The following is a 55,215-nucleotide window of genomic DNA, read 5'->3' as shown; positions in this document are numbered from 1 at the left end:
AGTGGGGGTGGAGGGTGATTTTGCCGGTGGTGAGGCGTTGGCGGAGGTGGGTGTGGGCGTGGTGGGCGTGGGTGAGGGGGTATTGGGTGGTGGTGTGGGGGTGGAGTTGGTGGTGGTGGGTGAGGTGGAGGAGTTGTTGGAGGGGGTGGGTGTAGTGGTGGGGTTGGGTGAGGGTGGGGCGTAGCCAGAAGCCGATGACGGCGGCGTTGAGTCGGGTGAGGTGGGTGGGGTCGATGGGGGTGTGGGGGGTGCGGGAGGCGTTGCCGTAGGTGATGAGGCGGCCGAAGTTGTTGAGGGATTGGAGTGCGTGGTCGAAGAGGGTGCCGCCGGCGGCGTCGAGGATGATGTCGGCTGGTTGGGTGAGGGGGTAGCGGGCGATGTCGTCGGCGCCGAGTTGGAGGGCGAGGTGTTCTTTGGCGGGGGTGGAGGCTTGGGCGAGGACGTGGCCTGCGCCGAAGTGTTTGGCGAGTTGGACGGCGAGGTTTCCGACGCCGCCTGCGGCGGAGTGGACGACGACGGTTTCGCCGGGGCGGATGCGGGCGGCGGTGCGTAGCAGGTGCCAGGCGGTGAGGCCTTGGGTGAGGAGGGCGAGTGCTTGGGGTGCGGGGAGTTGTTCGGGGATGGGGGTGATGGCGGTGTGTGGGCAGACGACTTGTTCGGCGTATCCGTGGGTGACTTTGGCCAGGACGCGTTGGCCGTCTGGGGTGCGGCCGACGACTTCGGTGCCGGGGATGTGGGGGAGTTGGGCGGCGTCGAGGTAGGTGCCGTCGGTTTGGAAGGTGTCGGCGAGGTTGACGCCGGCTGCTTCGACGGTGATGAGGACTTCGCCGGGTCCTGGGACGGGGGCGGGGATGTCGACGGGGGTGAGGACTTCGGGTCCGCCGAAGCGGTCGAACTGTATGGCGAGCATGTCGGGGCACGCTTTCTGTCGGTGGGAGTGTCCGGTGGTGGCGTGGATCAGGGGGGTGCGCAGCGGTCGCGGCGGTCGGGCCTGTGGCGCGGCCGCCGCGGGCGTTGCGGTGACGCAGGCGTTGCGGTGAAACAGGCGTTGCGGTGACGCGGGCGTTGCGGTGGTGCGGGCGTTGTGGTCCCGCTCCGGCGGTCTCGGAGCCCGCCGGGAAGACCCCCGGCCGGCCGCCGAGCTCATCGTGGCGGCGGCTGCTGCGGCCGGGCCGGTGAGGCGGCCGCCGCGGTGTTGCAGTGGTGCGGGCGTTGCGGTGGTGCGTGGTCGTGCGGTGGTGCGTGGTCGTGCCGTGGCTGTTGCGGCCGGGTTCGTGACGCGGCCGCAGCGGTGACGCGGGCGTTGCAGTGGTGCGGGCGTCGCTCCTGTGCGGTGGTGCGGGCGTTGCGGATGGCGCTGGTGTTGTGGTCCCGCTCCGGTGGTCTCGGTGGCCCGCCGGGAAGACCCCCGGCCGGCCGCCGAGCTCATCGTGGTGGCGGCTGCTGCGGCCGGGCCGGTGAGGCGGCTGCCGCGGTGTTGCAGTGGTGCGGGTGTTGCGGTGGTGCGTGGTCGTGCGGGCTTTGCGGTGGTGCGGCGGCCGCTGCGGCCGGGTTCGTGACGCGGCCGCAGCGGTGACGCGGGCGTTGCAGTGGTGCGGGCATCGCTCCTGTGCGGTGGTGCGGGCGTTGCGGATGGCGCTGGTGTTGTGGTCCCGCTCCGGTGGTCTCGGTGGCCCGCCGGGAAGACCCCCGGCCGGCCGCCGAGCCCACCGCGGCGGCTGCTGCGGCCGGGCCGGTGAGGCGGCTGCCGCGGCGTTGCAGTGGTGCGGGTGTTGCGGTGGTGCGTGGTCGTGCCGTGGCTGCTGCGGCCGGATTCGTGACGCGGCCGCAGCGGTGACGCGGGCGTTGCGGTGGTGCGGGCGTTGCGGTGACCCGTGGTGCGGCCGTTGCCGTGGTGCGGCGAACGTTGCGGTGGCTCGTGGCCCGTGGTGCGGGTGGTGCGCGTGCTGTCCTTGCGTTGGTGCGGGCGGTGCGGTGATACAGGCTTTGTGGTGGTGCGGGTGGTGTGCCTGGTGCAGGTGGCGCGGCCGTTGCGGTGGTGTGGTCGCGCGTGCATGGTGCGGGCGTTGCGGTGGTGCGGTCGGGCGCGTGGTGCGGGCGTTGCGGTGACCCGTGGTGCGGCCGTTGCCGTGGTGCGGCGAACGCTGCGGTGGCTCGTGGCTCGTGGCTTGTGGTTCGTGGCCCGTGGTGCGGGTGTTGCGGGTGGTGCGGGCGTGTGTGTGGTGCTGTGTGGTGGTGGGGTTGGTGTGGGTGTGTGGCGGGCCGGGGGGTGTGGGGGGGTGGGGGTGTCTCCCGGCCCGTGTGGGGGTGGGTGGGGGTTAGTGGGGGTGGGGGGTGGTGGTGATGGTGGTGGTGAAGACGGGGTTGTTGTTCTGGGTGGCGTGGATGTGGATGTTTTGGTGTCCGGTGGTGTCGGGGGGGCTGGGTTCGGCGGTCAGCAGGCAGGGGCGGTCGAGTTCGACGTAGCGGATGAACCGGGTGTCGATGCCTGTCGTGTCGACGGGGTGGGGGAGGGTGGCTTTGGCGGCCTGGGCTGCGGCTTCGAGGAGCAGCATGCCGGGGACGTGGTCGTGGGGGTGGTCGAAGAGGATGCGGTGGCTGGGGTCCACGCGCAGTTGCCAGGTGGTGGGGGAGGGGGTGGGGGAGAGGACCACGTTGTGGGGGTTGTGGCGGCCGACCTGGTGGGGGGCGATGGGGGCGGTGGGGGGCAGGGCGCGCAGGGTGGCTCGGTTGGCGTCGGCGTAGGGGCCGCGCAGCCGGTCGTAGAGGGCGGGCGGGTGGGTGGTGTAGTGGACGTCGGCGTCGGCGATGGGGGTGCCCAGGCGCAGGGCCTGGATGTGGGAGGTGAGGTGGACCGAGCCCATGCGCCGGCGTGTGGTGCGCGAGTGGGTGACCAGCAGGGTGAGCGTGTCGGCTGCGGGGGTGCTGCGGGGGGTCAGGGCGGCGGGGTCGATGGTCAGGCGCATCCGTTCCCAGCCGAGGCGGTGTCCGAGCGGTATGCCGTGCACCTGGTGGGTGAGCAGGGCCAGGGACTGTCTGAGGCCTTCGGTGAGCAGCAGGGGGCTGTAGCGGCCGTCTTCTGTGTAGAAGCCGTGGTCGTGGGGCCAGCGGACGGTGACCTGCTGTGTGGTCTCGGTGAGCATCGTCCATGCGGTGACGAGGGTTTCGTGCGGGCGGGTCTTGCGTACGAGGGGAGCCAAGGCGCTGGTCACGGGCGCGGTGGTGGTGCCTGTGATGCTGTGTGTCATGACGAGATTCCTCCCGGGGGTGGGCATGACTGGCTGGGGCCTCGCGTACTGTGCTTCGCACGGGCCTCGCATAAAATAAAGAACATTTTTCTTTGGTGAAGGCTTCTTGAGGAAAAAGTGAGACGGGAGTGCGGGTATGGCGGGTCGGCCGGTGAAGCAGGAGCGGGCGGAGCGGACACGGGCGGCGGTGATACAGGCGGCGGCCGAGGTGTTCGCGGAGCACGGTTTCTCCGGTACGAGCGTGGCGAAGATCGCTGATCGTGCGGGGGTGACGCTGGGGGCGATCTACTTCCACTTCCGCAGCAAGGACGAACTGGCGAGGTACATCGTGCTCGCGCAGCCCGAGCTTGTGGTGCCGCCGCTGCCGTCGCGGGGCCTGCAGCACGCCGTGGACGTGACGTTGACGTGGGCCTACCAGCTGCTGGAGAGCCCGGTTTTGCGGGCGGGGGCCCGGCTGGTGTGGGAGCAGGAGTCGTTCACCTCGTCCGGGGAGAACTCCCACCGGCAGTGGAGCGCGCTGATCGAGCAGGACCTGCGGGCCGCGCAGTCCATGCGGGAGCTGCGGGCGGGGGTCAACGTCCGTTCGCTGTCGAGGCTGATCGTCAACGCCTGCACGGGCGCGCAGATGCACTCCGGTGTCGAGACGGGCCATGTCGACCTGCCGGAGAGGGTGGAGGACATCTGGGCCTGCCTCCTTCCGTCCTTCGCGGTTCCCAGCGCCGTCGACCGCATCGAGATGGGGCGTGCGCGGGCGGTCGCCACGGACACCGCGACGGCGGGCTCCACCGAGCACTGACGCCCGGACAAGGACCGCGGCCCAAGCTGTCACCAACGCGAAAGCCCACACCGCAGCCGCACGGGAGCCTCACCCGAACAGTGCCGTCCGGGTGTGGCTCCCGGGCCGAAGCGTCGCGGCGTGCGGAAGACGCGCGGCAAGCGTGCGGCGTAGCTGTGCGGGAGCCTCACCCGAACAGTGCCGTCCGGGCAAGGCTTCCGGGCCGAAGCCTCGCGGCGTGCGGAAGACGAGCGGCAAGCGTGCGGCGTAGCTGTGCGGGTGCCTCACCCGGGCGGTGCTGTCCGGGTGTGGCATCCCGGGTCGAAGCTGCCGCGAGTGCGTGGACAGCGCGGGTGGTGCTGCGGCAAGCGTGCGGCGTGGTTGCGCGGGGAGTGCGGTGGTGGAGTCGGCTGACGAAGGGAAGGCTGATGGGTGGGAGCAGGGGTCTGCTGGAGGGCAGGACCGTCATGGTCACCGGGGCGTCCAGCGGGATCGGCGCCGCTGCCGCGGAGCTGTTCGCGGCCGAGGGTGCGGCGGTGGTGCTGGTGGCCCGCCGCGGGGACCGGCTGGAGCGGCTCGCCGGGCGGATCGGGGCATCGGGCGGGCGGGCCTGTGCGGTGCCCGCGGATGTGACCGACGGCCGGCAGGTCCAGGACGCCGTCGCGCACGGTGTCGCCGTTTTCGGAGGGCTGGACGGCGCGTTCAACAACGCGGGCTGGGGGGCGGTGGGGCCGCTGCTGCACGAGATGGACGACGCGGTGTTCGACCGTGTGATGGACGTCAACGTGCGCGGTGTGTGGCACTGCCTCAAGCACCAGCTGCCGGTCATGGCCCGCAACGGCGGTGGCGCGGTGGTCAACACCTCCAGCACGGCCGGGCATCTGGCCACCGGGGCCATGGCCCCCTACGTGGCGGCCAAGCACGCGGTGCTGGGCCTGACCCGGGCGGCGGCCGCCGAGTACGGCGCGCACGGCATCAGGGTCAACGCCCTGGTCGTCGGGGCGACCCGCACCGAGCTGATGGAGCCGGCCCTGCGCAGCATCCCGGGATTCGAGCAGGCCGCGGTCGCCCGTGCCATCCAGCACCGCCTCGCCGAGCCGGTGGAGGTGGCACGGGCGGCGGCCTGGCTGCTCAGCGACCAGGCCTCGTTCGTCACCGGGGGAGCGGTCCCGGTGGACGGCGGCGTCAGCGCCGTCTAGTCCACCTCCGGCGGGGTTGTCAGGCCGCGCAGCACGAGTTCCCAGATGTGGGCCACGCGCTGCGCGGGGCGCCCGTCGGGTGTGCCCGGGCACGCCGCGCGCCGGCGTATGTCGTTCTCCGCCCCGAGCACCAGCAGACGCGACAGTGACGCCAGCGCGCGGGCCTCGGCCGACGTGCGGGCCACGCCGGGGGAGCGCAGCCGCTCCTCGACGGCGGGCCACCACGCCGACATCCACTGCGGGGTGCCGCCGGCGTCCTCGCGGCTGAGCCGGGCGGCCGCCCGCACCGTCACGTCCTCCTCCAGCAGCGTGGTCAGCGCCACGCTCAGCGACGCCACCGCTCGCAGCGCGGGTTCCTGGCGTGCCGTCACCGTGCGCACGGTCGCGCGGGTGGTGAGGTACCCCTCCGCGCGGACCGCTCCCGCCAGCTCCTCCTTGTTGGGGAAGTGGAAGGTGAGGGCTCCCACGGAGGTGCCGGCGGCCCTGGTGATCCGTGACAGCGACGATCCCGCGTATCCGTTGCTGTCGAACTCACGGGCGGCAGCCCTCAGCACAAGCCGTCGGGTCCGGGCAGCTCTGTCCTGCATCCCCATGATCCTTCGTTTCCGTCACAGCCGGGACAGGCTGTCTGGTCACAGTAGACGCCACGCACTGGCACTTCAAAAAAAAAGAGCACTATTATTTGCGCGGGTGCGGTGCAGGTGCGCGCACCCGCACCGACAAGGCGCTGGAGGGGGAGCGGTGACGATGACGGTGATCCGCGTGCTGGTTGTCGAGGACGACGCCACCGAGGCGGAGGCGAGGATGCACGCCCTGCGCAGACAGGGCTACGCGGTCAGCCGCGTGGAGACCGGGACCGAGGCCCTGAAAGCACATCAGGACTCCGACCTGGTCCTGCTGGACCTCGACCTGCCGGACATCGACGGGATCGAGGTGTGCCGGTCCATCCGCAGGTCGGACAACAAGCCGATCATCTCCGTCTCCTCCAGACAGGCGGAGATGGACCGGGTGCTCGCCCTGAAGGCCGGCGCCGACGACTGCGTGGACGTCACCTGCGGCTCGCGTGAGATGGCCGCACGCATCGAAGCGGTGCTGCGCCGCAGTGCCCGGCGCCCGGCGCCGCCCCGCGTCATCGTGCTGGACCCCCTGCGCATCGATGTGGTCACCCGCGAGGTGCGCCTGAGGGGCGAGCCGGTCGCTCTGACGGGCAAGGAGTTCGACCTGCTGCACATGCTGGCCGCCCGCCCCGACGCCGTCGTCACCCGCAAGGAGCTGATGGCCAGCGTCTGGGACACCAGCTGGACCGACTCCAGCCGCACCATCGACACCCACGTCCGCAGCCTGCGCGTCAAGCTGGGAGCGAGTTCCTGGATCATCACCATGCGCGGAGTGGGCTACCGCATGGGCCGAGGATGACCCCTCCCCACCCCGACCCCCTGCCACCCTCCACACCTCCAGGCCTGAGGCCCCCAAGCCCCCAAGCCCTCAAGCCCTCAAGCCCTCAAGCCCTCAAGGCCCCAGGCCTGCGGGCCTCCAGGGGCCCAGGCGCTCAGGCCCAGGCCTCCACGCCCTCCGAGCTCGCACGCCCTTCAGGCTTCCAGGACGTCGGGCCTCCGGGCCCTCAGCCCTCCGGGTCTCCAGGCTTCCGGGTTCCCAGGTCTCCACACCTCCGGGTTCCTGGGCTTCCAGACCTCCGGGCCCTCAGGCATCCGGACCCCTGGGGTTTCGGACGCCCAGGCCCGAAGGCTTCCGGGTCTCCAGGCCCTCAGGCCTCCGAATATCCAGACCTCCGGCCTTCCGGGTCTTCGGGTCTTCGGCCCTCCGCGCCCCGGGCCCTCGAGCGCCGCGGACCGAGAACTGCGGGACCGCGGGCCGGCAGTTGCGGGCCGAGAGCTTCGGGGGAGCTGCGGGCCGCCGGCTGCGGGGGAGGGCCGGGGACCGGGGGCCGAGGACGGGGGGGCCTGCGGGCGTCGGGCGTCCGCCGGACGCCCGGCCGCCGGCAGGCCGTGACCCCGCCCCCGCCCCGCCCCCGCCCCCGCCCCCGGGCCCGGGGCCGGGGCCGGGGCCGGGGCCGGGGCCGGGGCCGGGGCCCGGGCAGGCGTCTCAGTCGGTGCCCGGCCGCTTCGCGGGGAAGCCGTGCCGGCGGGCGGCGACGACGACCACGAGCACCGGCGCCAGGAGCAGCAGCACGCTCCAGGGGAAGGAGCGGGGGCCCATCCCGTCGAGGAGCAGGCCGCCCACCGCGCCGCCGCCGGCCATGAAGGAGTTCCAGGTGGTCACGAGCAGCGCCTGGCCGCGGTCGCCGCCGGCGTCCGTGACGGCCGTCTGCAGCAAGGTGGCCACGCCGCCCCAGCCCAGACCCCACAGGACCATCGCGGTGTACACCACCGCGTCGCTCTCCGCGAGCAGGGCCAGCATCACCGAGGCGACGATGAACAAGACGGTGGAGCCCACCGTCAGCTGCCGCAGCTTACGGTCGACGACCGCGCCGGTGACGAAGATGCTCACCATGGACGCGATGCCGAACACCAGCAGGACGAGGTCGCGCCGGGCGCCCATCTCGTACTCGTCGAGGAACGTGGCGATGTACGTGTACAGGACGTTGTGGGCCAGCACGTAGGCGGCGACCACGAACAGCACCGCCACCACGCCGGGCAGCTTCAGGGCCGCCAGGATCGGCTCGCGCTGTCCGGCCTTCTGCCCGGGGGCGTCGGGAACCGACACGCCGATCCAGGCCAGGAGCAGGACGGAGATCAGCGCGACCAGGCCGAAGGTGAGCCGCCAGCCGAAGAGGCCGCCGAGGAAGGTGCCCACCGGGATGCCCAGCGACAGGGCCAGCGGGATGCCCGCCATGGTGATCGCGATGGCCCGCCCCTGCAGGTGGGGCGGCGCCAGCCGGCGCGCGTAGCCGACCAGTTCGGCCCACACGGCGGCCGCCGCCACACCGGCCAGCAGCCGGAAGGCCATCGTCAGCGGGTAGCTGGCGGAGACGGCGGTGACGATGTTGGCGACGGCGAAGGTCACCACCGCCAGCAGCAGCAGCCGCTTGCGCCGCCACGCCGCCGTCGTCACCGACAGGGGGATCGCCGCGACACCGGTCGCCAGCGCGTAGATGGTCAGCGACTGGCCCGCCGCCGACTCGCTGACGGACAGGTCCCGGGCCATCTCGGGCAGGACGCCGGCGGGCAGGGCCTCGGTGAGGATGCCCATGAACGCCGCCGTGCACAGTGCCAGGAGAGGGGACCAGGGCAGCCGCCGGTTCCTGCTCTCGTCGGGGGACGCGGATGCTGGTGATTCAGCCTGGGAAGTAGTCATGGCTGTATGCTCAAACCCTTACATTGATGTGAAGGTCAAGTGGATGGAAGGTGGTGTGGGTCACATGCTGATCGGGGAGTTGTCGGACCGTACCGGCACGTCACGCCGGCTGCTGCGCTACTACGAGCAGCAGGGACTGCTGACCTCCAGGCGGTCCGCCAACGGCTACCGGGACTACGCCGAGTCCTGCGTCGACCGGGTGCTCCAGGTCCGCGGCCTGCTCGACGCCGGGCTGCCCACCCGGATCATCAAGCAGGTCCTGCCGTGCATGGACACCCCGCGTGCCATCCGCATCTCGGGAGCCACCGAGGAGACCATCGCGACCCTCGAGCGCGAACGCGACCGGATGACCGAGCGCATCCGCTGCCTGGAACGCAACCGTGACGCCATCGCCGGCTACCTCGACGCGGTCCGCGAGGCTCAGGACGCGGCCCGGCCCCAGGCGGTGAACCCCGCCGAGGCGGCCGTGCCCGCCTGAGCGGCGTAGGTGACCTCGTTGGACAGCACCACGCCGTGGCTCGCCATGTCGAGGGTGATCCGGTCGCCGTCGGCGATGCGGAACCCGGCGTGGTAGCTGGCCTTGTCCGAGCCCAGCAGCAGGTAGTTCACCAGCTGAGGGCGGCGCATGCCGGGGTAGGAGAACAGGTTGTCCACCATGTCCGGCACCCGCTGGAAGAGCGCGTCCGCACCGCACGTGAAGTCACCCTTCCACGCGACGGCGCCCGCCCGCTCGATGACGATCTGCCCGCTCACGCTGCGCGGCGGCTCGTCCAGGAACAGCCACGGCGTCATCGAGGTGTCGCACAGCTTGGCGTAGGGGGTCCAGCCCCAGGGGTTCTGCAGGTGCAGCCCGATGTCGTTGAGGTCGTTGGCGAAGGTGTAGCCCGCGTAGTGCGGTGTGCCCTCCTCGTCGTTGACGAAGACGAGTCCGACCTCGGGCTCCTCCAGCAGCGCGCTCGCCGACGCCGGAACCGTCAGCGGCCCGCCGTTGGTCTCCAGCCACGCGCCGAACCCCTTGATCAGCCAGTTCGGGGCGGTGAACTCCTCGTCCGGCGCCGGCGGGCGGGGGAACTTCGAGCGGTGCGTCCCCATGAACCCGGTGATCAGGGAGTTCCCGGAGGTCGTGGGCAGCAGCGGCGGCAGGTAGCGCACCTGCGGGTCCCCGTAGGCGACGGTGACCGGCTCACCGCCGGCGGTCACCGACTCCAGCAGGGCGTCGGCGCCACCGCCGGCGAGCACGGCCTGCCGCAGCTGTCCGTCGGACACGGGGTACAGGGTGAGCGGCTCGGTGGGCACCGGAAGCCTCACACCCGCGTAACGCTGCCCGCGGTACTCGCATTCGAAGAGCACAGGCATGTCAATGACCTCCTCAAGGTCGTCGAAGTGACGGGCCGCGCCCGGCCGTGTGCCGCACGCGACGCAGTGGAAGAACCCACCCGCCCCGGGAAGGGGAGAGAGGGGAGAGAGGGGAAGGGAGAGGGGAGAGGGGAGAGGGGAGGGGGGAGGGGGCTCGGTCAGGGCCGTCTCCCGGCAGTGCCGGTCAGCTCCGCGAGGACGTGCCCGATCCGCTGCAGGGACGCCTCGATCCAGGGCAGCGCCAGCGGGTCGGGCGCCGAGAGCGCCGCCCACCGCTCGGCGTCGGTGTCGCCGTAGAGCCGGCTGGTCGCCAGCCGCAGCCGCAGCGAGTGGCCCGGCTCGCCGAAGGCAGTGCCCGCCAGCACCCCGACCCCCCACCGGCTGCCGAGCAGTGCGGCGAGCTCGCCTGCGCCCCGGACCCCGTGGACCCGGCGCAGGCTTTCGCGCAGGGGCTCGAAATCGGGATACAGGTAGCACGTGGCTTGTACCGGGGCCAGCCGGGCGCCCGCGTCCGTGAGCAGGCCCGCCACCTCGCGGACCACCCGTTCGTGCAGGCGCCGGCAGGCCGCCACATGAGCCCGCACCTCCGGCGGCTCGGCGAAGGCGTACGCCGCCACCGCCTGCACCGGTGCGGCCGTGCTCGACCAGACCTGGCTGGCGACGCCGACCAGGCGCTCGCGCAGGGCGCCGCCCAGCGGGCCCGACGGCAGCCGGGCCACCCCCATCCGCCAGCCTCCCAGCGCCAGATTCTTCGTCAGCCCGGTGGTCACCACCGTCCGCTCGGGGGCGAAGAGCGCAGGGGAGAGCGCCGGGCGCCGGGTGTCGAAGACGAGATCGCCGTAGATCTCGTCGGAGATGATCACCAGGTCCAGCTCCGCCGCCACGGCCGCCAGCCGGCGCACCGTCTCGCCGGAGGCCACCGTGCCGGTCGGATTGTCCGGCACCGTCACCACCACGCACCGCGGATCACGGCCGGCGGCCCGGGCCGCCACCACCGCCTCACGCAGCACGTCCGGATCGGGCACCCCGCCCTCACCCGGCCGCGTGGCCACCGGCAGCGGCCGGCAACCGGCCAGCCGCGCCTGAGCGCCGTAGCTCACCCAGCTCGGCACCGGAACCACCACGTCCCCGCCACCGACCGCCAGCAGCAGCGCGAACAGCAGCGGCTTGCTGCCCGGCCCGCACACCACGTCCGCCGCATCCGTGCGAAGCCCGCGACGGCCCCAGTACCCGGCCGCCGCCGCACGCAGCTCCTCATCACCGCTCACCGGCCCGTAGGCGTTGCGGCCCGCCGCCGCGGACAGCCGCTCCCGCAGCTGGGGAAGCACCGGAAGCCCGATCTCCCCGCTGGCCAAGAACAGCACCCGCTCACCCGCACGCCGCCGGCGCTCGAGCTCCTGGTCGGCCGCCAGGGTCGCCGACATGGTCACCGGCACGGACGAGGTCATGGTTCACGCCTCCTGCGCAACACCACCCCACACGGGGCGGAAACCGAACAAAACGGGGGACGGACGACACGGGGGGAGGGGGGAGGGGAAGCGATGGGGAGAGGGGAGGGGACGGCAGGGGCACGAGGAGCGACGAGGGAAAGCGAGAGGGGGAACCGGGGGGTGACGGGGGCTCACCCCCCGGTGGTCATCAACCGGAAAAGGGGGGGTCTCACCCTCCCGCGTACAGTGCCCGCAACTCGATCTTGCGGACCTTGCCCGTCAGCGTCTTGGGCAGCGCGTCCACCACCTCCAGCCGCTCCGGGTAGAACCGCGGGTCCTGCCCGTGCCGCCGCAGATGCTCCCGGATCTCCCCCAGCGTGGGACGAGCACCGCCACGCGGCACCGCGACCGCCACGATCGGGTCGTCGACCTGACCGCTGGGACCCACCAGAGCCGCCTCCGTCACCGCCGGATGCTGGGAGATGATCGCCTCCAGCTCCGCCATCGGCACCACGATCCCGTCCCGCAGGATCGTGTCCCGGGCACGCCCCAGGATCCGGATACCGCCACGCCCGTCCTCCCGCGCCACGTCCCCGGTGTCGAACCAGCCGTCGGACGTCATCTCCGCGTCGAAGGACTCCTGCTGCCGGAAGTAGCCCAGCGCCTGCGACGCGCCACGCGCCCGCAGCCGGCCCACCGCCGCCCGCTTCGACGGGTCATGGCACTGATCGATGCGTATCTCCATCGAATCGATCGGCCGGCCGTGACTGTGCGCCGCCCAGTCCTGGTTGTAGTCCAGCCGGCTGATGGTCACCGGACCGAACTCCGACATGCCCCACACCGAGTACGTGCGGGCACCGAACGTCTCCCGCAACTCGTCCACCAGCTGCTGCAGCACCGGCGCCGCACCGGTGACCGTGTGCCGCAGACTCGACACGTCGTGCGGATCCACCTGCTGCGCCCGCGCCACCCCCGACAGCGTCGGCGGCGGACCGTACAGCAGCGTCACACCGTAGCGCTCCACCAGATCCAGCAGACCCGCATGGTCCGGGCCGTCCTGGAAGGCGATCGTCCCGCCCAGCATCACCCCGGCGAGCACCCCCTGGCCCAGGCCCGAGTAGTGCACCAGCGGCGTGGTGACCGCCGCCACCAGGTCGTCGCGCAGCAAGAAGGTGTCGACGTACCCGCGCACCCCGGAGTGCACCGTGTTCTGACTGTGCACCACACCCTTGGAGTAACCGGTCGTCCCCGAGGTGAACAGCACCACGAACGGCTCGTCCGGCCGCAGCTGACGCCCCTCCAGATCAGCGGCACGCCGCTGCTCCCAGTGCACCTGCACGAAGTGGTCGTGGAAGTCGACCGTGCCCTCGGGCCCGCTCCCGCCCACCACCACCACATGCTCCAGCGGCAGCTCACGGCCCAGCTCCTGAACGCACTGCGCCAGCGCGCAGCCCTCCCACTCGGCGACCGTGATGCACACACGGGCCTCGGTGAGCGTCAGCCGGTGCCGCAGCTCCTCCTCCTGGCACGCCGGCGCGATCGGGCAGATCACCGCGCCCACCGCCATGCAGGCGAACAGCAGCGGCACCATCTCCCACCGGTTGGGCAGCTGCACCGCCACCACGTCACCACGCTGCACACCCAGCTCCAGCAGCGCCCCGGCGAAACGGTCGGTCAGCCGGGACAGCTCCGCGTAGTCCAGGGTGTCCGTGCGGGCCTCCTCCAGCCGGCGCCCGGCCACGGCCAGCTTCCGCGGCCGCTCCCGCGCCTGCCGGCGCAGGTCGTCCAGGAACGTCTCATCACGCCACCAGCCGCGCCGCCGGTACTCCGCCATCCGGTCCGCTGCCTCGGCCCCGCCGCGCGAGACGGTGGCCGTCGTCACGGCGGTCACCGGCGCTCCCCACGCCGCACCGCCAGCAGTTCGGGCAGCGGGTCACCGGCCGAGGCGCGGGCGATCTCCAGCAGCGCACGGGTGTTGACCCGCACCCGCTCGCCCACCCAGTCGAACACCCACGCCTTGCGGGCCTCGGCGCCCAGCTCGAACGGCACCACCCTGGTGACCGCCAGCGCCGCCGACGCCGCGCCGCCGATGTTGGCGATCACTCCCGGCACCAGCGTGCCGCCGGAGGCCCGCACCTTCTCCTTGGCCTCGCCGCTGGAGCTGAGGTTGCCGCCCTCGACGACCAGAGGGGCGCGCAGCCGGTGCGCGTTGGCCGCGTTCAGCGCGTGCTTCTGCGCGGCGAGGATCAGCAGGTCCGCGTCGACGTCCAGCCACGCGTCGGCGCCGCCCGACAGCGTGACCCCGGCCGGCAGCCGCGAGCGGTCGATGCGCCCGAACTCGTCGGTGATGGCGATCAGGTCCTCCACCGGCAGCCGCGGCGCGCTGATCGTGCCGTCGATGTCGGCGACCCCGACGACCACGTGCCCGCGCTCCTCGAGGAACCGGGCCACCGCCCGGCCCACCGCGCCGAAGCCCTGCACGACCACCCGCGCCGACTGCGCCCGCCCGGACGCCTCCAGCGCGGTCACCGCGGCCACCCCCACACCGTGACCGGTGCAGTCGATCAGCGGCTCGTAGTAGGTGCGCCAGTCGATCGGCATGTCCGGGGCGCCGAGCCGAAAACGCGGATCGTAGCCGGCCTGCTCGAAGAACACCGCACGGTCGGCGGGGGTCACACCCATGTCGATGCCCAGGTGGATGCCGCCGTGCAGCAGCGGCTTGACCGTCCGGCCGAAGGTGCGGAACGTCTCCTCGCGGTCGCCGCCGTCGGCGACGATGCCGGCCTTCGCACCGCCGATCGGCAGCCCGGCCAGGGTGAACTTGTGCGTCATGTCGCGCGCCAGGCCCGCGACCTCCGCCTCGGTGACCCCGGGGGTCATGCGGGTGCCGCCCATGGCGAGACCGTCGTGGAGGGAGTCCACGACGACCCATCCCTTGATGTCGCCGCCGCTGCCGTGCAGATGGACCGTGAAGGCCGGCTTGTCCAGATCACTCATTGTCATGTCCTTCAGCCGTGGGGAGAGGTCGAAAGGGACCGGAAGGCTCCGGTCACCGGTACAGGTCGGCGAAGCCCCGCAGGATGTTCCGGCCGTCGCCGCGGAACTCCAGGTGCGCCTGGGCGCCGAAGATCCGGCCGTCGTCCGAGCGCAGGAACTCCACGGGAGCGTGCTCGGAGCGGCCGATGCTGCGAAAGCCCGGCGGGGCCTGCCGCACGTAGAGGGTGTGCCGGTGGAACACCGTCACCGTCGGCTTGACGTGGGTGAACAGCGCCTCGTCCTTGTCCACCTCGACGTCGTACCCGCCGACGCGCTGCGGGCCCTCGGCCAGCGAAGCGCCCTGGGAGACCGCGATGATCTGCATGCCGCCGCAGATCCCGAACACCGGGACGTCGCAGGTCATGATCAGATCGATCAGCGGCCGGTAGAACGTCGTGTCATAGGCACGGACCTTTGTGCCGCTCAGCACGATCGCCTGGTGGCGGCCGTCCAGCCGCGCCGGCACCGAGGCGACGTCGACCACATCGGTGGCCGAGCCGAACTCCTCGAAGCGACGCCGCAGCTGATTGAGCGACAGCGTTCCGTTGTTGACCAGCAGCACGCGTGATCGCGCCATGTTCGGTGCTCCTCAGGATCGTGTGATGACGGTGCCGGTGCGGGCGGCCAGCAGGTCGCACACCGGTGCGCTGCCGATGACCACGCGCTCCACTCCTCGCTCCAGGCCCTCACCGGCGGCCCGCAGCTTCTTGCGCATGCCGCCGGTGGCGCCCTTGTCACGGAAGGCCGCGGCGGCACCGGCATCGATGCGCGAGACGGGCCTGCCGTCGATCAGCAGGTGCGCGACATCGGTGACCAGCACCAGGTCCCTGGCGCCGATCGCCGCGGCGACGGCCGCGGCCGCACGGTCGGCGTCGGTGTTGACCTCCCGGCCCGCCTCGTTCAGCGCCAGCGGCGTGATCAGGTAGGCATGGCCCGGCCGCCCGTTCTCCAGCGCCCCGGCACTGACCGAGGTGATCGGACCCACCAGGTTCTCCAGCTCCACCAGCTGCTTGCCCTGCCACCACCAGCGCTCGCCCGCCCCGGCCCGCAACAGCCCGTCACTGCCCAGCAGCCGCTGCGCGGTGAGCCCACGCGAGCGCAGCCGGCCCAGCACGTCCTCGGCCATCGCGGCACTGACCGTCTTGATGTCCTCGATCACCTCGGGCGTCGTCCACCGGCTCTGGTTGCCGTACCGGTCACGCAGGATCGCCGAAGGCTCGCTGTAGCGGGGCCGCAGCCGCTTGAGCGGCTTGGACCAGCCGTGCACCAGCACCAGCATGTGCCGCTGCCCGAGCCGGGCCAGGTCGTCCCACCACTGCTCGGCCAGATCCTCCAGGCAGCTGCCGCCCAGCTTGACCACGACAGGGCCCCCACCGGCCGCATCAGCCACGCCCGGTGTCACTCGCCCGGCCCCGCTCATGCCGGCATCACCGGCTGCATCGCCAGGCCCGTCTCCTCCGGCAGACCGAACCGCAGGTTCGCGGCCTGCACGGCCTGACCCGCCGCGCCCTTGACCAGGTTGTCCAGGGCCGCGAGGGCGACGATGCGGCCCTCCTCCTGATCGTGCAGCACCGTCACGTCGCAGAAGTTGGACCCCAGCACCGCCTGCGGGTCGGGCACCGGTATCAGCGTCTCGTTGTGCCGCCTCACCCGCACGAACGGCTTGCCCTTGTAGAAGCGGGTGTACGCCCGCTGCAGCTCACGCTGCTCGACCCGCTCGTCGGTGAACACGTAACTGCTCGTCATCAGCCCGCGCACGTGCGAGACGCCGTAGGCCGACATGGACAGCGACCCGACCGAGCCCGGCCGGCCACGCTCGAGGAAGTCCCTCACCTCCCCGGCGTGCCGGTGCCCCGTCGGCGCGTACGGAGCGATCGCCCCGTTGCGCAACGGATGCAGATCCGTGGTCCGCAGCGACAGCCCGCCACCGCTGGATCCGCTCTTGCCGTCCACCACCACCGTCCTCAGCTCCAGCCCCAGCCCCAGCGTCAGCGGGGCCAGCGCCAGCGTCATCGACGTGGCGTAGCAGCCCGGCAGCGAGATCAGCGACGCCTGCGCGAGCTGCTCGCCGACCAGCTCCGGCACGCCGTACACGAAGCGCTCCACCAGGTCGGGGCGCCGCTTGACCTTCGGGTACCACCGGTCGTGGAGTTCGGGGGTGCGGATGCGGAACGCGCCGCTGAGGTCGACGATCACCGGCACCCGGTCGGCCAGCAGCGACGCCAGCTCCGCGGAGACGGGCGCCGGCGTCGCCAGGAACAGGACGTCGACGAGGTCGGCGACCTCCTCGGTGACCGCCCGCACGCTCAGGCCCAGGTCGAAACGCAGCCCCGGGTGCAGCTCGGCCGGCCGCCGGCCGATGTTCGAGGAGCCGCCCAGGAAGGTCAGCTCGAAGTCGGGATGCTGGCTGATCAGTCTGATGAGGTCGCCGCCGGCCAGCCCGGAGGCGCCGACCACTCCTGCGCGGATCATGTGAGCAGCTCCTGAAGGTATCCGCCGACGGCGGCGGCGACGTCGGTGCCGGTCGCCTGGGCCACCGCCCGGAAGCCGGGCGCGTGGTTGACCTCGTTGACGACGAAGCCGTCGGCCGTGCGGAACAGGTCGACGCCGTAGATCCCCGGACCGAGGACGTCCAGCACACCGTTGACGATCTTCACCACGTCGGGGTCGCGGGCCACGGCACGGCTGCTGTTGCCCAGCGCCGCGTTGTTGCGCCAGTCGGTGCCCCCGCTGGTGAACTCGGCGGCCCCCACCAGCTCGTCCCCCACGACCAGGCAGCGCACCGAGGCGCCGCCGGCCAGGAAGGGCTCCACCAGGCAGGCCTGCTCGAAGGCGTGCCCCAGGTCCTCGACGTAGTCGTACACCGACTGCGCGACATCGAGGTCGCGGATCAGGGTGACCCGCTTGCCCATGCCGCCGTACACGGGCTTCAGCACCAGCGGCGGCGCGAACTCCTCCAGCGCCCGCTCGAAGTCCGACCGGGAGAGCACCAGCCGGAACTCCGGCACCGGCACCCCCGCGGAGCGCAGCACGGTACGCAGCACCGCCTTGTTCTCACAGGCGTTGATCGCAGCCGCCGAGTTGACCACCGCGACGCCGGCCTCCTCGGCCAGCGTGGCGATCAGGCCGCCGCGGGTGTAACTGCGGCTGCGCAGCAGCAGCGCGTCGAAGCCGTCCAGGACGGAGGAATCCGAGCGGCCCAGGCACAGCGACTCGTCGTTGACCCACTCCATCGACAGGCCGAACCGCGGCGCGGCCTCGATCAGCTGCCGCTCCTCCCAGGCGATCCGGTCCGCGACGATGGCGACGGACTTGGCCATCTCACTGACCCCAGTCGCGCAGCTGGACCTCGACCATCGAAAGACGCAGTCTCGCGTCCTCGATGCCCTCGACGCGCAGCGTGAGCATGCACTCCGGGCACGTGAACGTCTCGCCCTGGACGACCGGCGGCACGGTCAGGTCGGTCTCGCACTCGGGGCAGACGCCGGTCATGGTGGCGGTGGACATCAGATCGCTCCTCGATTCGCACGAACAGGACAGAAAAAGAGGGGGGAGAGAGAGGGGAGGGGAGGGGGGGGTGCCGGCGGACGGGCGGGGGAGGGGGGAAGAGGCTGCCGGCGGCAGCGGCGCGGGGCAGGGCCGGTCAGACGGCCTGGAAATCGACGGCGGCCTTGCGGATCGCGTCGCGGTCCAGCAGCTGCCGGCCCGTCGCCTCCTGCCGTGCGATCAGCCACGCGGTGAACGGCTCCACGTCCACCGACACATCGCTGTCGGTGAGCGCCCACCGCACCAGAGCAGGGGTCAGCCGCGTCCGCACCAGCAACTCCCGCGAGTTGCCCACCACTTCCGCCGGCAACGTCTCGTAGGCCTCGGGATGGGTCAGCTGGCCCGGCAGCTCGTAGGCGAACGCGTGCGGCGACGTCGGACCCGGCTGGAACGCCTCGCCCAGCCCCGCGCCGCGCAGGGCCACCCGGGACAGCCGCGTCAGGTGCGACAGGTCGAAACGGGTGTCTCCGTGCACCACACGCAGGGCCATCAGCAGCTCGGCCAGGGGCGCGTTGCCGCCCCGCTCCCCGATGCCGCCGACCGTCGCGGAGATCCACCGCGCGCCCGCGCGCACCGCGGCCAGCGAGTTCGCCACCGCCATGCCCAGCATGTTGTGCGAGTGGATCTCGATCTCGGAACCGTCGATCGCGGCCAGAGCGCCGATGACCTCCTCCATCTGCCAGGGCGACAGAAAGGCGACGGTCTCCGCCAGCCGGAACCGGTCGGCTCCCGCCGCGAACCCCGCGGCGACATAGGGAACCAGCCGCTCCAGAGGCGTGCGGGCGCCGTCCTCACCGCTGAACGTGACGTGGAAGCCCCGCTCCTTGGCCTGGGTGATCGCCGAGCGGGCCAGCGCCTCCAGGAACCTGGCGCTCGGTGAACCGAGCTTGAGGCCGGCGTGCTGCTCGGAGGTGGGTATCGAGTACATGATGTGCCGCACGCCGAGCCGTTCCGCCTCGTCGAGGGCCGCGGCCACCTGCTGCCGGTCACGGACCACCACCAGGGTCATGCTGCGCTCGGGACCGATGGCCTCGTGGGTGGCGAGGACCAGGTCCGCGTCCTTGGAGCCGGGCCCCGAGATCATGCCGACCTCGACCAGCTCCACACCCGTCTTGACCAGAAGGTCCGCGATGACTGCAGCGTCCCGCGGCCCGAATTCCACACCGGCCATGTGCGCGGAATCCCTCAACGTCGCGTCCGACAAGGACGGTAACACTTGAGGAATGTCACCGACGGGTCTGTTGCCTGCCATTGCGCTACCTCCGCGTGTGCGCCTGGACAAAGAATTTCCGGACCAGAACTCCCCGCAGAATCCGCATCCGAACACGGACCCGGCGCGGAGAGCCGAACGAGCCGATACGAATTCTGTGGCACGCCACCGGCCAGCTGCAACAGCCGCCAAGTCAGAAGTCTGTCAAGACATGTGTGGGAATGCGAAGGCGTATACGGCCGTCTCAAATTTCCTTGCCCACGGTCAAACAATCAACCACCCCACGGCCGACCGGATATGTTTTCGAGGTCCGTTTTCACGTGCGGGGCGCCGCCGCCGGCGGCACCCTTTCAAGAAAAGGGAGAAGGAAACCATGGTGTTTCCGCACCACCCGGCGCGCCCTGACGGCGCATCGCCGTCCGCGAAAGCGGCCCAGGAACTGGCCGACCGGACACAGGAACTCACCCACCGCCTCGCCCGCCCCACCACCGCCGACCGGGACCGGCGCCGCCAGTGGGACGACACCCTCCTCACCGCGCTGTGCGACCCCACCGGCCCCCACCTCGCCGGCCTGCTCGTCCCGCAGTCCCTCGGCGGCGCGGGCCTGACCGCCACCCAGACCTGCCACATCCTCGACACACTGGGCGAAGGATCACGCGACCCCGGCCTCGGCCTCGCCCTCACCGTGCACACCGCCCTGGCCACCGTGCCCCTGCGCGCCCTGGGCACCACCGCCCAGCGCGAGCGCTACCTGCCCCGCATGGCCTCGGGCGAATGGCTCGGCGCCCTGTCCCTGCGCCAGACGCAGAGCACCGCCTCGCCCCCCACGATCACCGCCCGGCCCGCCCCGGAGCGTCCCGGCGGCTGGATCCTCCACGGCCGGGCCGACCTGGTCGCCCTCGGCCCCCAGGCCCACCACTTCCTGGTCATCGCCGAACACGACGACACCACACGCACCGCCTTCGTCATCGACCGCGACACCCCCCGGCTGCACGTCCACAGCACCGACCAGGCCGCCATGCCCACCTGCCCCTGGGCCACCCTCCAGCTCGACGACTGCCTCGTGCTGCCCGACGCCGTCCTCGGCACCGTCCGCGGCGCCGCGACCGAGACCGAACCCCTGCTCGCCACCCTCGACTGGATCTTCACCAGCGCCCCCTGGCTCGGCATCATGCGCGCCCTCACCCACGACGCCCTTGCAGCCGCCGGCACCCGCACCCTGTTCGGGACCCCCCTCGCCCACGGCCAGTCCACCCGCTTCGCCCTCGCCGACATCGCCACCCGCGGCGAACTGGCCGCCGGCCTGCTGCACCACGCCGCCGCCCAGTTCGACGCCGACGGCCGCCCCTCACGACGAGACGCCGCCGCCGCCCGCCTGTTCACCGTCACCGCCGCCCGCGCCGTCACCCAGGACGCCGCCCGCCTCATCGGCCCCGCAGCGGCGGACGGCGACCACCTCGTCGAACGGGCCCACCGCGACGCCCTGTTCTTCGCCTCCACCGGCGGCGGCACCGACGTCCTGCACCCCGTCATCGCAGCTTCGCTCCTCGGATCCGGCCGACCGTGAGGACCACCACGACATGAACACCCACCACACCTTCCCCGGCATCGCCGCCCGCGCCGCCCGCACCGACGCCACCGGCTCCATACCCCCCGAGAACTGGCAGGACCTCAAGGACAGCGGCTACCTCCGCCTCTTCCACCCGCCACACCTCGGCGGCACCGGCGCCGACGCCGCCACACAGGTCCAGGCCATGGAAGCCCTCGCCCGGGCCTGCTCCGGCACCTACTGGAGCGCCACCGTTTCCGCCCTGCTGTGCGCCAAACTCATCTCCACCTACGGCGACGAACGCCACCACCGCCTGATCCGCCCCCTCCTCACCGGCGACCGGCTCGCAGCCTTCGCCATCGTCGAACCCGCCGCAGGCAGCGACCCCGCCACCTACCGCACCACCGTGCGGCCCACCGGCAACGGCTACACCGTCAACGGCGAGAAGTCCCGCATCACCAACGCACCCAACGCCGACCTGGCCGTCACCCTCGCCCGCCGCGACAAACCGGCCGACGACACCGGCCCCGACTGGTGCCTGGCCTTCGTCGACCTCAACCAACCAGGCGTCCGCCGCTACGACATCCCCCACATGGGCCTGCGCGGCATGCCCTGGGGCGGCATCGTCTACACCGACGCCCACATCGACGAAAGCGACGTCATCCCCCTGCCCTTCACCGAACTCGCCGAAGGCATGACCTGGGGATGGCTGCTGGTCTCCATAGCCGCCGTCGCCACCGCCGAATCCGCCCTCACCGCCTCCGTCCGCCACGCCCGCCGGCGCATCTCCTTCGGCCGGCCACTGGCCCACATGGAAGGCGTACAAGCACAACTCGCCGACTCACGCACCCACATCGACGCCGCCCGCCTCCTCGCACACCGCGGCGCCGCGGAACGCGTCGCCGGCGCATCCGCCCGGGACCTCATCGGCATGCTCAAGATCTACGCCACCGAAATGTCCGTCCAGGTCACCGCCCGCGCGGTCCAGATACACGGCGCCACCGGCGTCACCCAGGGCCACGAGGTCGAACGCCACTACCGCGACGCCCAGATGAACGTCATCGGAGCGTTCGCCACCAACCGCCTGCGCGAACAGATCGCCGAACACCTCGGCCTCGGCCCCGCCGTCTACCGCCCCTTCGACTGGCTCACCCCCACAGGACTCACCCACGACCCCGTCAGCCTCGACGGCCTCACCACCGGGTGACCACCACCCCCGAAACCCGCCCACCCGCCCGACGACACGGCAACACCACCTGACCCGACCGGGCGCTCCCCGCACACGGCAGCGGGGAGCGCCACACCGGCGGGCGGGCGGGGGCCCGCCCCGCCACGGCCACCCCACCGGCCGCCCCCCGCACGCCGGCGGCCGCCCCACGTCCACACCCCCGGTTGTCAGCGGCGGCTGCCAGGCTGAGCGCATGGACCGTGATGACGAGCAACTGCCGCGCCGCCGGGTCTACGGCGCCGACCACGACCACCCCGGCCCGCGATCCGACCGGCGCTACGCCGAACTCGTCGGCGGCCCGCTGGACGGCCTGCTGCTCGACATCACCCACTGGACACCCGCCGACACCGGCGCCGACACCGGCACCGGCATCGCCCTGGCCACCGAACTCGGGCAGTTCGGCCCGGGCGGCCGGTCCCTGTACCACCCACGCCCCGCGGCCCCCGACCGCTGGGACTGGACCGGCGACACCCCCTGACCCCCAGGCCCCGGGAACCGCCGGGCGGGCGGCGCACCCACGTGCACGTGCGGCAACCGGGCAGCTTCTCCCAGCAGTTCCCCCTGCTCTTGCGCGACCACCTCCGCTGCCGGCCGGCGGCCGCGAACGAGTACGCGGCCGCCGAGCGGCACTGCGCGGCCCTGTTCCGCCACGACCGTCGCGGCTACGTCCGGGCGAAGGACGCCCTCGTGCGGGACATCGTCCGACGCGCCGACGCCTGGGCCCAGGACACCGGCTGGGCCCCCGGCCCCAGCGACGCCTGACCCTGCCTCCCGGGGAAACGGCCAATGCGGTGGCGGAGAATCCGCCCCCATGGTTGTCTGAACACGTTCAAAACATGGCGCGGAGACCGGTGAGGAAGCGAATGAGACGGTGGGGAACGGTTCCGCGTACGGAACCGGGTACGGGTGGGGCCCGGCGATGGGGCAGGGCAGGGGCGCTGGCCACGGTGCTGGCGCTCGCCGCCACCGGCGGGGCCATGCCGGCCGGAGCCGCGGCCGCGGCGGGAGTGCAGGGCAGCCGGACGGCGCAGTCCCAGCAGCAGGAGGTCAGCTCCCGCTGGTCGTTCGAGACGACCGAGGGCGTCGACCCGGTCACCGTCCCGGACGAGGCCGGCACGGCCAACGCGCTCACCCTGCACGGCGGAGCGGTCCCGGCACAGACCTGGCAGGTCGACACGGGCGGACTGGCGCTGGACGGCACCGGTCACGCGACGGCCGCGACGATGCCCGTCGACACCTCGGGCAGCTTCACGCTGACCGCCTGGGCCCAGGCGGCCACGGCGCCCACCGAAGCCGTCACGGTGATCAGCGCCGAGGGAAGCGACCGCGCGGCCGTGCAGGTCGCGTTCGTGCCCGACGAGCGGTATCCCGCCGGCGGCCTGGGCGCCTGGCGGCTGTCCATCGCCGAGCAGGACATGGCCGGCGCCAGGACGGTCGTCCTCGACACCCCCCAGCTGTCGAACGCCCTCGACTGGACGCACCTCGCGGTGGCCTACGACGGCACCACGAAGCAGGCCCGCCTGTACGTCGACGGAACCCTGCTGGAGCCGACCTGCCCCGACGACGACGGCGACGGCATCCCGGACGACGCCGCCTGCCCGGACTTCCAGCCGTGGGCCGACGAGGTGACCCCCTTCCCGGCGACCTCCTTCCAGGTGGGCCGCAGCGGCACCGGCGCCCACGCCGGTTCCTACTTCAGCGGGCTGGTGGACGACGTCTGGATCTTCCAGGGAGCGCTGAGCGAGGACCAGGTCCGCAAGCTGTCGGTCAGCTTCTTCGACGTGCCGACCGTGGTCCCCGGCACCTGAGCACAACCCGGGCCCAAGGGCGCCGCCGGCCGGCACCGTCCGGCGGCGCGGGGCCTTACGCCTTCAGGTGGGTCGCCGACAGGGCCCGCTCCCACATGCCGGGGATCTGCTCGGCGGGGCGCTGCTGTTCGCCGTGCAGGGCGTTGAGCACCACGAGGCATCCGGTCAGCGCCGGCACCGCCCACTGCGCCAGGTGCAACTGCCGCCGCGCCTTCTCCAGGTCGATCGGGTGCTTGGCCGCCTTCTCCGCGTCACCGGGGTCGGTGGAGGAGGCGAGCTCGACCTTCTTGCCCAGGACGCGGGCATAGGCGGTGGCCACCAGGGCCGCGGCGGTGACGACGGTCTTGGCCGTGGTGGAGGCGGCCACACCCTGCTGGGTGGCGACCCGGTGCGCGTTCACGGCCAGCAGACCGCCGCCACCGAACAGGTGCGCGCCGATCGCGGCGGCGTTGACCGGGACCCACTTCGCCCACCCGGACGACGAGATCCGGTCCCGGGCCGCGTCCGTCCCGCCTTCGTCCTCGGCTGCACCGTTGAGGCCGACCGCCCCCATCAGCGAGCCACCGAACCAGGCCGCCAGGCCGAGATCGTGCAGACTGCGGACGGCGGTGTTGCGTTCAGACATAGCGGAGCTCCTTCGGTGTGGAAGAGGGGCTGGGCCGACATGGACAGCACCTTTCACCCTCCCCATCCTCCGCGGTCCCCGCCATCACAGCCGTCCAGATGGGTGCAGCCCGCGACGCCGACCAGGCAGCACCGCTCCCGTCCAGGCACGCTCGCACATCCCGTGGCAGCGGCCGGCCGAACCCCCGGGCGACGAGGGACTGCGACGTCGTCACCGACCAGTTGCCCGACGGGGGAACCCGCACCTGCACCTCCTGCTACTGGGCGGACGGCGGCGGCGTCGACATCCACTGCGAGTGGCCGCCGACCAGGACCCGCCGCCCGGGGCGCCTTCGACCCGGCGCTCACCTGGGCCGCCCGGCTCACCGGCCCCGGCGGCGACCCGCTCCGGTGCCGCCCGGGCCCGCCGCGGCGCCCTGGCCGGCCGGGCGCCCGTCTCACCCGGGCAGCGGACCCGGCACCGCCCGGCTGCCGGTCCGCCTCAGGTGCGCGCCGTGGCCGGCTTGCCTGCCGCTGTGACCCTCACGGGTTCCGTACCGGTCGCACTGTGCCGCTCGGCCCAGTGCTCGAGGGCCGTGCGGCAGGCGTGGTCGAGGTGGTGCAGACCGGAAAGGTCGAGCTCGACGGGGCGGTCCTGGGGGAGGGCCTCCAGACTGTCGAGGATCTTCGGCAGCCGCAGGAAGGTCGCGTTGCCCGACAGGCGGACCTGGACGAGCCCCGCACCCTTGTCCACGAGCTCCGTCCTGAGGTGCGACGCCTCCCAGGCGGTCTTGGCCACGGCCAGGCCCAGACCGATCAGAACGCCTTCGAACATGTTGACCACGACGATCGACACGGCGGTCACCACGAGGATCAGCGCCTCCCCCCGGTGACCGTTCCACAGGGACGCGATCTGGCGGAACGGGATCAGCTTCCAGCCCGCGTGCACCAGAACGCCGGCCAGGGCGGGGACGGGGATCAGAGCCAGGGCCCACGGCATCGCCGCGGCGAACAGCAGCAGCCACACGCCGTGCAGCACTCGGGAGGCCCTGGTCCTGGCGCCCGCCGCGACGTTGGCGGAGCTGCGGACGATCACCGCGGTCATCGGCAGCGCGCCGAGCAGACCGCAGACCGTGTTGCCCGCGCCCTGGGCGACCATCTCCTTGTTGTACTGGGTGCGCGGGCCGCCGTGCAGCCGGTCCACCGCTGCCGCGCTGAACAGACTCTCCGCCGAGGCGATCAGCGCGAACGCCACGACGGTGCCCCACAGGGCCGGGCCGGCCAGTAGCCCGAACGCCTCGGCCCCGGGCGGCTGGACGACACCGAGCAGCCCCTCCACCTGCACGGTGGCCACCGGCAGTTCGAGTACGGCGGTGGCCGCCGTGGCCAGGGCCACCGCCGCGAGGGCGCCGGGCACGGACCGCACCCGCCCGGGGGCCCTCTTCCACAGCACGACGACCGCGACGGTGCCCGCGCCGACGAGGAACGAGACCATCGCCGCGGTGTCGCCCAGCATGTCGGCGAACGCCTTCGGCAGGCCCGTGATTTTTCCGAGGCCGGTCGCCGGCGCCCTCAGGCCTGCCGCCGCATAGATCTGTCCGGCGATGATCACCAGGCCGATGCCGCAGAGCATGCCCTCGACGACGGAGACGGATATCGCCCGGAACCAGCGGCCGATCCGCAGCCAGCCCATGGCGAGCTGGAGCAGGCCGGCCATGAACACGATCACTCCGAGCGCACCCACGCCGAACTCGTCGACCGCCTCGAAGACGATGACGGTCAGGCCCGCGGCCGGGCCCGACACCTGGAGGCTGCTGCCCGGCATCAGCCCGGTGACCAGGCCCCCCACGATGCCGGTGACCAGCCCCAGTTCGGCCGGGACACCGGAGGCGACCGCCACGCCGACACACAAGGGCACGGCCACCAGGAAGACGACGACGGAGGCGAGGAAGTCCTGCCTCAGGAAAGGAAACCCCGACAGCATCCTCACGTGTCCCCCCGGAGCGACCGGAGTGACCGGAACGCGGCAGAGCCGGCATGGTGCCCGTGCACGACGCCGGCGGCGGTCACGGCGGCCTCGTCGGAGGACCGTCCTTCGGCGGCACGAGCGCACTCCTCAGGGCATCGTCCGAAGTCGCGGGCGTTGTCGATGAAGGGCTGCATGGCGTGATGACTCCTTCTGCCGCGCCCCGATACCGGGGTCGCCGGACACGCGAAGACCGAGAGCCGAACCGTCACGCGGAACGTCACGGCGACGACGCGCCGCATGAGCATGCACCTCTGCATTTCAGGCAGCTCGCTATCTTTTTTATCATCGGATATCGATCAACAAATAGTCAAAAATAAGCTAAGTAGGCAAAAATTTCAGCAAGAGCAAGTGCGAGTCACCGAACGAAGAGAGGCCGAAAAGGCGAGCAGAACTGGCCCGAATGCGCGCCGCCCCGGAAGAAAACAGCACACCACCGAGAGCCGCGCGGCGAATGCCGGCCACACAAACACGTTTCGGCCGACAGCCGACCGCAGGAAATCGCCACGGCGTTCCCGACGACGACCGCAGACGCGACCCGGCCCCTGGAAACGGGAGTGATCGCCTCCGCACTGGCCGCGGCCTACGACGTGAACCTCGCGGGTGTCACCGGGGCCGCCGATCTGCTGGACGAGCAGGCCGTGCGCTGGCTGGCCGAATTCGTGGGCTATCCCGCGGCGGAAGGCCACTTCACCAGTGGCGGCCAGACCTCCAACTTCACCGCGCTGCTCGCGGCCCGGGAGCAGTCGTTGCCGGGCGTCCGGGAACAAGGCGTCGCCGGCCGGCGGGGCACCGTCTACTGCTCCGCCGAGGCGCATCACTCGGTGGTGCGCGCGGTGGAGGCAGCCGGGCTCGGTCGGCGGGCGCTGCGCCGCATCCCGGTCGACGCACGACACCGCATGCGCGCGGACGCCCTCCACCGAGCTCTCGCGAGAGACCGGGCGGCAGGCCACACCCCGGTCGCCGTCGTCGCCACCGCCGGCACCACGCTGACCGGCGCCGTCGATCCGCTCGCCGCCGTCGCCGACGTGTGCGGGCGACAGGGGGTGTGGCTGCACGTCGACGGCGCGTACGGGGTGCCCGCCGCCGCCACGCGCACGGCCTCGCACCTCTTCCACGGGCTCGAGCGGGCCGACTCCGTCACCGTCGACGCGCACAAGTGGCTCGGTGTGCAGAAGGGATGCAGCGTCCTGCTGCTGCGGCGGCGCGGTCCGCTCAGGGCGGCGTTCGGACACCAGGAGCACTACATGCCGCACGAGGAGGACGGCGGCAATCCGGTGGAGCGCACCTTCGAGTACTCACGCCCCCTGCGCTCACTGCGCCTGTGGCTGACGATGCGGGTGCACGGCGCAGACAGGATCCGCTCATGGATCGAATCGACGCTGGCCCACGCGGCACTGCTCGCCGACCAGGTCCGCGGGCATTCCTCTTTCGCCCTCCTGCACGAACCGACACTGTCGACGGTCTGCTTCCGGCACGTCGTCCCAGGGATGGACGACACCCACCTCGACGCTCACAACGACCGTCTCGCACGGGCCCTGCAAGCCGATGGCCGGGTGTACCTCGCCTCCGCCGTCGTCGACGGCCGCATCTGCCTGCGCACCTGCTTCGTCAACTTCCGCACCACACCACAAGCGGTGAGGCAGGTCCTGGACGTCGCGGAGGAACTGGGCGCCGCCCTGGCACGGGAATCCCTCGCACACCAAGGCGCCGGACCCCGCACCCAGGCGGGATGACAAGGTGCGCGCAGCGATGTGTGCCGCACCATGGCCGAGAACCCGCAGCGGCAACGCCTTGGCCGGTCGCGAGAGCCGCCCGGACGGGAACGAGCCACGGTCGCCCGCCGGCGCCGCCACCGGGACAGGTCCACGGTGCTCGTCCTCTTCGCCGCTCTCACGGAGCACTTCCAGGGCGATTTAGCATGGAATCAACGGGCCCCTAGCGACAAGGGAGCCGTGAGATGCATTTTGTCCTGCTCGCGACCCATGACCCGGAAATCTGCCCGACCGCCAACGCGGCGACGCGCGACCTGATGTTCCAGACCGCTCCCCACATGCCGGACCTCGCCCAGCAGACAGGCGTCGACATCGTGGCCGGTCCCTTCGTCAACCGTGAGCACGTGGTCGTCATGGTCGTACGGTCCGACAAGGCCGAGAATGTCGACCGCTTCCTGGTGGAGGCCCGCCTCCCCCACTGGAATCGCGTGCACGTGCTGCCGTCGCTGACCATGGAAGAAGGACTCGCCGACATCGAAGCGCATACGCCGATCTTCTGACCAGGAACGTCGGACACGGCAGGTGACGCAACCGACAGGGCCCCTCCGCCCGCCGACGTGCCGAATGCAATCACCACGCCGGCGACGAGGGGGCCCCGCCGCCGCCCTGGTCCGGGCGTCGTCTCCCCGGAACCAGCGCTGCCAGGTTCAATGCGGGACGGCCGACGGGAACGCAGGACCACCGCCGCCCAGCGGTGCCACGGGCAGGTGGGCGGTGATCAGCTTCCCGGTGGCGCGCAGGGCGACGACGACTTTCTCGCTGACGCTCTGGACCAGGTGCAGGCCGTGACCGCCGACACGGCGCGGGTCGGCCTCCGGCGGCGTCGGCTGCTCGGTGGAGCTGTCCCATACGGTGATCGTCAGCTCCTGCTCGGACATCCGCAGGGTCATCCCGCAGGTGCCCGGAGCGTGCCGGATGGCATTGGTGACCAACTCGCTCGTGGCCAGTTCGGCGTCCATGGCCACAGCGGGCGGTACCGCCGGGTGGCCGGTTCGCGGGGCGTGGGTGAGAAAGGTGCGCACGGCTCGACGGGCATCCGCGGCCCGCGCCGCACCTTCTGCCCAGATCGCGGCGTAACGCAGCGGGGTCTTCTCGCCCGTACCGTCTGTCGTGTGCTTGCTCAGCGGAACGACCATGTCGGCTTCTCTCAGAATGCTCGCCGTTCAGTGGGGGGTTGCGCCTCTGTCGCGTACCCAGGAGCCGAGGGCACACACCGCGGGCCCGCCCGATGCCGCCTCTCGACGCACCCCCCCGCTCCTCGCATCTCAAGGCTGTGCGGCGGGCGGCGTCGCCGTCGGGGTGGACGGAGAAGATCTGGTCGAGGCCGGCCATGCGCAGCACGCGCGGGGTAGGGGAGGGGACGGCGGCGAGTGCGACAGACACAGTTCGCCCGCTACGGCGCGGTCGTGCAGAGGTCGGGGAGTACCTCGGCGCCGGGCAGCTGTGCCAGTGCGCTGCCGGGCAGGATCAGCTTGCCCCGGCGTCGTCCGCTGCCGATCAGGACGTACGAGGCCGCGGCGACCGCCTCGTCGATCAGGAGGGGCCAGGCGCCAGGGAGGCCGATGGGGGTGATGCCGCCGTACTCCATGCCGGTCTCGGCCACGGCCGTGTCCATCGCGGCGAACGACACCTTGCGGGCACCCAGGTGCTTGCGCACGGCCTTGTTCACGTCGATCCGGGTGTGCGCGAGCCCCAGGCAGGCGGCCAGGGCCGTCTCTCCGCCACGCTTGGCGGCCACCACCACGCAGTTGGCGGAGGCATCCAGGGGCGCGTCGTAGGTCTCGCAGAAGACCGCCGTGTCAGCCTTGTCCGGGTCGGTGTCGACGTACAGCACCGACTCGGCCGCTTCCCGCGCGTCCCAGTTCTTCAAGGCATCGGCCACCGGCGGTGACAGAAGATCACCGGCCTCCAGCGCCAGGTGGACAACCTCGAAGTTCCCGAACGGCGGGCGCAGGTCACTGGTCATGACCGCACTGTAGCGAAGCGCCAGGAACCAGACGCGCACGATCGGCAGCTCCTCGCCGAAACTCGCGACGAGGTGGAGGAAGGCGTCGCCGGCGGACACGGCGGCAAACCGGTGCGGATGCCGGGCTGCGGCGAGCCGCACGAAGCCGGCCCGGGTCTGCCCCTGCCTCCCCCTGCCTCCGGACGCCGTAGATCGACTGTGTAGCTTCCGTATGTGAACGATGAAGCTTTCGTGCAGGACCTGTTAGCCGACGTCTGCCGCACCCTGACCCGCGCCGGATTCGATATCGCATCGGCCAGGAGCGGACAGGCGACAGGCCTGAGGGTCGGGCAGGAGCACGGCACGGTGACCGTGAGCTGGATCCCGGCGGACGAACTGGATCCCGCGGGCAGAGTCGATGCCGAGTACGAGGGCATCCGCACCGCTCTGCGACGGGCGCTCCAGGAGATCCTCACCCAGGCCGGTTACGCAGTGGTGGTGGACCGGACCAGGGGCCACGTACGCGTCCGCCGGGCCTCCTGACTGCTCACCCCGGCTGCAGGCCAGCCCTGCAGCGGCCCCCGCACTCTCCTCGGCGGCCCAGGGCGACGCGGCGCTGGGGGCCTGTCGCCATGGTCAACCCGTCCAGGCTCCCGTCGCCTCCGGCGGCGTCAGCCCGGGTGCGTTACTGCGGCCGCGCCGGCTCATCCGTCCCGGTGCCGTCGGCGCGGTCGACCGCTGGGGCGGAGGGCCCTCATCGGCGTTGATGCCCAGCGCGGCCGGCCGTTGCTCGAAAAAATCTGTTCGATGCCGGTGGCCTGCGAGATCATCATGCCGGCGTCCGGCCCACCTCCGCCGCACACTGGACACACCCCTCCCCGAGGAGAAGCACCTTGTCGCCCGATCCGGCCACCCTTCATCCCTTACCCGCGCACGAGAGGGTGGTGTTCCTCAAGCCCTCGGTCACCTCGCCGAACATCGCCGTGGGCGAGTACACGTATGACGACGATCCCGACGGCGCCACGCAGTTCGAGCGCCGCAACTCCTCCTACGCCTACGGACCCGAGCGCCTGGTCATCGGCAGGTACTGCGCGCTCGCCACGGGAACCACCTTCCTGATGGCAGGCGCCGAGCATCCGATGACGGGGGTGTCCACCTACCCGTTCACGATGTTCGGCGGCCGGTGGGCCGAGCAGACGCTGGACATCGTCACCGCCATCCCCAGTCGCTGTGACACGGTCGTCGGCAACGACGTCTGGCTCGGTTACGGGGCGATGGTCATGCCCGGCGTAAGGATCGCAGACGGCGCCGTCGTCGCGGCCGGCACAGTGGTCACCGCCGACGTCCCGCCGTACACGATCGTCGGCGGCAACCCGGCCAGGCCGATCCGGCAGCGCTTCGACGACGCCGGCATCGAGCGGCTGTTGCGCGCCGCGTGGTGGGACTGGCCCGCGGACCTCGTCACCGAACACGCCCGCACCATCATGGCCGGAACACCGGCCGACATCGCCCGCATCGCCCGCGAGCACGCCCTGGAGAAGCCCCTGTGACCCGAGCGCCCCGAGTGATCGTCGAAGAACATCCGGTGGCCGACAGTGCGGCCGGACCCTACGCCCTCACCACGGGCCCGGACGGCGCCCTGTGGTTCACCCTCGTCCACAGCGGCCGGATCGGCCGGCTCGTCCCCGGCCAGGAGCCGACGAGCCACCGGCTCGACCCCGACAGCGGACCGACCGTCATCACCCGCGGCCCCGACGGCGCCCTGTGGTTCACCGAGTACAGGGCGGACCGGATCGGGCGGATCACCACCGACGGCGTCATCGACGAGTTCGACCTGCCCACGCCCGGCTGTGGGCCGTTCGGTATCGCGCCGGCACCCGACGGCGCCCTGTGGTTCACCGAGACCGCCGCCGACCGCATCGGCCGCATCACCGCCGACGGCCACATCACCGAGTTCCCTCTCCCCGTCGCGGGCGCGTTCCCCTCCGCGATCACCGCCGCCAGCGACGGCGGCATGTGGTTCACCCTCAACCAGGCCAACGCCATCGGCCGGATCGGCATGGACGGCGCCGTCACCCTCCACCCCCTGCCGACCGAGGCGGCAGCACCGGTGGGAATCGCCGCAGGCCACGACGGAGCACTGTGGTTCGTCGAGATCGCCGCCGGACAGATCGGCCGGATCACCCCCGACGGGCAGATCACCGAGTTCCCTCTGCCCGACCGCACCGCCCGGCCGCACGCCGTCACCGTCGACGGACAGGGCACCGCGTGGTTCACCGAATGGGGAGGCAACCGCGTCGGCGCGATCACCCCCGACGGCTCCGTCACCGTCCACGACCTGCCCACCCCCCGCTGTGAACCCCACGGCATCGCCATCGGCCCCGACGGCGCCGTGTGGACCGCACTGGAGATCGGCGCACTCGCCCGCATCACCCCGGCACACAGCACCACCTGAGCAGACTGCCCCCCTCCTCGCATCGCCGGCAGCGACCACCCGCACGGCGGCCGGAGACGACCCGCCCCGCCTGGCCCGCCGCGGGCCAGGCAGGGCGGGTGACCTGTGACCGCAGGCCGTCAATGCCCAGGCCAGGCCAGGCCGTGCCAGATGGCCAGGCAGCTGACGCAGAACGTGGGGGATCTCGCCGGACGGCCGGAACGCGATCGGGTAGCAGCCCGCGAAAAGCCTCACGACGCGGCGACCACGCCGTGTTCGCGCTGCTCGAAGGTCGCATGACCTGCCCGGCGACCCCGCCGTTGTCCGGCGCGAGCTCGCCGCCGGCACCGGGCTGTTGAGGACCACCGTGCGCGAACTCCAGGGCCCGGACACCGACGACGGCGCCACCTGCCTCGACGCGGTCGTCGCCGAAACCGAACAGGCCCCGCCCCTCACCACCGAGGCACGGCCGGCGCTCACCGACCGCGCACGTCACTGCACCCCGGACCTGACGTCGCGGATCCCGCTGCGAGCGATGACGAACGCCCCGCGGGCCTCTTCGCCGGCAGCGGAGCCTCAGGGCGGCGATGAACCGAATGAGCGCGCGGGCGGGCCGCAAGCACCGGGCGCCGGCCGGGTCACTGCCGGCCGACACGCCGCAGGCTGCGGCGTCCCCGGCCGGACCGGGCCCGGCTGCAAGACGCCTTCGCCACGGGCCCGGCTCCGACAGGCGGCGACCACACGCACCATCCCGCAGACCGCAGACCGCAGACCGCAGACCGCAGACCGCAGGCCCCCGGAGCCGAGCCGCACCCGCACCCAGGTCGCCTGCACCCGGCCGCCCCCGATCGGCTGGCACGCAGGCGTGGACCCGTGGGGCTACCACGGGCGGTGCGGCCGGCGTCGTCGGCGGCGCGCCCTGCGCGCCCTGCGCGGCGGTCCTCGCCCGGACGGACAGAGCCGGTTCCCGGCCGTCGACCACCCGCTCCCCACCGCCACCGGAGCCACCGTCTCCCGCGGCCACCGCCCGGCCGCACCCGGAACCGGAGTTCCACCGCTACGCCCCGACCGACAACGTCCACGCACCCGCCGACGCCGGAGACAACCGGACCCACAAGGCCCCCGCTCCCCTGGGAGCGAGGGCCAGGAGGTCACCTGCGGCTGCCGCGCCCGGCGCCGGAGCAGCGGACCCCGATCGCCGGACGAGCGTCGGGGCCCGCCGCCCGGGCCCCGAACCTTGTCACTGGCTGCGCACCACCACACCGTCCAGCAACGCCCGCAGCTCGCGGGCCGGCCGGGCGGGAGCCCGGATCCGGTCGAGCTCCGACAGCGCCGAGGCCCTGCACCGCCGCGCCACGGCGAGCGCCGCCGCGCGTCCGCCCGCCTCCTCGGCCAGCTCCGCCGCTCTGGCCACGTCCCCGTCCGCTTCGAGCAGGGCGGCGAGACGACGGGCGGCGGGCCGACCGCTCTCCAGGGCGGACACCACCGGCAGGGTCTTCTTCCGCTCGCGCAGGTCCCCGTGCACCGGCTTGCCGGTGACGGCGGGATCGCCCCACGTGCCCAGCACGTCGTCCGCGATCTGGAAGGCGACCCCCGCCTGCCGGCCGGCCCGGTCGAGGCCGGCCACCACGGCGGGGGACGCGCCGGCGACCAGCGCCCCCAGGGCCAGCGAACAGCCCAGCAGCGCACCGGTCTTGCCCTCGGCCATGTGCCGGTACTCCGTGCTCCGCACACGGCGTGGCCCGGTCCACGGGCGCCCCGCGAACAGCAGGTCGTCGGCCTGTCCGCGCACCAGGTCGCCCAGCGCCGCCGACAGCAGCCGTACGCCCTCGATCCCGCCGCCGGACGTGGCGAGGGTGTCGACGGCCAGCGCGAAGAGGGCGTCGCCGGCGAGGACGGCGGGGCCGGTCCCGTACGCCCGCCAGACGGCGGGACGACTCCGCCGCACCGGGTCGCCGTCCATGATGTCGTCGTGCAGGAGCGAGAAGGCGTGCACCAGTTCCACCGCGACGGCGGCGGGCACCCCTGTCTGCGGGGGCGCTCCGGCGATCTCCGCACCGAGCACGGCCAGGGCCTGCCGTAGGCCCTTGCCGCCGGGGGCGGTGACCGGGGCGCCGCCCACGTCGCACCAGCCGAAGGAGTAGGCGGCCATCTCACCGACCCAGGGGTGCAGCCGGCCGACGGCCTCCCGCAACGCCGGCCGGGTCAACCGCGCGCACCGGTCGACGGTCCGGGCCGGCGTCGCCGGTGCCGCCGGTACGGCCGTCACCGTCACGCGCAGACCTCCCCGTCCGGGACGAACTCCGCCTGGGCCCGGGCGACCATCTCCCGGGCGTGCCGCAGTCCGATCCGCTCGGTCACACGGGCGAGTTCGGCGAGTTCGGCCGCCGTCGTGGCGCGGTCACAGCCCAGTCGGGCCTGTGCCTTGGCCAGCCCGAGCCGGGCCAGCGTCTCACCGCGCGGCTCGGTCATCTCACGGAACTCCGCCAGCGCGTCCCGGTACAGGTCACGCGCCTCGGCGTAGCGCCCGGCGCGGTAGAGGACGTTGCCCCGCATCTTGAGGTTGTAGGCGAGAGCGCTCTTCAGTTTCATCTCCCTGCACGTGGCCTCGGCCTGCGACAGCAGGGACAGGGCCCGCCCGGTGTCGCCGTCGCGCACGGAGACGACGTCGGCGAGGCCGCGCAGGGCCCAGGCGTGCCCGCGCCGGTCGTCGGCGCGGGCGGATATCTCGGCCGCCTCGGCGAACAGTTCGTAAGCGCTGTCGTACTGGCCGGTGTTGCGCCGCATCTGGGCGATGCCCTCCAGCGCCCAGACGGTGTGGCGGGCCTCCCCGCGCCTGCGGGCCTCGTCGAGCAGCTGCTCGTGCAGCCGGCCCACCGCCTCGTAGTCCCCCTGGATGCGGCCCGTCTCGGCGAGACCCGCCAGCGAGTACCCGCGGACGACGACGTCCCCCGCCTGCTCACCGAGCCCGGCGGCGAGCGCGAGCAGCCGGCGGGCCAGCGGGAACGCGCCTCGCTGGCGGGCCAGGGTGCCGCCGCTCCACAGCGCCCAGGCCATGCCCGCCAGGTCGGCGGCCTCCCGGGCCGTGCGGTAACTCGCCTTCCAGGCCCGCTCGGCCTCTCCTACCTGCCCCAGGCGCCGGTGCGCCTCGGCGACCGCCAGGCCCGTGCGCGCCGCCTCGGCGGTCCGTCCGGCCCGCACGGCCTCCTGCATCTGCTCGATGCCGGCCGCGAGCACGTCCGCCAGCGGTGCGTTGACGGACAGGGTGGTGAGGGCGCCCTGGTACTCCGGGGCGAATGCCTTGCCGTACATCAAAACCTTTCCGTTCGGTGGCCCGGACCCCCCTGTATACACATCGCGTATACCTTGGGTGTATAGTCCGGCGGCCGTCAGCCCTTCTGCTGAGGGAAGGGAGAGAGGGCTACGGCCCGTTCGTCGTCCCATAAGACGGAGAAACCCGGTCCGCGGTTGCCTCCACCGACCGACGAAAAAGCCCGACGACACCGAACACACCACTCCAGCCGGACGGCGGGCCTCCTCCGCCGGCGAGGAGACCCACCGCCCACCGTCCCACGTCGGCACCGCTCGCCGTCCCGCTGCCGACGACGCGGCCGCACCGCCCCAACAGCACGAAGAGCTCGGCTGCCCGGCTCGTCCCACCGCTGCCGAACGCCAGAGTGACCACGACCTCATGGCCGGTCGGCAGGGGGTACTGCCCGGCGGGCTGTCCCGACACCCCTCCCTGCCCTCTGCCCTTCACCTTCCTCATCGCGCTGTACGCGCTCACGGCCAACTCGGGCTTCCCAGAGACCCACCGCCGGTCGGCAAGCGCGTACGCACCAACCGCAGACGCCAGTCGAACGTCGTATCGGGCGGTCCAGATGGCCGGATGGCGTCGTACCGCACTCCCTGGCAGCAGACGGGCGCGCCACGAACTCGCGTGACGAGACGGGAAGCCTTTGGCATGATCACCCGGTCGCCTGACCCACCCAGCCTGGAGGAACACCACGGCCATCGACCACGAGCTTGCTCCGGCCCGGCTGCCCTGGCCCGCCGTCGACCCCGACCGCAACGCCTTCGCCTGGGACGAGGCGGAGGCATCTTCGCTCACCACGACGATCGCCTCGATGGTGCCTTCGGGCGAGGCCGCATGGATGGACAAACACCGCTTCACCACCGAGGTCACGGCGCTTCTGGCCGCCCGATACGGCCGGTGGGCCTGCGGATGGCACTGGGCGGTCGGCGAGGGCGGTGGAAGTGGGGTCGTCACCCGCTGGTGCTGTGTCTCCCACTCCGTAGGCCGGCCCGCGGCAACGGCCGCCGACGTGGTCGCGTCGCTGCTGGAGTGGCGCGACTGGCTGGAGGAGTTGGCGGAGCGGTTCGAGCAGTTGACCCCGCCCGACGGCGCGGATGCCGAGGATCGCAGCTGGCACCTGGAACGAGCGGCCACCCGACTCGTGACCGTGGTCATGGACCGCACGGGTGCCGAATGCGGCTGGTACGGACTCTGCCACACGGTGCTGACCTGGTTCCTCTCCTCCACGGGCATGGAGGCGGAAGACGCGAAGAGCGCGGTCGACACCGCGATCGGCGGGCGGTTCACGAGCTGGACCGCGCCGTCACGGACCCTGATCGACGTGGTGGGAGAGGACCTCGCCGTCGACCTGACCGGAGTGCGGCCCTACCGTGAGCGCTGACGCCTTGGCCGCCTGGATGCAGGCCAGGAACCAGGCCGACTGGACTTCCGCGGCCGGCGCGGCACCGGCCCCCGTCGAACCCCTCGTGGACGGCCTCACCACCTGGTGCAGGGAAGGAAACCGCTCCCCGGACGTCGATCGAGGCCACCGACTGCTCGCGGCCCTGACTCAGTCACGCACAGACGCCTCCCGCAGACGCCCCCTCACCTGCGCACTTCTGACCGGATGGCAGCGGCTAATCCTTGGCCGGCCTGACGTGCGCTTCCGACGAGGCGACGCCTTCGCCAAAGGCGGCCGGGAACGCTACGCCCTGACGCCGCACACCCAGCGCGACTTCGAGCGCTGCCTGCGCGACAGCACCGACCCACGGGTCCCCCTGGCCTCACGCGCAGCCAGGGCCTACCTGGACGTCGCCTTCTTCCACCCCTTCGCGGACGGCAACGCCCGCCTTGCCATGCTCACCCTCGGCTACGTCCTGGAGCTGGAAGGCGTCCGGCTGGACCAGGTCGGCCCCTTGCAGACCACCCGCCTTGCGGACGACGCCGTCGGGGCGGCAGACCTGGCCGCCCTGGTCCTCGTCCTCATCCGCTCGACCCGTCAACGGGCCACCAGGCCCCCTCACCACGGCAGCACCTCCCCTCTCGAGCCTCCTGACCAGCTCCACCGCGACGAGCGCACGTAAATCGCGCACGCTCGAGCCCCTTCGACGCGCCCCGGGCGCCGCAGTCGGCCATCGCGTCGAGATACGCAGCCGGCACCTCCACGCCCTCGACCTGGAGGACGCCCGGCCATTGCTGGTGCCGCACCCACCGCGTCGGTCACCAGACCACACGCCGGACGAGTACCCGTGCGACCCCGTGAGGAGAGATACCCGTTCACCGTGTGGTGGAGCCGGCACCTCCCGTCACCACGGACCAGTTCCGCACAGCTGGCAGAAGTGAGCACCGATACGCACACCCGGGCACGGGCCGGGAATCCCAGCGCGTTCGCGGAGCTGTTCGACAGCTGCTCGCCCGCTGATGAGGCACGCGTCCGGCGCCGGGCGGATGGCGAGCACCCGCCCGGCGGCCGTCGACGCGAGGGCGCCGGGACCGTCAGATGTCGATGACGCGGTAGGCGATGGTGTAGACGCCACCGGACCCCTCGAGCGAGCGGTACTGGATCTCGGCGCCCGCCTCACTGCCCGTCACCAGCGTCGCACCCAGCTTGTCGTCGCTGCTGGTCGTGTCGTCGTCCCACAGCGTCATGGTGCGCGCCTGCTGCTTGCCGAGGACGAGGGCCGCGTTGCCGTTGCCATCGGTCATCGACCGGACGTAACCCGGGCCCATCGTCTGGTACTTGAGGCTCCCCGGCCACACCTTGACGGCGTTTCCGTTGGCGTCGGTGACCTTCAGGTAGGCCTCGTCGTGATCGCCCTCGCTCTGCTGGTGACAGGTCAGCTCCAGCAGTTCGATGCGGACGTAGTCGATCGGCTCGGCCTGGGCCGCCGTGGCGAATCCGGCGACGCTGCCCAGCGAGAGCAGAGCGGCCGTGGCCACTCGCGCGATTGCACGCATTGGTTGGTTCCCCCCTTGAACGGTGTGGTGGCCCCGCCTTGTCCCGCGAGGCCCGTGCCATCCCCCGGCACACATCCACCCTGCCCGCCGTCACCGCCTCACATCTACGCGCGTCCCACTGAGCGGAACGCGGCCGGACGCCCTCACGGACGCATCGATCCCGGACCGGCCCAAGGCACGGGTGACGGCGGCGGCTGTCTCCGCGACCCGGTCCGCCATCACCTCCAGCCGCTGGCCGGCCTCGACCATCACGGCCACCGCCCCCACCACGGCTCCCGTCGCGAGCCGCACCGGCAGCGCGGCGCAACAGACCCCGGCCACCACATCCTCCCGGTCCAGGACGGCGCCGCCGCGCACCGGGCCCCGCAGCGCTTTGCCCAACGCCGTGTCCAGCGAGAACGCCTCGCCGTTGCGGACCGGCACCAGCGGCTCCGTCCGCCCGGGCACCGAGCAAACCGTCAGAGCCCGCTCCTCGTGCATCACCGCCAGCACCGCACTGCCGCCGGTGACGGCTCTCAGCCGGTGCAGCGGCAGGCGTCCCGCATGCGCAGTCCCGGGTGCGGCTGCCACGCCTGGCCGAGCCGGTAGAGCTGTGCACCCAGCCGGTAGCGCGCGCCTCGGCGCTCCACGGCCCCCAGGGCCACCAACTGCTCCAGCAGCCGGTGAGCCGTGCTCTTGGGCACCGCGCAAGCCACCGCCAGTTCGGTCACCCCTGCCTCGTCACCGTGCTGCCGCAGGGCTTCCAGCAGCGCGAACGCCCCCTCCAGCACTCCGCGTCCTCTGTCCGCCGTTCGTGTACGTACAGCTGTGTCCATGACATCCCCCGATGGCGTGTCCCGGCCGCGTCCCCCCATAACGGCGCGGCCCTCAACGTCCGGGACCATGTTCCCCGGACCGCCGTGCCGGGCGAAACCATTCCGGCATGTCGCCCCGCACACACCCGGGACGCCCGAAGACTGCTTCCGCTCTTCACGGACACCGAGCCGCTACGGCACAAGGACCTCCGCAGACTGCGACTCGCGGATGCGATCACCACATCGGGTACTCAGTTCACGGCGGCGACCACGCCGATGCAGATCCACGGCCTGACCGGTTCACCCGCGGACACAGGACTCGCAGGCCTCGTTCCGACGGTCCTCGCACCACTGTGGGGGAGGAGAGGGCCGCGGCCGGGGAGATCAAGACCCCCCTGGATTGCCGGTCTGCTGCCGTGGCCCTCTCCGCGGCAGGACTGGTGAGCGGCGCCCTGTTCGCCCGCCACCACCCCGCCACCGCCCCGCGCCACCTGGCCCTGCTGGGGACCCTGCACGCGGCGGGATGGCTCCCCCTGCTCGCCCCGCTCCCAGGCATGGCCGTCATTCTTCTGGCGACGCTGCCGGGCGCTGTTTTCGTCCCCCTGCTGACGGTGGCCGGCCTCACCGTCACCGCGCTGGCCCCGCCGGGCACGTCGACCGAAACCGGTCGGCTGGACGACCGCCTCGATCCGCCACGGCTCGGCCTGCGCTACCGGTAACCCGGGCTATCGGAAGTCGCGGAATGGCCGATCTCTCTTCAGCCCGGCGCGAGCTGCTTGTGCGCACGAGTCCCGGGGCGGACGCCGGCCGACTCGGGTCAATTGGCCTCCCCCAGGTGGCTCAGGGCTTGGCGGAAGTCATCGAGGGCCGCCCTGAAACCGCCGGCAGCGGTACGGAAGCTCGATCGGTCGATCAGGATCCTCGCCAGTGTTCGCGGACCCTCCACCGGGTCATGCCGAGACAGCCGACGGGCCAGGCCCACTCCGTCGTCGAACAGGGAGGGAGCCCACCCGCTCCACGAACAGATGGGTGCGGTGCTCCCAGTAAACGGCGGAGCGGACAGTGAGAACCCGATGCAGGCGGACCAGTTCGGCCAGATGCCGGTCCGGATCCTCAACGGCTCGCAGAGCAAGGGCGTCCACCTCTTCACGAAGAGCATGACGGCTGTCGAAGTAGCGCTGCCTGGTGTCGGGCGACCACCGCATGACCACAGCCCGCCGAAGGCGGACGCGGCCCCTCGGACGCAGGCCGATCGCTGTCCGCGCCGGACATGGTCAGCAGCACCGCCCAGAACGACGCCTGGGACGCAGCCGCGGAGCCGCACGTCATCTTCCTCTGGTCAGCACGGTGATCCGAACGAAGCTGCCTAGGTCGGGCTTCCTGCGGGTAGGGCGGTGCAGGGACGCTCGAGCGCAGGGCCTCCAGCGCGGCGGTCGCCTCATCGGCGTCGTCGCCCGTCACTCATGCCTGTGCCGCCGACGGGTTCGGTGCAGCGTGCCCTGCCGGAGGGGAGGAACCCCGTCCGTCAGGTGACGGTCATCATGTTGGAGGGGGAGGCCTGGTTGCCCACGGTGAAGGCTACGTTGGTGGGGCCGGTGAGCGCATCCTCGGTGGCGCTGACGCAGACGAACATGACGGTTTTCTCGGCGCCGACGGCCAGGTCGACGTCTGTGAAGGTCAGAGTGCTTCCGTCGGCGGAGATCGTCCCCATGTAGACGCGATTCGTGCCGTTGACCATGACGGTCAGCTGGTGGTCGGGCCCGTGCGGCCCGCCGAAGCGGAGCCCTGCCTGGGGGAGCACTGCGCTGATCGTCTGCAGGGGTACGTTGCGGGCTCCGTTGTTGCCTACCTTGACGCCGGGGTACTTTTCACCCCCGCCCCTTTGCAGGATCACCGGGTCGCCGCTCGGCGAGACGGTGAAGGCCGGGTTGACGACGATCCGTGTGGAGGGCGACGTCTTTCCTGAGACGTCGAAAGTCAGGTGAGCGGAGCCGATCGGAGAGTCGTGGTCGGCGCTCACCGCCACCCACATGATCGTGGTGCCGGGCAGTCGCAGGTGGACGTCGGTGAAGGTGAGCGAGCCACCGTCACCCGACAGCACACCGGGATACGGGACTTGCGTCTTGTCGGGGTGCTGCACGGTCAGCTGGTAGTCGGCCTGGGCCTGCGTGCCCCAGAGCAGGTGGCGGTCAGGCGGCAGGGTGACCGTCACCGTCAGCGGCCCCAGCGCAGCGGTCGATGCAACGCGGACTCCGGGATATGCCGCCTTGTCGCCGCCCTGCGTGACTGGTTCGTCGGGCGGTCCGCCTTGTGTGACAGTGAGAGTGAGGTCCGTCCACTGCAGCACCACTTGTCCGCGGCCTTTGGCGTCACCGATGCCAGTCTGGTAGAAGGGGTCGCCCTTGCCGCCCGCCTGCGTGCCCGCACCGGCCAGGGTGCGCCCGTTGGTGACGCCGGGGCCTTCCACGAAACTGCTGCCCCCGGCTCCACCGCAGAGAAATCGGGTTCCGATTGCGAGGCCGCCGCCTCCACCCGCCCAGCCTCCGCCGCCGGCGGCGTCGCCTCCGCCACCGCCTCCGCCCATGCCCGGGATCGGCACCTCGCCCGCATACCTCAAAGGGAAGCCGGGGTTGCCGTTCTCGCCGGTGCTACCGCCCGGGCCCCCGAACGCCTTTACGTCGCGGTGGACCGCGCCGTCGCCACCAATGGTCCCCGAGGCACCCTTCGCCGCTGTCCAATTGCGGTCTTTCGTCTCCGCCGTTCCGTCGGAGCCATGCGTGCCGCCACCTGCCCCACCCGCGACGTGGTTCCAGCCCTCCCCACCGCCTCCGGCGATCAGAAGTGGTTGTCCCAGCCGCTGGCTGTACAGGCCGCTCATACCTCCGCCGCCCACTCCGCCTCCCATGTCGACGACGACCAGCAGGGTCTCCCCCGGCTGGACCGCGATGTCCCCGGCAGCGAACCCGCCCCCTCCGCCTCGCCTGTCCTTGCCGCCGCCTCCCCAGCAGCGGGCGTCGATCTTGGTGACACCGGGCGGGACGATGAACTTCTGCACTGCGCCGGTGTGGTTGAACCGCTCGATGCGGTGCCCGATGCCCGGGCTCTCGTCCGCCGTGGGAGCTGTGGAGGGCTCGACGGCCTCCGCTGAGGCGGATCCGGGAGCGATGGTCTCCGTGGCCATGGTGCTGTCCTTTCCTTGAGATCTTCGGCTGTGGTCGTGGCCGGTTGCATCGGGCGGGTTCCGTCAGGGACGCCGGCCGCACGCACCGCGGGAGGCGACAGCCCGCGGGGTTTTGCCTCCTTTCGCCTGTTTCGCGATCGGCATACGTGGCGACGGCACGCCGGACGCGTTTGTCGTCGTGCCCGCGAGTTCCTGCCGGTGCCTCGACGACGGCACACCAAATGCCGCGGCCGGGGGTCTTCTGGATGCACCAAAGTGCTGCGCCTCACCCGGACGTTGGACCGCCGCCGCTGTTGTCCTGACGCGGCAGCGGTCAGGGCACAGCGTCCTTCCCACGCGAGCCTGCGTCGTCGGTGGCGGTGTGCCGGGTTGCGGCAGTACCACCTCGGGTGCCGCCAGAGGTCTTCTCCCGGATCTGGCCCGGCGACCATGGGCGCGTCCACCGGTGCCGGCGGCACCGGCGTCCCCGGCCGTCCCGCCGCCGGCGCGCAACGGTCTGCGGCCGTCGTCGAACATCCGTCTCACCCAGCGCAGGGTGGAGGCCCGCGGCCGGCCGACGGTGGGCGAGCCGTCACGAGGCGGGCCTCACCTGCGAAGGCCGTCCCACCCGGTGGCCGCGCTCGGCCAGCGGCCGCAGCATCCACTCCCACCCGGCGTTGTGATCCGGCGGATACCCGTACACCCGCGCCACCACCGACAACGACCGCACAGCCGGCACCCTCGCGGCCACCCGAGACGGGCGGAGGGCCACACCCCGGTCCGCCCGCAGGGCACCCCTCGCCGGAAGGGAAGAGGCGCAAACCGCGTGCCGCAGCCCCGGCTCGCCCGGGCGAGCCTGTACATGCGGCACACCAGGACCGGTACGCCTGACCGCGGCGCGCGAAAGCGGCGGGACCACGCCCGCGGGCGGCCAGGGAGCCGACAAGGACCCGGCGGCCCCCGTGCAGAGCGTCGCGGTACGACGGCTCACGTACGCCGCCAGGGCCCGCAAACCGACATTCCCGCCGCCGCTCACGCCACCTCCCGATACGACCGAATCGAGCAGGCAAGGAGACAGCGCCAGTCCTTCCCGTACGCCGCACCCACACCGCCGGCCCGATACAGACGTCCCGCGCCCGCACCGTGCGCACACCTGTACGCACCCGTTGCCACCTGAACGCCGGTCGGTACCAGCGCACAACCCCAGCACGCACATGCGCGATCCCACACACGTGCGCTCCCGCGCGCGTCCCTGCCTCCAGCCGCTTCACCCTCATCGGCACCCGGCCTGCCTCACCGGCACGGTCCTCGTCCGCGACGAGGGAGGTCGCCTCCCACGACCGCGCCCGCCCGAACCGGCGGATCACACCGCAGGCACTCCTTGAGCCGGCCGACGGCAGGGACCACCTGTACGAGGCGGAGATGAAAGAGGACCGACTTCCACCGGGCGGAAGCTGAGCGCATCGCACCTCGCCAGTCGGAGAAGGCTGCGGCGCGGCAGACGGCGAGGGCGGCCGAAGCGGACGTGAAGGAAAGAGCCGCAGTCTGTTCGGGCGGCGCCGCCGGTAAGCGCGGCGGGAGCCTGGGCAAGCCCCTCGGACGGCGGCTTGCCCACCTCAAAGGGCCTCCACCAATCCCGGAGCACTTCAGCCCGACAGCGCACGGGAGCACATGCTGGTGGATGCTGACCCGCGTGTGCGACGCTTCGGGGACAACCAGCCTGGTCTGGTGAGGGGCCCCGCGCCGCCCTCGAAGGTCATCTGTTGGTGACCGGGGCGTGGTACGGGTTGTCTTGCTCGGCTGTACACGGCCCCACGCCGCGTGCTTGATGCCCTCTCCCCACGGAGGGCGTGATGGGCTCAACCCCGAAAGGGGTCGAACCGTGAGCGATCTCATCGTGCTTGCACAGCAGTACCCGGACCGCAGCGTGATCACCGTGCGCGGGGAGATGGACATGCACACTTGTCCTCAGCTGGCGAGGGCCGCAGCCATCGTCCCGCTGTGCGGCAACGCGTTGCAGGTGGACCTGTCGGGCGTGTCTTTCATGGACTCCAGTGGGCTGAACCTGCTTGTGCTGCTGCGTCGGCGCCTCCAGTCCAAGGGTGGACGCCTGGCCGTCACCGGACTTCAGCCGCAGCCCGCGTACCTCCTGCAGATCACGGAGACCACCGCCCTGTTGACGGACACTGCGGCTGGGGACGGCTCCCACGGCGCCCTGACCGCTTGAACCGGCGAAGCGGCGAGACCTCTTGCTCGATCGCCGGTCGCGCTGGTCCCGGTCGGACCCCAGGAGAGCCAACCGGCCCACAGGCACAGGTTGACGGCGCTGGTTAGCAGGTCTGAAGAGAGGGCCACAGCGACGACGCGTACGACCCGGTCGACGTCGACCCCTACGACGGCGGGGAGTTCCCCGTCTTCCGCTGGCGGCAGGCACCCGCCGGCGTCGCACACGACGAAGGAGTCGGCGCAGGGTTCGGTGTCGTCGGACAGCGCGGTCAGCCCAGCATGCCGATTGCGTTGTGGAGCGTGGCGGCATCACGCAGGTATGCGTGCTGCCGTCGGCGTCCGGCGTCAGACGATGTTGACGATCGTGGACTGCGACGTCATGTAGGGGCCGACGGTGAAGTCCACGCCGGTCGGTCCGAGGGGGGTGGTCGGGTCGGCGCTGACGCACACCCAGAGGTTGGCGCGGTCCTGGTCGTTGGGGATGGGCAGGCTGACGTCGGTGAAGGTCAGCGTCTGTCCGTCGCCGGAGAGGTCGCCGAAGTGGGAGACCATGGTGGTGCTGGAGTCCATGACGGTCAGCTGGTGGTCGGGGTTGCCCGTGGTGCCGAAACGCAGACCGGCGGGAGCGGTGACGGTGATGGTCCGGGCGGGGATGTCCTGCGCCCCGTTGTTGACCACCTCCACTCCCGGGTAGCGCACCGCCGCGCCGTCGCGGGCGAGGTCGACCGGGATGCCGCCGGGGGCGAGGGAGAAGGCCGGCTGGATGACGACCGGGGTGGAGGGAGAGGTCTTGCGGCCTACGGTGAAGGTCACCGCGGTGGTGGCGAGCGGTGCGTCGTGGCCGGCGCCGGCCGCGACGTACACCGTCTTCTCCGTACCCGGCGCCTTGGCCAGGTCGACGTCGTCGAAGACGAGCGTCATCCCGTCGTCCGACAGTGTGCCCGGGTAGGTTTCGCCGCCGATCACGGTCAGCTGGTGGTCGGGCGCGGCCGCGGTGCCCCAGCGCAGGTCCACACCGGCCGACAGGCTCGCTTCGATCCGCTGCAGGGGCAGGGGCCCGATCACCTTGTCGGTGAGCACCCGCAGGCCCGGGTACCCGACGCCTCCGCCGCCGCGCAGGTTCACGTCCGGCGGCCCGCCGGGCGCGAGCTCGAACGCGGGGACCACCTCAAGGGAGAACACCACCTGGGCGGTGTCGGCCTGGGCGGTCACCTTCACCGGCCCGACCGCCGTCCCCGCGACCACAGCCGGCGCGGTGGCCGTGCCGTCGGCGCCGGTGGTGGCGGTCGCGGACGTGCTTCCCCCGGAGAACGTCGCGTCGCCCTGCGTCACGGTGAAGGTGACCGGTGTGCCGGTGATCAGGGTTTTTCCGTCCGCGGCCCGCGCCTTGACCGTCAGCGGGCCGGCGAAGGTCTCCTCCTGGTCGGCGATCTCGTCCTCGCCGGCCACCGCGTTGAGGACCCCGGCGGGCAGCCGCCACTGCAGCACCACCTGGCCCGCCTTGTCGGCGTCGCCGACACCGGACTCGTAGAGCGGGTCGCTCTTGCCCGCGGCCTTCGCTCCGGAGCCGGCCACCGTCTTGCCGCCGCTCACACCCGACGTCGCGACGAACCCGGATCCGCCGCCTCCGCCGGAGGCGTAGGCGTTCTTGTTCCCTTCGACGCCGCCTCCCCCTCCGCCGCCCGCGTAGCCGCCCCCGCCACCGTGGTAGTCCGACGCGTAGGCGTTGCCGCCGCCTCCGCCCATCTTCGGCTTCGGGAGCACTCCGCCGCCACTGCCTCCCGGCTTGCCCAGGTCGCCTCCGGCTCCTCCGCCGTTCTTGGCGTTGCAGGCGGCGCCGGCGCCCCCCTTGGCGCTTGACGCGCCGCGCGCTGCCTTCCCGGAGTAGCCCTCGTGACGGCCTGCTCCGTCGCCTCCGCGAGTGCCGCCGCCGGGGCCGCCGGCAAGACTGCCATTGTTGCCGGCTCCGCCGCCACCGGCGATGAGCAGGGGCGTGTCCGCGCTGCGGTAGAGACCGGAGAGACCTCCGCCCCTCTTGGCTCCGCCGCCGAAAGTCAGGCTGCCCACGACGACCTTCAGCACCTCACCCGGCGTGACCGTCACCACGCCTGAGGTGAAGCCGCCTCCTCCGCCCAGGCCTCCGCCGCCTCCGCTGCCCCACATGCGGACGTCGAGCGACGTCACCTTGTCCGGCACACGGAAGTCCTGGACCTTGCCGGTGGATGTGAACCGCTTGACGCAGTGGTAGCCCGCGGTGGGAGTGGTCATGAAGTGGCGTCCTTTCGTCGGAGACCGACCAGAGCGGTCGTCGGTGGCTGGATGGCTGCGCTCCTGCGGCGCACCGTGCCGTCGGCGCGGCCGGTCTTCTCCAGGCCCTTGTCGCATTCGTGCGACCAGGCCGCCCGGCCGTCACCGGCCCCGCCGGATTCCGGACTCGTGTCCGGCCGGCCCGGGCTCTGCCCGAGGCCCGCGCGCCCGCACCGGCCGTCCCGGACATCTCTCGCCGCTCGCAGGGAGGGAAGGCGGGGCAGACCGGCGGCCGCCCCGTCGCGCAGGCTGCGGGCGCCCGCGGACGCGGCGCCGGCGAGGCCGGCCACGGCGCGTCCGCGTGGTCCCTGCGGCCGATGGGCGCGCGCCAGGTCCTCGACGGCGTCGCACCACACGTCGAGGTCGCTGGTGGCACTGAGTTCGTCGGAGCGGGCCAGAGCCCGCTTCGAGGCACGGGCCCACACCTGCGGGTCCTTCAGGTGGGTGAGGGCGTCGATCCAGGCGGAGGGGTCGTCACGGTAGGCGAAGATCCCGGCCTGCCCGAGCGCCTCGACCAGGCCCGGGGTGGGATGGGCGACCACGGGGATGCCGGAGGCGAACGCCTCGATCGCCACCCGCCCCCACGACTCGTACAGGCTGGGCATGAGGATCACCCTCGAACGGCTGTAGACGTGCTCACGCATCCGCTGCCCGGGCACCGAGTGAAGGACCTCGCAGTTCGGCATCCGCGGCGGCGGCTCGATCTGCTGGCCGTAGGCGCCGCGAACCCCGAGGAAGCGCCACTGCGGCATCCACGCCGCAATGTTCCAGAACAGGTCCCCACCCTTGTCCGCGTTGAGGTTCACCAGCGTCACACAGTCGCCGGGCCGCGTGCGGTACTCCTCCGCGATCACCGGGGGCCGCACCACGATGCTGCGCCGGGGCAGGAACTCCTCGGGGAAGCCGGAGTAGAAGATCTCGCCGTCGCGGCGGATCCACTGGCTGTTGTAGACGACGAGGTCGGCGCCGGCCGCATTGTGGAAGCTCGCGGGAAAGTTGTCGTGGCAGATCACCGCCACCGGCACGTCCGCGTCGCGGGCGAGGCCCGCCACCAGCGGCACGTTCTCGTAGTGGGAGACCAGCACGTCGGCGGTGCGGGCCCGGGCGGCGAACTCCAGGCCCTGCTGGAACGGGACCACGTGCACCCCGTCGATCTCGTAACCCTTCCCGGACTTGCCCGGGTGCGACAGCCACACCTCCACCCGGTGACCCCGCTCGGCCAGCGGCCGCAGCATCGAGTGCAGCATCCACTCCGAACCAGCGTTGTGGTCGGGCGGATACCCGTACACCCGGGCAACGATCGACGCCCCTCTCCCGGCCGCCGCCCTGGCCGCCGGTCGCCGAGGGCGCCGCGCCGCCCTGTCCTCCTGCACGCACTACCTCCGCTCAGGGTGCGAGAAATGCGAGCACCCGGCCCGGGCGCAACACCGGCCGCCGACCGCTGCCGGCCGCCGGCACGGCGGAAGACAGCGGTCGGTGAAGGTGGGGGCCAGGGCGGGCACCGCGCAGCCGCCGGCATGCCGGAAGCAGGACCAGCCCCGCGTTCCGGTGCCGTGCGCAATGTCTCCCGCACGAAGATCAACTTCGCAGTCAGTGTGTCCCGCGCCCGGACCGGAAGGTCCCGGAAAAACGTTCGGGCAACAACAGGTGCCGTCAGGGTTCACTCAGAAGAGGGGTGGTACATCGGGTCGCCACACAGCCAGCCCTCGCACGCCCCCCTGTGACCGCCCCGGGCAGGGCGGCACATCTGACCAGCTGGCCTCCCACCAGTGGGTAACCAGTGGCGTTTCTGGCGTGCCCCGACACCGGCGCGGCGACAGCGATGCCGAGAAGACGCACCAGGTGCGCGAGGGCGACCAGCAGGCGCACCGCCCACAGCCCGGACCGCACCGCGGCCGGGAAGCCAGCCACTGAGCGGACCCAATGGTGCCCACCCGGTGCGCACCACTTCCACGCGCCGGCCGCACCGGTGCGCGCACCACCGCACGGCACGCACTGGGTGGGTGCGCTTCACCGCACCGGTGCACCCCCATCCGGTGCGGTGGTGCGGTGGTGCGGTGGTGCGGTGGTGCGGTCAGCGGTGCAGAGCCACCACATTCCCCACCACCGTGCGGGCCCCCGCGACCTGCTCGTCGCGCAGCCCCTGCAGAGCCCGGACGGCGTCGGCCGGTGCATCGGCGACGAACTGGGCCACGAAGTGCGCGAGGGTGCGGGCGACTCCCGGTCCGGCGGTCGCGGGGCATGCGCCGCCCACGCGCGGATCGCCGCCAGGTAGAGGACGCCGACCTCGTCCAGGACGAAGGAGTCGGTGCAGGGGTCGGTGTCGCCGGACAGCGCGGTCACGGGGAAGACGACCAAATCCGCGATGACAGGCAGCAGTCCCGGCAGTTGCCCCACCTCGGGCGTGAACCGCGCCGCCGTGCCGTCGTCTCCGGCCGCCACGGCCAGGACGTAGTCGAAGCCGAGCCGGACCAGGTGCGGCGGCAGCAAATCCAGACCTGCGGCCGGGTGACGCCCGGCTGAAAGGGCTGAGGGCAGGGCAGGCGAGGCCGCTTCTGCCCCCAGCTAGTCACACCGGCAACAACTGCCACTGCCCGCCACCGTGGTCGCCCTCCGCCCAGCACTGCGTGACCACCACGGGCGTTGGCTTCAACGCCCAGAAGCAGACCGCTGCTCCGGTTCACGATCTCGTCGACCAAGCAGCCATCAGCGACGGTACCCACCGAGATCAGCCACCACTGCTGATGATCCGCCTCGTCGCCTTCGCAGGCGCGCTGCGCGACCACCGCACCGGCCGCCACCCGGGCTTCGTCGACCAGAGGGCGGCCACCGACCGGGTTGATGCGCTGCGAGGCTGACCGCACACTTCCTGAAGTCCTGTCATGACCTCAAGTGATTACATCCTCCAACTCGTGCGGCAGGCGCTGGACGACTTCGACAGCAAGCCCCTGAAAGTCCCGCCATGGCCCGCAAGACTCCCGCCCCCGCACCCGCCCCGGCCTCCACCGGGCGGTCTTCCAGCGGCTCGTCACCCTCCCCCTCGGGGACCTCACCCCCTACCCGGGCAACGCCCCCCTGGCCAATTCCGCGATGGTGAGGTCGGCGGACAGGCCGCCGACCCGGCAGCTCCCGGCCATCGAGTCCAGGTACGACACCACTGCCGGGACCACGTGCTGCCAGTCACGATCCGTGGTCGGCGGATCGATCTCGCCGACCACGGACCAACTGCGCATCGCCGCCCGCGCCCGCGACCTCGTCGACCAGGGAACCTCAATCGAGGCCGCCTGCCCCCCCCCACGCGGGATGCCACTCGGCCAACTCCCGCCATCCCCTCTCGAAGTGCGGGTGGATGGCGGGTTCGGTCAACCAGTCGTCTCACGCCCCCGAGCAGCCACCGACCTCGAGGGAGGACACCGCGTTGTCGTAGAGGAACAGCAATTCCTGCTGCCCACCCGCCGGAATGTCGAAGTAGTAGCCGCGGAGGTCGGCATCGGTGTGGATGCAGACTTGACCGTTGGTGCGGTTCCACACCGAGCTGGCCCGATCGTTCCACTCCCAGCCGATGAAGTAGGTTTCCTTCCGGTCGAGCTGCAGGACGTCCCCGGTGAAGTTGTGGCCGTCAAAGAGGCAGAATTTACCTTCTGAACAACGGATCACCGCCCCGTCCTTGGGGTCGGTCGACGCGGTTGCCGGAGGCGCCAGTACGGCGGTGGCGGCGAGGACTGCTCCTACTACTGCGGCCCTGACTGTCAGTTTCATGAGTGCTCTCTCCCGTTGTCGCCCGTGGCAACGCGGTCATGGTCGCCGCGTCCTAGCTGTCGCTTCTCCAGGGCATCTCCGGCCGTAAGACGGTTCCCGCGCACATGTGGTTCATGGAGATGACATAGGTCACAATCTCCAATGCGGTGCCCGTGGTCTTCTCCAGCGGGCGAGAACCGTTCCTGGAGAAGATCCGCCTGGACAACTACCGCGGCCGCATCAGACAACTGCACACTCAGGTTCGACTGGGGTTGGGGCAACTTCGCCGACGCAATGCGCCGGGCCGTCGGCGACGAGCCCCGGGACAAAGCAGAGGTCCGCTCCATGTCCCAAACACTTCCTCCATGGGTGTCTTCTGGCTGCGCGTGGGGTTCGGCCGCGGCAAGCTCGCCTTCTACAGAAACCTCAACGCCTCTGCCTCTGCCACCTTCACGAACGTCGCCTTCTACGACGCCGGTCTACAACGAGCAACCCTGACTGGCCAGCACCCGCAGCCCTCACCCCCGATTGACAGTGGCCCCCACTGCCTGATCACTTCACCCACTGCATGCCCAGCTCCCGTAGCGTGTCGAGCTGCTCCGCGGTCAGCTTGTCTCGCCTAGTGCGAACGTTCGAGACCCACACACCCAGCTTCACGACCACCGGCTCCGCCTCGCCGTCGACCGTGATCTGTTCGCTGTGGCTCCTCGGCACGGGCTGGTCCGCGCCTTCCCGCTCGACCCACTGCGTGAGGGCCGCCAGGCCCCGCTGGAATGCCTGCTGCGCCTTGTTCGGTCCCTTCGTCGCACGAGCGGCTGCCGGGGCGGCAGACGGAGCCTTCAGCGGTGTGATGCCCAGCGCGGTGAGCCGCTCCTGCTGCTCGGCAGACAACCGCGCCCAGATGCCCGGCTTGCGCTGCTGCTGGAGCCACCGCCCAATGTCGTCGCCGTCCATCAGCACGCCGGGCGCGATATCGGGCAGGGCGCCGTCGGCGTCGACCAGGTCCGCGAGGTGGCGGTAGTGCCGCTGCCAGTCGAGCGGCCACGGGCAGTTCCAGTCGGGGTCGATCGCGGCGAGCTGCGCAGCACGCTGCTCCGCCCGCGTCGGGTTCTTCCCGAGGCCGCCCTTGCGGCGGAGGTTGGCCATGTGCTGCCCGACCGGGACCAGGCCCTCGATCTCGCTCTCGCCCCACATCTGGTCCTGGCGTGGTGCGAGGTGTCCGGTGGCGCGCCGGTAGGAGCGCAGGGCGGCGAGTTTCCTCTCCCAGGCTTCTTCGCCGGGTTCCCAGACCATCCCGGCCTCGGGCGCGTCGAGCAGTTCCTTGCGGCGCGGCTCCAGCTCTCCGACCCGCAGTGCTTTTCTCTGCTGGTGCACCCACCGCCCGAGCGGAAACGCCCTCGTGGCCCCGGCTTCGACCTCGGTGTCGTAGGGAACGGCGTAGAGGCCGGTGATCTCGTTCTCCTTCCGCCAGCGGAGCAGTGCCCGGTAGCCCTCGAGCCACACCAGCGACTCCGGCCGGTAGACCCGGGTCCGCAGGAACGCCGCGATGGTCGCCGCATCCCGGGGTGAGGAGAAGTGCAGCAGCGCGGACGCGGCAGCGACGTCGGAGCCGTCTTCGCGCTCCTCGTCCTCGCCGTCACTCTCGCCGCTGGCCCCGACGATCCGCCCGTCCTCATCCCGCCGGACGTGGATCTTGCGCTTGCCGCTCGTGAGCGCACGGGAGGTCAATTGCTCGACGAGTCGCTCATCATGGCTGCGCAGCCCCTGGAGCACGGCTACGAGCGGTTTGTAGCTGGCGGAGACGATCATGTCGGTCGGGTCTTCGCCGGGCTCCAGGAAGACGGGGATGAGGATGCGGGCAGTCTTCGTGCTGCCGTCCTTGTTGGGCCGCAGCGCTCGGCCGATGTTCTGCACGATCTCGACCTGTGAGCCGCGGGTGTCGGCGAAGCACACGGCCTCGACCCCCCGCTCGCCGGTGATGTCGACGCCTTCCCCGAGCACGCGGCAGCTCGCCAGGAACGCCCGGTGTGCCCGCCGGCCGGCCGAGTCGATGCCGTTCGCGAACTGACGCAGCACCTCACGCCGCTCGGTGACGAGATGGTCCCCGCACAGCCACGCCGACCACACCCGGTCCGGAGGTACGTGGCGGCCCGCCTCGAGGTCGTAGAAGGCGGCGTTGATCGACGACGCGGGGAGCTTGTCGGCGGCGGTCAGGTCCTCGTCCGAGACATCGCGTGCATACAGCGCGGCCGCGGTCTCGGGCAGTTTCTCCGCGAACGCGGCGGCCTCTTCCACCTTCTGGTGGAAGGTCAAGACCGTGCGCAGGTTCCACGCGGCGGCGTGCTCCAGGAGCGCGGCTTGCAGAAGCGCCAGACGCCGGCCTCGCCGCGCCTCTTCGGACTCTCCGAGGACGGGGGAGGGGTCGCGGATCTCCAGTACGTCGATCTCGAATCCGGCGAGGATCTCCCGCTCGATCGCCTCCGACAGACCGAGCTCCGCAATCCACGCGCCGTACGTACCGTTCGGGTCGTCGGCCATGGTCGCGAGCTCCGCCTCCTGGCCGTCCGCGCCCTTCTGCGGGCGGGCCGCGGCGAGGATGCGCGGGGTGGCGGTCAGGTAGAGCCGGAAGTCCGCCGGGATCCGCTGGTTGTCGTGGATCGCCGCCCAGGGTCGGCCGAGGTCGCCGGCGGTTCCGTGGGCCTCGTCCACGATGGCGAGGTCGAAGCCGTCCATGCGCTGGCCGTAGAGCCGCTCTCCGCCCGCCAGGGCGGCTTCCAGCGGCCCGCGGACCTTCCGCTGCTCGGGTGCGTCGACGCCCTCACGGTCCACGAGAGAGGCGTACGTGGCGAACACGACCACCGGCCCGGAACCGGCCCACAGGGCGAGCTGGATCGGGTTGGTGGTGGTGCGCACCCCCAGCTCCTTCAGAACCGGGTCACTCTCCAGCGAGCACACCGCGACCATCGGCGCGCGGTGGCCCACCAGCCGCCACGCCTGGGCGGTCTGCACGAGCAGGTCCAGGGTGGGCACGGTCACCAGGACCCGGCCGCCCGGGAAGCACTCCAGCGCGCACGCAGCGGCTGTGATCGTTTTCCCGGATCCGGTCGCGGACACGATCGTGCCCCGCGCACCCCCCGACGGCACAGATGATCTTGCAGGGAACCCCACCCACCTACGGAAAGCTGTTTTCTGCGCCACCTGGTGTTCCCGAAGCTGAATACCCAGCATTCTCAAGCCCTCCCTCTGACTTATTTCCCACTCGCTTCGGGAATCACTGGGACGGCGTGAAGGGCGGGACGGACACCGTACCGCCCTCGCCCACCACGATTCGCTCAGCGAGCTGGGCCAGGACCTGAGAGGGAGCCAGCCCAGCCCGGTAGGCCACCGACCGGAGCAGCCGGCTGGACGCGGCGGACAGCCAGACCTCCGCATGCAGCTCGCCCGCTCTCTCCCGCCCCTGCTCCCCGGAGGCGGACTGTGCCTCAAGCACACCAGCAAGCTGTTCCGCACGCTCACGAGCCCACACCGATCCCTGAACATCCTGCTGCGGCTCGTACGCGCTCCAACCGGCTGCAGTCATCAAGTCCCTGATGCGCTGCCACTCGGCGTGCTGGGCCAGCCAGATGACAGCCAACCGCTCCCGGTCCATCTCGAACGCGTAGAAGGAACCGTTGCCCCTCAACTGCTCCGCGGTCTCCCGCTCACGGACAGCGGCCTCCGCGACCTTTTCCGCAACGGCGGCGACGTCCAGGCCATTCGCCTGACGCCGGACCTGATCCCGCGCCACGTCCTGAGCACTCCACATGCGTTTTCCCTTTTCCGAAAGGCGCGGGCATTTGATCCCGCATCGAGTGGTTGAGGGTGGCCCGTATTTTCGCCAAGAGTACATACTAAATCCTTCTGATGCATCCACTACACCAGAACCCGAAACGAACGAGCCCCCACTCTCGCAGCCAGCCTGGCCCGCGCCAGCGGGCCCCAACGGTCCTGGAGGCGCAGCCGGAAGGACCGCCAGGCGGAGGAGCACAGCGATTCCGCCTGCCCGGGTTGCAGCGCAGCGGAAGCCCGAACGGGACAGGGTCCCGCCGCTTCGGGAGCGCAGCGTACGGAGCGGCAACCCCGATGCGCAGCATCGGGGTTGTGCGGGTGGCGCAGCCACCCGCCAGCGCTCTCGCGGAGCGGGAGCGCAACCCCCGTGCGCAGCACGGGGGTTCGCTTGCACATCGCGCAGCGATGTGGTACCCGCTCCGCGGG

50 protein-coding genes and 1 pseudogene are annotated in these 55,215 nt (G+C 71.7%); 20 read left to right on the top strand and 31 right to left on the bottom strand.

Annotated features, from left to right (window positions below; translation table 11 throughout):
• Together Sfr03f_RS30065 and Sfr03f_RS30060 are read right to left on the bottom strand one after the other, a co-directional pair.
• A partial coding sequence (locus Sfr03f_RS30065; protein ID WP_108957379.1) for a quinone oxidoreductase family protein occupies positions 1-910 on the bottom strand: 910 nt, incomplete at its 3' end.
• Between the two features lie 1,408 nt (positions 911-2,318).
• The gene (locus tag Sfr03f_RS30060; RefSeq protein ID WP_108957378.1) at positions 2,319-3,248 is read right to left on the bottom strand and encodes a ScbA/BarX family gamma-butyrolactone biosynthesis protein; all 930 of its coding nucleotides are present in this window, start codon (positions 3,246-3,248) and stop codon (positions 2,319-2,321) included.
• Between the two features lie 136 nt (positions 3,249-3,384).
• Here Sfr03f_RS30060 and Sfr03f_RS30055 point away from each other — a divergent pair, with 136 nt between their 5' ends.
• Positions 3,385-4,044 (top strand): ScbR family autoregulator-binding transcription factor, encoded by a 660-nt coding sequence (locus Sfr03f_RS30055; RefSeq protein ID WP_108957377.1) that lies wholly within the window; start codon positions 3,385-3,387, stop codon positions 4,042-4,044.
• Positions 4,045-4,451: 407 nt separating this feature from the next.
• A complete protein-coding gene (locus tag Sfr03f_RS30050) occupies positions 4,452-5,222 on the top strand; it encodes an SDR family NAD(P)-dependent oxidoreductase (protein ID WP_108957376.1) in 771 nt (256 codons plus the stop codon).
• On the opposite strand, the gene Sfr03f_RS30045 is transcribed toward Sfr03f_RS30050, so the two are convergent.
• Positions 5,219-5,809 carry a TetR family transcriptional regulator gene (locus tag Sfr03f_RS30045; RefSeq protein ID WP_159105772.1) on the bottom strand — a complete coding sequence of 197 codons (591 nt, stop codon included), beginning with the start codon at positions 5,807-5,809 and terminating at the stop codon, positions 5,219-5,221. The genes Sfr03f_RS30050 and Sfr03f_RS30045 overlap by 4 nt on opposite strands.
• A gap of 160 nt (positions 5,810-5,969) precedes the next feature.
• On the opposite strand from Sfr03f_RS30045, the gene Sfr03f_RS30040 reads away from it, so the two are divergent.
• Positions 5,970-6,638 carry a response regulator transcription factor gene (locus tag Sfr03f_RS30040; protein ID WP_108957374.1) on the top strand — a complete coding sequence of 223 codons (669 nt, stop codon included), beginning with the start codon at positions 5,970-5,972 and terminating at the stop codon, positions 6,636-6,638.
• Between the two features lie 687 nt (positions 6,639-7,325).
• On the opposite strand, the gene Sfr03f_RS30035 is transcribed toward Sfr03f_RS30040, so the two are convergent.
• Positions 7,326-8,537: an MFS transporter gene (locus tag Sfr03f_RS30035; RefSeq protein WP_108957373.1), complete on the bottom strand. Its 1,212-nt coding sequence runs from the start codon at positions 8,535-8,537 to the stop codon at positions 7,326-7,328.
• Positions 8,538-8,601: 64 nt separating this feature from the next.
• On the opposite strand from Sfr03f_RS30035, the gene Sfr03f_RS30030 reads away from it, so the two are divergent.
• The gene (locus Sfr03f_RS30030; RefSeq protein ID WP_108957372.1) at positions 8,602-9,015 is read left to right on the top strand and encodes a MerR family transcriptional regulator; all 414 of its coding nucleotides are present in this window, start codon (positions 8,602-8,604) and stop codon (positions 9,013-9,015) included.
• Here the strand turns inward: Sfr03f_RS30030 and Sfr03f_RS30025 are convergent.
• From Sfr03f_RS30025 to Sfr03f_RS29980, 10 genes are all read right to left on the bottom strand, one after another.
• Positions 8,958-9,893 carry a fumarylacetoacetate (FAA) hydrolase gene (locus tag Sfr03f_RS30025; protein ID WP_174721682.1) on the bottom strand — a complete coding sequence of 312 codons (936 nt, stop codon included), beginning with the start codon at positions 9,891-9,893 and terminating at the stop codon, positions 8,958-8,960. The two genes, Sfr03f_RS30030 and Sfr03f_RS30025, sit on opposite strands and share 58 nt — an antisense overlap.
• A 158-nt stretch (positions 9,894-10,051) precedes the next feature.
• Entirely contained in the window at positions 10,052-11,341 is a 1,290-nt protein-coding gene (locus Sfr03f_RS30020) for a pyridoxal phosphate-dependent aminotransferase (protein ID WP_245967846.1), read from the bottom strand.
• 211 nt (positions 11,342-11,552) lie between these two features.
• Positions 11,553-13,214, bottom strand: a complete 1,662-nt coding sequence (locus Sfr03f_RS30015; RefSeq protein WP_308216753.1) for an AMP-binding protein — start codon at positions 13,212-13,214, stop codon at positions 11,553-11,555.
• Complete coding sequence (locus tag Sfr03f_RS30010; protein ID WP_108957371.1) at positions 13,211-14,320, bottom strand: Glu/Leu/Phe/Val dehydrogenase dimerization domain-containing protein; 1,110 nt, start codon at positions 14,318-14,320, stop codon at positions 13,211-13,213. Before Sfr03f_RS30010 ends, Sfr03f_RS30015 begins: the two co-directional genes overlap by 4 nt.
• A gap of 52 nt (positions 14,321-14,372) precedes the next feature.
• Positions 14,373-14,936 carry a type 1 glutamine amidotransferase gene (locus Sfr03f_RS30005; RefSeq protein WP_108957370.1) on the bottom strand — a complete coding sequence of 188 codons (564 nt, stop codon included), beginning with the start codon at positions 14,934-14,936 and terminating at the stop codon, positions 14,373-14,375.
• Between the two features lie 12 nt (positions 14,937-14,948).
• Positions 14,949-15,749, bottom strand: a complete 801-nt coding sequence (locus Sfr03f_RS30000) for an amino acid kinase family protein (protein ID WP_245967845.1) — start codon at positions 15,747-15,749, stop codon at positions 14,949-14,951.
• 26 nt (positions 15,750-15,775) lie between these two features.
• The gene (argC, locus tag Sfr03f_RS29995; RefSeq protein ID WP_108957368.1) at positions 15,776-16,831 is read right to left on the bottom strand and encodes an N-acetyl-gamma-glutamyl-phosphate reductase; all 1,056 of its coding nucleotides are present in this window, start codon (positions 16,829-16,831) and stop codon (positions 15,776-15,778) included.
• A complete protein-coding gene (locus tag Sfr03f_RS29990; RefSeq protein ID WP_108957367.1) occupies positions 16,828-17,679 on the bottom strand; it encodes an ATP-grasp domain-containing protein in 852 nt (283 codons plus the stop codon). Before Sfr03f_RS29990 ends, argC begins: the two co-directional genes overlap by 4 nt.
• Position 17,680: 1 nt before the next feature.
• Positions 17,681-17,866: a lysine biosynthesis protein LysW gene (locus tag Sfr03f_RS29985; RefSeq protein ID WP_108957366.1), complete on the bottom strand. Its 186-nt coding sequence runs from the start codon at positions 17,864-17,866 to the stop codon at positions 17,681-17,683.
• A 136-nt stretch (positions 17,867-18,002) separates the two neighbouring features.
• Positions 18,003-19,157 carry a hydroxymethylglutaryl-CoA lyase-like TIM-barrel protein gene (locus tag Sfr03f_RS29980; RefSeq protein WP_108957365.1) on the bottom strand — a complete coding sequence of 385 codons (1,155 nt, stop codon included), beginning with the start codon at positions 19,155-19,157 and terminating at the stop codon, positions 18,003-18,005.
• 331 nt (positions 19,158-19,488) lie between these two features.
• Here Sfr03f_RS29980 and Sfr03f_RS30470 point away from each other — a divergent pair, with 331 nt between their 5' ends.
• From Sfr03f_RS30470 to Sfr03f_RS29955, 5 genes are all read left to right on the top strand, one after another.
• The gene (locus tag Sfr03f_RS30470) at positions 19,489-20,682 is read left to right on the top strand and encodes an acyl-CoA dehydrogenase family protein (protein ID WP_159105771.1); all 1,194 of its coding nucleotides are present in this window, start codon (positions 19,489-19,491) and stop codon (positions 20,680-20,682) included.
• Positions 20,683-20,695: 13 nt separating this feature from the next.
• Positions 20,696-21,871: an acyl-CoA dehydrogenase family protein gene (locus tag Sfr03f_RS29965; RefSeq protein ID WP_108957364.1), complete on the top strand. Its 1,176-nt coding sequence runs from the start codon at positions 20,696-20,698 to the stop codon at positions 21,869-21,871.
• 214 nt (positions 21,872-22,085) lie between these two features.
• On the top strand, positions 22,086-22,370 hold the full coding sequence (locus Sfr03f_RS30890) for a hypothetical protein (RefSeq protein ID WP_176586664.1): 285 nt from the start codon (positions 22,086-22,088) through the stop codon (positions 22,368-22,370).
• Positions 22,343-22,654 carry a GrpB family protein gene (locus tag Sfr03f_RS30885; RefSeq protein WP_176586665.1) on the top strand — a complete coding sequence of 104 codons (312 nt, stop codon included), beginning with the start codon at positions 22,343-22,345 and terminating at the stop codon, positions 22,652-22,654. The genes Sfr03f_RS30890 and Sfr03f_RS30885 overlap by 28 nt, the downstream gene beginning before the upstream one ends.
• A 185-nt stretch (positions 22,655-22,839) precedes the next feature.
• Positions 22,840-23,700 carry a LamG domain-containing protein gene (locus Sfr03f_RS29955; RefSeq protein ID WP_108957362.1) on the top strand — a complete coding sequence of 287 codons (861 nt, stop codon included), beginning with the start codon at positions 22,840-22,842 and terminating at the stop codon, positions 23,698-23,700.
• Between the two features lie 55 nt (positions 23,701-23,755).
• Here Sfr03f_RS29955 and Sfr03f_RS29950 read toward each other — a convergent pair whose 3' ends face one another.
• Positions 23,756-24,325 (bottom strand): hypothetical protein, encoded by a 570-nt coding sequence (locus Sfr03f_RS29950; protein ID WP_108957361.1) that lies wholly within the window; start codon positions 24,323-24,325, stop codon positions 23,756-23,758.
• 480 nt (positions 24,326-24,805) lie between these two features.
• Entirely contained in the window at positions 24,806-26,287 is a 1,482-nt protein-coding gene (locus tag Sfr03f_RS29945; RefSeq protein ID WP_108957360.1) for a SulP family inorganic anion transporter, read from the bottom strand.
• A gap of 599 nt (positions 26,288-26,886) precedes the next feature.
• On the opposite strand from Sfr03f_RS29945, the gene Sfr03f_RS29935 reads away from it, so the two are divergent.
• Positions 26,887-28,065: a pyridoxal phosphate-dependent decarboxylase family protein gene (locus tag Sfr03f_RS29935; RefSeq protein WP_218028193.1), complete on the top strand. Its 1,179-nt coding sequence runs from the start codon at positions 26,887-26,889 to the stop codon at positions 28,063-28,065.
• Between the two features lie 224 nt (positions 28,066-28,289).
• Positions 28,290-28,604, top strand: a complete 315-nt coding sequence (locus Sfr03f_RS29930) for a hypothetical protein (protein ID WP_108957358.1) — start codon at positions 28,290-28,292, stop codon at positions 28,602-28,604.
• Positions 28,605-28,751: 147 nt separating this feature from the next.
• Here the strand turns inward: Sfr03f_RS29930 and Sfr03f_RS29925 are convergent, their stop codons facing one another.
• Both Sfr03f_RS29925 and Sfr03f_RS29920 read right to left on the bottom strand, forming a co-directional pair.
• A complete protein-coding gene (locus Sfr03f_RS29925; RefSeq protein WP_108957357.1) occupies positions 28,752-29,240 on the bottom strand; it encodes an ATP-binding protein in 489 nt (162 codons plus the stop codon).
• A gap of 257 nt (positions 29,241-29,497) precedes the next feature.
• Positions 29,498-30,070: a YbaK/EbsC family protein gene (locus Sfr03f_RS29920; RefSeq protein ID WP_108957382.1), complete on the bottom strand. Its 573-nt coding sequence runs from the start codon at positions 30,068-30,070 to the stop codon at positions 29,498-29,500.
• Between the two features lie 213 nt (positions 30,071-30,283).
• On the opposite strand from Sfr03f_RS29920, the gene Sfr03f_RS29915 reads away from it, so the two are divergent.
• From Sfr03f_RS29915 to Sfr03f_RS29905, 3 genes are all read left to right on the top strand, one after another.
• The gene (locus Sfr03f_RS29915; protein ID WP_159105770.1) at positions 30,284-30,592 is read left to right on the top strand and encodes a hypothetical protein; all 309 of its coding nucleotides are present in this window, start codon (positions 30,284-30,286) and stop codon (positions 30,590-30,592) included.
• Positions 30,593-30,942: 350 nt separating this feature from the next.
• The gene (locus Sfr03f_RS29910; RefSeq protein ID WP_108957355.1) at positions 30,943-31,599 is read left to right on the top strand and encodes a CatB-related O-acetyltransferase; all 657 of its coding nucleotides are present in this window, start codon (positions 30,943-30,945) and stop codon (positions 31,597-31,599) included.
• A 14-nt stretch (positions 31,600-31,613) separates the two neighbouring features.
• The gene (locus Sfr03f_RS29905) at positions 31,614-32,504 is read left to right on the top strand and encodes a Vgb family protein (RefSeq protein WP_174721684.1); all 891 of its coding nucleotides are present in this window, start codon (positions 31,614-31,616) and stop codon (positions 32,502-32,504) included.
• A gap of 1,219 nt (positions 32,505-33,723) precedes the next feature.
• Here Sfr03f_RS29905 and Sfr03f_RS29900 read toward each other — a convergent pair.
• Together Sfr03f_RS29900 and Sfr03f_RS29895 are read right to left on the bottom strand one after the other, a co-directional pair.
• Positions 33,724-34,752 (bottom strand): polyprenyl synthetase family protein, encoded by a 1,029-nt coding sequence (locus Sfr03f_RS29900; protein ID WP_245967848.1) that lies wholly within the window; start codon positions 34,750-34,752, stop codon positions 33,724-33,726.
• Between the two features lie 2 nt (positions 34,753-34,754).
• A complete protein-coding gene (locus tag Sfr03f_RS29895; protein WP_108957353.1) occupies positions 34,755-35,795 on the bottom strand; it encodes a tetratricopeptide repeat protein in 1,041 nt (346 codons plus the stop codon).
• Positions 35,796-36,610: 815 nt separating this feature from the next.
• Between Sfr03f_RS29895 and Sfr03f_RS29885 the strand changes: the two genes are divergently transcribed.
• Positions 36,611-37,180 (top strand): hypothetical protein, encoded by a 570-nt coding sequence (locus tag Sfr03f_RS29885; protein WP_245967842.1) that lies wholly within the window; start codon positions 36,611-36,613, stop codon positions 37,178-37,180.
• Positions 37,181-37,196: 16 nt separating this feature from the next.
• Positions 37,197-37,862 carry a Fic family protein gene (locus Sfr03f_RS31590; RefSeq protein WP_281262854.1) on the top strand — a complete coding sequence of 222 codons (666 nt, stop codon included), beginning with the start codon at positions 37,197-37,199 and terminating at the stop codon, positions 37,860-37,862.
• A 412-nt stretch (positions 37,863-38,274) separates the two neighbouring features.
• On the opposite strand, the gene Sfr03f_RS29875 is transcribed toward Sfr03f_RS31590, so the two are convergent.
• The 3 genes from Sfr03f_RS29875 to Sfr03f_RS31440 form a co-directional block, all read right to left on the bottom strand.
• On the bottom strand, positions 38,275-38,718 hold the full coding sequence (locus Sfr03f_RS29875) for a hypothetical protein (RefSeq protein WP_245967840.1): 444 nt from the start codon (positions 38,716-38,718) through the stop codon (positions 38,275-38,277).
• 108 nt (positions 38,719-38,826) lie between these two features.
• Positions 38,827-39,183: an IclR family transcriptional regulator domain-containing protein gene (locus Sfr03f_RS31585; RefSeq protein WP_159105769.1), complete on the bottom strand. Its 357-nt coding sequence runs from the start codon at positions 39,181-39,183 to the stop codon at positions 38,827-38,829.
• A 68-nt stretch (positions 39,184-39,251) separates the two neighbouring features.
• Positions 39,252-39,506 carry a helix-turn-helix domain-containing protein gene (locus Sfr03f_RS31440; RefSeq protein ID WP_108957348.1) on the bottom strand — a complete coding sequence of 85 codons (255 nt, stop codon included), beginning with the start codon at positions 39,504-39,506 and terminating at the stop codon, positions 39,252-39,254.
• Between the two features lie 464 nt (positions 39,507-39,970).
• Between Sfr03f_RS31440 and Sfr03f_RS29860 the strand changes: the two genes are divergently transcribed.
• Positions 39,971-40,249 carry a hypothetical protein gene (locus Sfr03f_RS29860; RefSeq protein ID WP_174721680.1) on the top strand — a complete coding sequence of 93 codons (279 nt, stop codon included), beginning with the start codon at positions 39,971-39,973 and terminating at the stop codon, positions 40,247-40,249.
• 806 nt (positions 40,250-41,055) lie between these two features.
• Here the strand turns inward: Sfr03f_RS29860 and Sfr03f_RS30465 are convergent.
• Positions 41,056-42,711, bottom strand: coding sequence for a hypothetical protein (locus Sfr03f_RS30465; protein WP_159105768.1), 1,656 nt, complete (start codon positions 42,709-42,711; stop codon positions 41,056-41,058).
• Positions 42,712-44,572: 1,861 nt separating this feature from the next.
• Here Sfr03f_RS30465 and Sfr03f_RS29840 point away from each other — a divergent pair.
• Positions 44,573-44,917 (top strand): STAS domain-containing protein, encoded by a 345-nt coding sequence (locus Sfr03f_RS29840; protein ID WP_159105767.1) that lies wholly within the window; start codon positions 44,573-44,575, stop codon positions 44,915-44,917.
• A gap of 344 nt (positions 44,918-45,261) precedes the next feature.
• Here the strand turns inward: Sfr03f_RS29840 and Sfr03f_RS31580 are convergent, their stop codons facing one another.
• The 3 genes from Sfr03f_RS31580 to Sfr03f_RS30455 form a co-directional block, all read right to left on the bottom strand.
• A complete protein-coding gene (locus tag Sfr03f_RS31580; protein WP_159105766.1) occupies positions 45,262-47,184 on the bottom strand; it encodes an Ig-like domain-containing protein in 1,923 nt (640 codons plus the stop codon).
• Positions 47,181-48,512, bottom strand: coding sequence for a glycosyltransferase family 4 protein (locus Sfr03f_RS29820; protein ID WP_308216752.1), 1,332 nt, complete (start codon positions 48,510-48,512; stop codon positions 47,181-47,183). Before Sfr03f_RS29820 ends, Sfr03f_RS31580 begins: the two co-directional genes overlap by 4 nt.
• Positions 48,513-49,233: 721 nt before the next feature.
• Positions 49,234-49,713: a hypothetical protein gene (locus Sfr03f_RS30455; protein ID WP_159105765.1), complete on the bottom strand. Its 480-nt coding sequence runs from the start codon at positions 49,711-49,713 to the stop codon at positions 49,234-49,236.
• A gap of 137 nt (positions 49,714-49,850) precedes the next feature.
• Here Sfr03f_RS30455 and Sfr03f_RS30450 point away from each other — a divergent pair, with 137 nt between their 5' ends.
• A complete protein-coding gene (locus Sfr03f_RS30450) occupies positions 49,851-50,081 on the top strand; it encodes a hypothetical protein (RefSeq protein ID WP_159105764.1) in 231 nt (76 codons plus the stop codon).
• A gap of 198 nt (positions 50,082-50,279) precedes the next feature.
• On the opposite strand, the gene Sfr03f_RS29805 is transcribed toward Sfr03f_RS30450, so the two are convergent.
• Positions 50,280-50,456, bottom strand: coding sequence for a hypothetical protein (locus Sfr03f_RS29805; RefSeq protein ID WP_245967839.1), 177 nt, complete (start codon positions 50,454-50,456; stop codon positions 50,280-50,282).
• Here Sfr03f_RS29805 and Sfr03f_RS29800 point away from each other — a divergent pair.
• Positions 50,443-50,511: pseudogene (locus Sfr03f_RS29800) on the top strand (MerR family transcriptional regulator); the annotation flags it as partial. The gene Sfr03f_RS29805 and the pseudogene Sfr03f_RS29800 overlap by 14 nt on opposite strands.
• Before the next feature lie 87 nt (positions 50,512-50,598).
• Here Sfr03f_RS29800 and Sfr03f_RS29795 read toward each other — a convergent pair.
• The 3 genes from Sfr03f_RS29795 to Sfr03f_RS29780 all read right to left on the bottom strand — a co-directional run bounded on the left by Sfr03f_RS29795 (position 50,599) and on the right by Sfr03f_RS29780 (position 54,766).
• Positions 50,599-50,982: a peptidase inhibitor family I36 protein gene (locus Sfr03f_RS29795; protein WP_108957341.1), complete on the bottom strand. Its 384-nt coding sequence runs from the start codon at positions 50,980-50,982 to the stop codon at positions 50,599-50,601.
• Between the two features lie 531 nt (positions 50,983-51,513).
• A complete protein-coding gene (locus Sfr03f_RS29785) occupies positions 51,514-54,189 on the bottom strand; it encodes a DEAD/DEAH box helicase (RefSeq protein ID WP_108957340.1) in 2,676 nt (891 codons plus the stop codon).
• A 43-nt stretch (positions 54,190-54,232) separates the two neighbouring features.
• Positions 54,233-54,766, bottom strand: coding sequence for a hypothetical protein (locus Sfr03f_RS29780; RefSeq protein ID WP_108957339.1), 534 nt, complete (start codon positions 54,764-54,766; stop codon positions 54,233-54,235).
• Positions 54,767-55,215: the final 449 nt, after the last annotated feature.

Source organism: Streptomyces fragilis (genome assembly GCF_003112515.1).
Lineage (GTDB): Bacteria > Actinomycetota > Actinomycetes > Streptomycetales > Streptomycetaceae > Streptomyces > Streptomyces fragilis.
Note: the sequence above shows the minus strand (reverse complement) of the source record. Positions and strands in the feature narration are given on the sequence as shown.

Coding starts and splice junctions, on each gene's coding strand:
- Sfr03f_RS30060 (WP_108957378.1), bottom strand. CDS start 3,248: ATGACACACAGCATCACAGGCACCACCACCGCGCCCGTGACCAGCGCC.
- Sfr03f_RS30055 (WP_108957377.1), top strand. CDS start 3,385: ATGGCGGGTCGGCCGGTGAAGCAGGAGCGGGCGGAGCGGACACGGGCG.
- Sfr03f_RS30050 (WP_108957376.1), top strand. CDS start 4,452: ATGGGTGGGAGCAGGGGTCTGCTGGAGGGCAGGACCGTCATGGTCACC.
- Sfr03f_RS30045 (WP_159105772.1), bottom strand. CDS start 5,809: ATGCAGGACAGAGCTGCCCGGACCCGACGGCTTGTGCTGAGGGCTGCC.
- Sfr03f_RS30040 (WP_108957374.1), top strand. CDS start 5,970: ATGACGGTGATCCGCGTGCTGGTTGTCGAGGACGACGCCACCGAGGCG.
- Sfr03f_RS30035 (WP_108957373.1), bottom strand. CDS start 8,537: ATGACTACTTCCCAGGCTGAATCACCAGCATCCGCGTCCCCCGACGAG.
- Sfr03f_RS30030 (WP_108957372.1), top strand. CDS start 8,602: ATGCTGATCGGGGAGTTGTCGGACCGTACCGGCACGTCACGCCGGCTG.
- Sfr03f_RS30025 (WP_174721682.1), bottom strand. CDS start 9,893: ATGCCTGTGCTCTTCGAATGCGAGTACCGCGGGCAGCGTTACGCGGGT.
- Sfr03f_RS30020 (WP_245967846.1), bottom strand. CDS start 11,341: ATGACCTCGTCCGTGCCGGTGACCATGTCGGCGACCCTGGCGGCCGAC.
- Sfr03f_RS30010 (WP_108957371.1), bottom strand. CDS start 14,320: ATGAGTGATCTGGACAAGCCGGCCTTCACGGTCCATCTGCACGGCAGC.
- Sfr03f_RS30005 (WP_108957370.1), bottom strand. CDS start 14,936: ATGGCGCGATCACGCGTGCTGCTGGTCAACAACGGAACGCTGTCGCTC.
- argC (WP_108957368.1), bottom strand. CDS start 16,831: ATGATCCGCGCAGGAGTGGTCGGCGCCTCCGGGCTGGCCGGCGGCGAC.
- Sfr03f_RS29990 (WP_108957367.1), bottom strand. CDS start 17,679: ATGGCCAAGTCCGTCGCCATCGTCGCGGACCGGATCGCCTGGGAGGAG.
- Sfr03f_RS29985 (WP_108957366.1), bottom strand. CDS start 17,866: ATGTCCACCGCCACCATGACCGGCGTCTGCCCCGAGTGCGAGACCGAC.
- Sfr03f_RS29980 (WP_108957365.1), bottom strand. CDS start 19,157: ATGGCAGGCAACAGACCCGTCGGTGACATTCCTCAAGTGTTACCGTCC.
- Sfr03f_RS30470 (WP_159105771.1), top strand. CDS start 19,489: ATGGTGTTTCCGCACCACCCGGCGCGCCCTGACGGCGCATCGCCGTCC.
- Sfr03f_RS29965 (WP_108957364.1), top strand. CDS start 20,696: ATGAACACCCACCACACCTTCCCCGGCATCGCCGCCCGCGCCGCCCGC.
- Sfr03f_RS30890 (WP_176586664.1), top strand. CDS start 22,086: ATGGACCGTGATGACGAGCAACTGCCGCGCCGCCGGGTCTACGGCGCC.
- Sfr03f_RS29950 (WP_108957361.1), bottom strand. CDS start 24,325: ATGTCTGAACGCAACACCGCCGTCCGCAGTCTGCACGATCTCGGCCTG.
- Sfr03f_RS29945 (WP_108957360.1), bottom strand. CDS start 26,287: ATGCTGTCGGGGTTTCCTTTCCTGAGGCAGGACTTCCTCGCCTCCGTC.
- Sfr03f_RS29930 (WP_108957358.1), top strand. CDS start 28,290: ATGCATTTTGTCCTGCTCGCGACCCATGACCCGGAAATCTGCCCGACC.
- Sfr03f_RS29925 (WP_108957357.1), bottom strand. CDS start 29,240: ATGGTCGTTCCGCTGAGCAAGCACACGACAGACGGTACGGGCGAGAAG.
- Sfr03f_RS29920 (WP_108957382.1), bottom strand. CDS start 30,070: ATGACCAGTGACCTGCGCCCGCCGTTCGGGAACTTCGAGGTTGTCCAC.
- Sfr03f_RS29895 (WP_108957353.1), bottom strand. CDS start 35,795: ATGTACGGCAAGGCATTCGCCCCGGAGTACCAGGGCGCCCTCACCACC.
- Sfr03f_RS29885 (WP_245967842.1), top strand. CDS start 36,611: ATGGTGCCTTCGGGCGAGGCCGCATGGATGGACAAACACCGCTTCACC.
- Sfr03f_RS31590 (WP_281262854.1), top strand. CDS start 37,197: ATGCAGGCCAGGAACCAGGCCGACTGGACTTCCGCGGCCGGCGCGGCA.
- Sfr03f_RS30465 (WP_159105768.1), bottom strand. CDS start 42,711: ATGGCCACGGAGACCATCGCTCCCGGATCCGCCTCAGCGGAGGCCGTC.
- Sfr03f_RS31580 (WP_159105766.1), bottom strand. CDS start 47,184: ATGACCACTCCCACCGCGGGCTACCACTGCGTCAAGCGGTTCACATCC.
- Sfr03f_RS29805 (WP_245967839.1), bottom strand. CDS start 50,456: ATGCGCAGTTGGTCCGTGGTCGGCGAGATCGATCCGCCGACCACGGAT.
- Sfr03f_RS29795 (WP_108957341.1), bottom strand. CDS start 50,982: ATGAAACTGACAGTCAGGGCCGCAGTAGTAGGAGCAGTCCTCGCCGCC.
- Sfr03f_RS29785 (WP_108957340.1), bottom strand. CDS start 54,189: ATGCTGGGTATTCAGCTTCGGGAACACCAGGTGGCGCAGAAAACAGCT.
- Sfr03f_RS29780 (WP_108957339.1), bottom strand. CDS start 54,766: ATGTGGAGTGCTCAGGACGTGGCGCGGGATCAGGTCCGGCGTCAGGCG.